The sequence below is a fragment of the Microbacterium suaedae genome (assembly GCF_003254645.1).
Taxonomy (GTDB): Bacteria; Actinomycetota; Actinomycetes; order Actinomycetales; family Microbacteriaceae; genus Microbacterium; species Microbacterium suaedae.
This window is the reverse complement of record NZ_PNFD01000005.1, coordinates 1-56,776: the sequence shown is the minus strand read 5'-3', so window position 1 is coordinate 56,776 and position 56,776 is coordinate 1. Positions and strand designations below refer to the sequence as shown.

Here is a 56,776-nt window from a genome sequence, read left to right as displayed (position 1 = left end):
CGTGTCACGCGATGTTCCAGTTCTACGTCGCCGACGGTCGGCTCAGCTGTCAGCTCTATCAGCGCAGCGCCGATCTCTTCCTCGGTGTGCCGTTCAATATCGCAAGCTACGCCATGCTGACGATGATGATGGCGCAGCAGGCGGGCCTCGAGCCCGGCGAGTTCGTCTGGACGGGCGGCGACTGCCACATCTACGACAACCACCGTGAGCAGGTCGCAGAGCAGCTCTCCCGGGATCCATACCCGTACCCGAGCCTCGAGATCCGGCCCGCACCGAGCATCTTCGAATACGAGTACGACGACTTCTCGCTCGTCGGCTACGAGCATCATCCCGCGATTCGCGGCGCCGTGGCGGTCTGATCCGATGACGCTGCGGGCGATCTGGGCCCAGGCGCGCGGGGGAGTGCTGGGCGCCGACGGCGGGATGCCGTGGAATGTCCCTGAGGATCTCGCGTACTTCCAGCGCGCCACGATGGGCGGCCCCGTCATCATGGGGAGCCGCACGTGGGAGTCGTTTCCGGCGAGGTTCCGCCCGCTGCCGGGACGCGAGAACATCGTCGTCACGCGCGATGCTGGCTACGTGGCAGAGGGCGCGACGACGGTCGGATCCCTTGACGAGGCGGTCGCGCGAGGCCGCGAGATCGCGGACGACGTCTGGATCATCGGCGGCGGGCAGATCTACCGCCAGGCGATGGCCGTGCTCGAGGAACTGTGGGTCACCGAGATCGACCTCGCCGTCGACGGTGACACGTCCGCTCCGGAGATCGGCCCCTCATGGCGGGTGGTCCGTCGCGATCCCGAGGATCCGGACGGCTGGCACACGAGCCGAACGGGCGTGCCGTACCGGTTCGTCATATGGGAACGCGCGTGACGTTCGCCCAGGCTCACGCGCTAGCCTGGTGTGCATGACGCACTCCGCCAACCCGTTCGGACAGGTTCTCGTCGCCCTCGTCACGCCGATGACGGCCGACGGTGAAGTCGACTGGGACGCGACGGAGAAGCACATCGATGACGTCATCTCCGGGGGCGCCGACGGCATCGTCGTCACCGGTACGACGGGCGAGACGTCGACGCTCACGGATCCCGAGAAGCTGCGGCTGGTCGAGGTCGGCAAGAGCGTGTCCGCGGGGCGTGCGAAGATCATCACGGGCGGCGGGTCGAACGAGACCGCGCACGCGATCGAGCTCTATCAGAAGAGCGAGAAGCTGGGCGCCGACGGGCTCATGATCGTCACGCCGTACTACAACAAGCCCACGCAGGCCGGTATTCTCACGCACTTCCGGCTCATCGCCGATTCGACTGATCTGCCGGTGATCCTCTACGACATCCCCGGACGCACGGGGGTGCCGATCGCGTACGAGACCTTCCTGCGGCTGGCGAAGCACCCGAACATCCTCGCGGTGAAGGACGCCAAGGGCGATTTCAGCGAGGTCAGCCGCGTGCTGAACCAGACCGATCTTCTCTACTTCTCGGGCGACGACGCGAACGCGCTGCCCGCCATGTCCATCGGCGCCTCGGGCCTCATCGGCGTCACGGCGAACATCGCCGCCGGCCCATATCGAACCATCGTCGACGCGGTCAACCGCGGCGACCTCGCAACCGCCACCGAGCAGCACAAGAAGCTCGAGCCGCTCGTCCGTGCCGTGATGACGCACGTTCCGGGCACGGTCTCCGCGAAGTACATCCTCCACGGCCTCGGCCGCATCTCGAGTCCGCGCGTGCGCCTGCCGCTCGTCGGACCCGAGGAATGGGAGGCCGCCATCATCGAGGACGAACTCGCCCTCGTGGACGGCGTGGACGGCGTGGACTTCTCGAACTTCCGCCCCGACCGCAACGCGGCCGCGGGCGGCGCGCTCCCCAAGGTGCCTGGCACCACTCGGTGACGCTCACCCTGCGCGAACGCGCGGAAAGGCACAATGTCCACCCCTGTCTTCGATCCGCCTGAACTCGACTCCGGCGCCCTGCGCGTCACGCCTCTCGGCGGCCTCGGTGAGGTCGGCCGCAACATGGCCATGTACGAGTTCGACGGCAAGATCCTCATCGTCGACTGCGGCGTGCTCTTCCCGGAGGAGCATCAGCCCGGCGTCGATCTCATCCTGCCCGACATGGAGCCGCTGCGCGGCCGCCTCGGCGATGTCGTCGGGCTCGTGCTCACCCACGGGCACGAGGACCACATCGGCGCCGTTCCCTACCTCCTCAAGATGCGGGAGGACATCCCGATCTACGGCTCGAAGCTGACGCTCGCGCTGACGTCGGCGAAGCTCAAGGAGCACCGGATCACGCCCCAGACGCATGTCGTGCGTGAGGGCGAGACGCTCGACGTCGGTCCTTTCGGCCTCGAGTTCGTCGCCGTGAATCATTCGATTCCGGACGCACTCGCGATCGCGATCCGCACTGAGGCGGGGCTCGTCCTCCACACCGGCGACTTCAAGATGGATCAGCTTCCCCTCGACGGGCGGCTGACCGATCTGCGCGCTTTCGCGCGCCTGGGCGAAGAGGGCGTCGACCTCTTCCTGCCGGATTCGACGAATGCCGAGGTGCCGGGCTTCACCCCCACGGAGCGTCAGATCGGCCCGACGATCGAGCAGGTCATGTCGAAGACCACGGGCCGCGTGATCGTCGCGAGCTTCTCGAGCCACGTTCACCGCGTGCAGCAGGTGATCGATGCTGCTCATGCCAACGGTCGCCGCGTTGCCCTTCTCGGCCGTTCGATGGTGCGCAACATGACGATCGCGCAGCAGCTCGGATACCTCGATGTTCCTGAGGGCGCCCTCGTCGACTACAAGAAGTCGGGCGACATCCCGGACGGCGAGATCGTCTACATGTCGACCGGATCGCAGGGCGAGCCGATGGCTGTGCTCAGCCGGATGGCGAACCTCGACCACGCGATCGAGCCGGGGGAGGGCGACACCGTCATCCTCGCCTCGAGCCTCATTCCCGGTAACGAGAACGCTGTCTACCGCGTGATCGACGGGCTGACGAAGCTCGGCGCGAACGTCGTGCACAAGGCCAACGCCAAGGTGCACGTCTCGGGTCACGCCGCGGCCGGCGAGCTGCTGTACTGCTACAACATCCTGAAGCCGAAGAACGTCGTGCCCGTGCACGGCGAATACCGCCACCTCATGGCGAATGCGAAGGTCGCGCAGGACTCGGGGATCCCCGAATCGCGCACGATCATCGCCGAGAACGGCACCTCGATCGACCTGAAGGACGGCGAGGCGTGGGTGTCGGGGCAGCTCGACATCGGTTTCGTCTACGTCGATGGATCGACGGTGGGCGCCATCACGGATGCCGACCTCAAGGATCGTCGCGTGCTCGGCGAGGAGGGGTTCGTCTCGGTCATCGTCGTGGTCGACGCGAACACGGGCAAGATCGTGACGGGCCCTGAGATCCACGCGCGCGGATTCGCCGAGGACGACAAGGTGTTCGACAAGATCAAGCCGAAGATCGTCGCCGCGCTCGAAGAGGCGGCAGCGAAGGGCGTGCGCGACAACCATGCGCTGTCGCAGACCGTTCGCCGCACGATCGGTCGGTGGGTCGGGCAGCGGCTGCGCCGCCGTCCGATGATCGTCCCCCTCGTCATCGAGGCGTGACGCGCACGCGCACGGCCCGGGCGTCTCCGCTGAGAAACGCCCGGGCCGTGCGCGTCCTCCCTCGGAATGTCAGGGGTCCGACGTACCGTGGACTTCATGGCACGCTCGTCCACCGCGCCCAAGAAGTCAGCGCAGAAGGAAAGCGGCGCCTCCGCGAAGGGGGCGTCGAAGAAGTCCGCGCCCGCGCCCCGCGCGCACATCGACGATCCTGATCGACCGGCCGTTCCCGTGCGCGCCTGGAACGGCGTCGGCCACGCGGTCGGCGGTCTCTTCCGTGCGTTCGGAGCCGAGACGCTCGCGCGCGAAGATCGTCGCGACGGGTTCCCTCTGCTGCTGGTGCTGCTCGCCGTCGCAGGGGCCGTCGTCGAGTGGTTCTTCATCGGCAACGGCGTCGCGGCGCAGATCAGCGCATTCACGTTCGGCCTGCTCATCGGGCGTACGGCCTTCGTGTTCCCGGTGCTCCTGCTCTTCCTCGCGGGGTGGCTCTTCCGTCACCCGGCCTCGGTCACCAACAACGGACGTGTCGGCATCGGCTTCGCCCTGTTCATCGTTCCGGTCGCCGGGATCTGCCATCTCGCGCTCGGCCGACCTGAGCCGGCGCAGGGTATGCCGGCTCTCAGCGAAGCCGGTGGCCTGTTCGGGTGGATGATCGGCGAGCCGCTGGGCCTGCTCATCACGCCGATCGGCGGATATGTCGTGCTCGCCGTGATCCTCGCGCTGAGCCTGCTCATCATCACGAAGACCCCGCCGAACCGCATCGGACAGCGGCTCGGAGAGCTGTACGCATGGATGTTCGGCGACGAGGCTCCGGGCGAGGGGCCCGCGAGGGCCGATGCACCGACCGAGGTGATCGACGACAAGCCGGCGCGAGGGCGTCGGGGTCGACGGAAGAAGGACGCCGACTCCGAGCTGTTCGACGGTGCTGACGAACTCCCCTGGTGGCGTCGAAACGCGTCGGGTCGTGAAGAGGACGTCGAGGCGGTCACGGATCCGCAGCAGCTCACGGAGCTGCTCGGCGAGCAGAAGGACCGCGGCTACGACCAGGCCGTCGTCGACGTCGAGCCCGATACGGCGCCGGCCCCCACCGAGCAGGCGACCGAGGTGCTGAACGATCCGGCGCTGCAGAGCCTGCGCGATGCATCGAGTGATGGCGATTCGAGCGTCGGTCTCCTGGGCGATGACGACGCCGAGTCGCCCGATGACGTTCTCGGCGGCATCGACGGGTTCGGAACCGACGGGCCGGGCGCGCGCGGTCCTCAGCCGCCTGAGGCACCCTATGTGCTGCCTTCGCCGGCCGCCCTCGCGGCGGGTCCGCCTGCTGTGGTCAGCTCTGCCGCGAACGACCACATCGTCTCGCAGATCGAGAAGGTCTTCTCCGAGTTCAAGGTCGACGCGAAGGTCTCGGGATTCTCCCGCGGGCCGACCGTCACCCAGTACGAGGTCGAGCTCGGCCCGGGCGTGAAGGTCGAGAAGATCACGCAGCTGTCGAGCACGATCTCGTATGCCGTCGCGTCGAACGACGTGCGGATCCTTGCGCCGATTCCGGGCAAGAGCGCGATCGGTATCGAGATTCCCAATACCGACCGCGAGACGGTCGCGCTTGGCGATGTGCTGCGCTCGCCCGCAGCGCAGAAGTCGACGCATCCCCTGACGATCGGCGTCGGCAAGGACGTGTCAGGCGGATTCGTCGTCGCCAATCTGGCGAAGATGCCCCACCTGCTCGTGGCGGGCTCGACCGGCTCGGGTAAGTCGAGCTTCGTCAATTCGATGATCACGAGCCTGCTCATGCACGCGAAGCCGAGCGATGTGCGCATGGTGCTCGTCGACCCGAAGCGCGTCGAGCTCACGAGCTACGCCGGAGTCCCGCACCTCATCACGCCCATCATCACGAACCCCAAGAAGGCAGCCGAGGCGCTGCAGTGGGTCGTGAAGGAGATGGACATGCGTTACGACGACCTGGCGTCGTTCGGGTTCCGTCACATCGATGACTTCAACAGGGCTGTCGTGAATGACGAGATCCAGTTGCCGGTCGGATCTGAGCGCGTGCTCAAGCCCTATCCCTACCTGCTCGTCGTCGTCGACGAGCTCGCCGACCTCATGATGGTCGCGCCTCGCGACGTCGAAGACTCGATCGTGCGCATCACGCAGCTCGCGCGCGCATCGGGCATCCACCTCGTGCTCGCGACGCAGCGCCCGTCGGTCGACGTCGTGACCGGACTCATCAAGGCGAACGTGCCCTCGCGCCTCGCCTTCGCCGTGACGAGCGTGACCGATTCGCGCGTCATCCTCGACGGCCCCGGCGCCGACAAGCTCATCGGACAGGGCGATGCGCTGTTCTCGCCGATGGGATCTTCGAAGCCGTTCCGTCTGCAGGGCGCGTGGGTCACGGAAGACGAGATCGACTCCGTCGTGCGTCACGTGACGGGCCAGGCGCGTCCGGAGTACCGATCCGATGTCGCGGAGGCGATCGAGGCGCCGAAGAAGGAGATCGACGAGGACATCGGCGACGACCTCGAGGTGCTGCTCGCAGCGACCGAGCTCATCGTGTCAAGTCAGTTCGGCTCAACCTCGATGCTGCAGCGGAAGCTGCGTGTGGGCTTCGCGAAGGCGGGCCGTTTGATGGACCTGCTGGAATCGCGGGAGATCGTCGGCCCGTCGGAGGGATCGAAGGCTCGCGATGTGCTCGTCGCGCCCGAGCAGCTGGCCTCTGTGCTCGCGAAGCTGAAGGGCGAAGAGCCGCCGGCTTCGGCCTCGGCCGGCGACGCGGCCTCGGCCGGCGACGCGGGGGTGCCCGATTCCGGGGGCGATGATCGATACGACTCGGATCCCATCGAGCAGCAGTTCGCCGGACGTCCTGTCGTCGACGAATCTGAGAGCGAAGACGCCTGGGGCCTCACCGGGCGCGACGACTGAACGCTCGCCTGCCACACTGGGCTCATGGCCATCCATCCTCAGCTTCCCAACGCGATCACCGTCGTGCGGATCCCGCTCGCGGTCGTGTTCTTCGTGTTGCTGCTCATCGGCGGTTCGTTCGGCGATCCGCACCTCGGCGTGCGGCTGACGGCCGCGCTCCTGTTCATCCTCGCGATCTCGACCGACTGGGTCGACGGGTACCTCGCGCGCCGTTTCGAGATCGTGAGCGACTTCGGCAAGCTGTGGGATCCGATCGCCGACAAGCTGCTCACGGGAGCCGCGTTCGTTGGCCTCGCGATCCTCGACGAGATCCCGTGGTGGATGGTCATCGTGATCCTCGTCCGCGAATGGGGCATCACGGTGCACCGTCTCGTCGTGCGGCGCGAGCATGTCGTGGCCGCCGCGTGGATGGGGAAGATCAAGACCGCCTTCCAGGGCGTCGCGCTCGCCTGGGCGCTGTTGCCGATCCACGTCGTGATCGGCTTCGTGCCGTGGGCGATCGTGACGATGGTGCTCATGTGGATCGTCGTCGCGCTGACGATCGCGAGCGGGATCGACTACGTCATCGCCCAGGTGCGGGGTGCGCGGAGCAGCCGGTGACTGCATCGCGCGCGGACGAGCTGCTCTCGGAGCTGGAGCGACGCGGATGGTCGGTGGGTGCGGCCGAGTCGTTGACCGGAGGGCTCGTCGCGGCCTCGATCGTCGACGTACCGGGCGCATCCGCGCACATGCGCGGAGGGATCGTCGCGTATGACACGCGCGTGAAGCACACACTGCTCGGAGTCGACACGGAGGTCCTCGCTGAGCGGGGGCCCGTCGATCCCGATGTCGCGCTGCAGATGGCGCGAGGCGTACGCCGCGCGCTCGCGGTGGACGGTTCGGCCGCCGATGTCGGGCTCGCGACCACGGGCGTTGCGGGGCCCGATCCGCAGGGAGGCGCGGCCGTCGGGACGGTCTGCGTGGCGGTCTCGACACCGGACGCGGATCGCGTCGAGACGGCGGTCTTCGAGGGGGATCGTGGCGCGATCCGAGGTGCTGCCGTGGGTGCCGTGCTCGACCTGGCGCTGGCGGTGCTTCGGGGATCGCGCGAGGCGAGCGGGGAATAGCGAAGCTGGGAGAGGTGTTTCACCGATGTCATCATTCCCTGATTCCCACCGCGGGACCGCCTTCGGGCAGTAGCCTGGTGTGAACAGGATGTGCGGATGCCGAATCCGCACCGAGCTTTGAGGAACGCGAGAGACGAGGGAGGGCCGCCATGATCCTGGTACGTCAAGAGATCGGCGACGTGCTTCGCGATTTCCGACTGCAGCGAGGACAGACGCTGCGCCAGGTCGCCAGCAAGGCGAGTGTGGCGCTCGGCTATCTCAGCGAGGTCGAGCGGGGCCAGAAAGAGGTATCGAGCGAAATCCTCGCCTCCGTCACCGAGGCGCTCGAGGTGCCGATCTCCGCGGTGATGCGCCGTGTGGGCGATCGTCTCGCGGTTCTCGAGGGCATCGACGATGCTTTCCCGGACGTCGTTCCCGACGACCTGGTCGCCGAGGTCGAGCCCGAGCTGTCCCTGCAGTGAGCGACGCCGCATGAGGCGCAGCGAGCTGTTGCGCGCGATCGACGATCATTTCGGTGTGCGCGCAAACTGGATCATGCACGACCTCGTGCTTCCTGCGATCGACCGCACGACATCCGATGCGCTCGACGCGGGTGTCTCGCCGCGAGACATCTGGCGTGCGCTCTGCGATGAAACCGAGCTCCCGGCCTCAGCGCGCTATGGCGCGGGCCTGCGCGAGCCGCAGCGCGACTGAGGCCGTCGGAGCGCGTTCGAATCTCGACGGCGACACGGCGCGTCGCGTTCGAAGATCCGTTCTATCGCGCGTAGTGTCGTGCACAACGTGGATCTCGCACGAGTTCTCCACATTGCGGGGGCATCCGGCTTCGTTTGTCAGTGGTTCTCCGTAACGTGGCGAGCGGCGGCAGACGCCACGCGCCCTGTCGAAGAATCCGCCCACCGGAGGCGGGTCACGACAGCCTATGGGCGGCGGTACACGAGCAGACGAAGGAGCTCAATCATGGCAGCAGCGGCAGACCGCGAGAAGGTCCTCGAGACGGCACTCGCGCAGATCGATCGGCAGTTCGGCAAGGGCACGGTCATGCGCCTCGGGGGCGAAGAGCGGGCGCCGGTCGAGGTCATCCCCACGGGCTCCATCGCCCTTGACGTCGCTCTCGGAGTCGGCGGCCTTCCCCGGGGGCGCGTCGTCGAGATCTACGGTCCCGAATCCTCGGGTAAGACGACGCTCACCCTCCACGCGATTGCGAATGCGCAGGCCGCAGGCGGGATCGCGGCGTTCGTCGATGCAGAGCACGCACTCGACCCCGAGTACGCGAGGAAGCTCGGTGTCGACATCGATTCGCTGCTCGTCTCCCAGCCCGACACGGGAGAGCAGGCACTCGAGATCGCCGACATGCTCATCCGGTCCGGGGCCATCGACCTCGTCGTCATCGACTCGGTCGCGGCGCTCGTTCCCCGCGCCGAGATCGAGGGCGAGATGGGCGATTCGCATGTGGGTCTGCAGGCGCGCCTCATGTCGCAGGCTCTTCGCAAGATCACCGGCGGTCTCAACCAGACCAAGACGACGGCGATCTTCATCAACCAGCTGCGCGAGAAGGTCGGCGTGTTCTTCGGTTCTCCCGAGACGACTGCGGGCGGCAAGGCGCTGAAGTTCTACGCCTCGGTGCGGCTGGACATCCGTCGCATCGAGACGATGAAGGATGGCGCGGAGGCCGTCGGCAACCGCACACGCGTCAAGGTTGTCAAGAACAAGATGGCTCCGCCGTTCAAGCAGGCCGAGTTCGACATTCTCTACGGAACCGGCATCTCGCGCGAGGGGTCGTTGATCGACTTCGGCGTCGAGCACGGCATCGTCAAGAAGTCGGGGTCGTGGTACACCTACGACGGCGATCAGCTCGGACAGGGCAAGGAGAACGCGCGTCGGTTCCTCATCGAGCACACCGATGTCGCGCTCGAGATCGAGAACAAGATCAAGGTCAAGCTCGGGCTCCTCGCCGACCCGGCGGCCGCCGAACAGGAAGAGGCGCCCGTCGACGACATCGCGGCGCGCCGCACGGCGTGAGCTCCGACATGGCCGGGCAGGATCACGGGGGCGAGAGGCTCGCCCCCGTGGTGCCGCTCTTCGGTGGAGCGGCACCCGAGACCCCTGTTGCGCGCGATGCGTCCATGGGCGCCGTCGATGACGCGGAACGTTGGCACACGACGTGGCGGAGCGCGGACAGCGCTCCCGTGGAGTCCGTCGATTCGCCGGGGGAAGACGGGGGAGAACGCGACGATGCGGCCGAGCGCGCCGAGGCCCGGTTGACGCGAGCTCTCGCCTCACGATCTCTGTCGGAGCGTGAGGCACGCGACCGGTTGCGCCGCGAAGATGTGGAACCGCACGACGTCGACGACATCGTCGACCGGCTCACGCGCATCGGAGCCCTCGACGACGACCGACTCGCCGAACAGCTCGTGCATGCCGCGCTCACACGCAAGAATCAAGGGCGCCGAGCGATCGCGCAGAGCCTGTCGAAGCGCGGCGTTTCACGAGAGTCGATCGACGTGGCCCTCGCCGAACTCCCCGACGACGATCACGAACGGGCGCTTGAGTTCGCGCGCGGCAAGGCGCCATCGCTCGTGCGGCACGACCATGACACGGCTCTGCGTCGCCTCGTGGGGCAGCTCTCGCGTCGGGGCTTCGGCGGATCCCTTGCCATGACCGTCGCGAACCAGGCGCTTGACGAAGCGAGGGGAGGCGGTGTGCGCTTCCGATAGAGGCTCCTCACACCCCCGTACGCGGAGGGGAAAGTAGAATCGAGGGCGTGATGACGACGCCCTCCAGCACCCCGACGCTCATCGAGCCCTCCACGGCCGCTGTCGACGCCACAGGTCGCGCCCGTTCCTACGAGGTGCGCACGTTCGGTTGTCAGATGAACGTGCACGACTCCGAACGGTTGTCGGGATCCCTTGAGAGCGCTGGATACGTGCCCGCCGCTGAGGGCGAGGACGCCGATGTCGTGATCATCAACACGTGCGCCGTGCGCGAGAACGCGGCAGGCAAGCTCTACGGCACGCTCGGGCACCTTAAGTCGAAGAAGGCCGAGCACGACGGCATGCAGATCGCCGTCGGCGGCTGCCTCGCTCAGATGGACAAGGATGCCGTCGTAGAGAAGGCGCCGTGGGTCGACGTCGTCTTCGGCACCCACAACATGGGCTCGTTGCCGCAGTTGCTCGAGCGGTCGCGGCACAACGACGAGGCCGAGCTCGAGATCCTCGAGTCGCTCGAGGTGTTCCCCTCGACGCTGCCGACGAAGCGCGACTCGCACTACTCGGGTTGGGTGTCGATCTCGGTCGGATGCAACAACACGTGCACCTTCTGCATCGTGCCGAGCCTGCGCGGGAAAGAGAAGGACCGTCGGCCGGGCGACATCCTCGAGGAGATCAAGCTCCTCACCGATGACGGCGCGATCGAGGTCACGCTCCTCGGTCAGAACGTCAACACCTACGGTGTGGAGTTCGGCGACCGCCAGGCGTTCAGCAAGCTGCTGCGCGCCTGCGGTGACATCGAGGGGCTCGAGCGCGTGCGCTTCACGAGCCCGCACCCCGCTGCATTCACTGACGACGTGATCGACGCGATGGCCGAGACGCCCAATGTGATGCCGCAGCTGCACATGCCCCTGCAGTCCGGCAGCGATAAGGTCCTCAGGGATATGCGTCGCTCCTACCGTTCGAAGAAGTTCCTCGGGATCCTCGACCGCGTGCGCGAGCGGATTCCCCACGCCTCGATCACGACCGACATCATCGTCGGCTTCCCTGGCGAGACCGACGAGGACTTCGAGGACACGATGCGCGTCGTCGAGCAGGCCCGTTTCTCGAGCGCGTTCACGTTCCAGTACTCGATCCGTGAGGGGACGCCGGCGGCCACGATGCCGAATCAGGTGCCGAAGCAGGTCGTGCAGGAGCGCTACGACCGGCTCATCGCCCTTCAGCAGCGCATCACGCTCGAAGAGAACCAGAAGCAGCTCGGGCGTTCGCTCGATGTGCTCGTCTCGACGGGAGAGGGCAAGAAGGACGCTGCGACCCATCGACTTACGGGGCGCGCCGAGGACAACCGACTCGTGCATTTCGAGGTGCCGGACGGATCCGATCTGCCTCGACCGGGCGACGTCGTCACGGTGACGGTCACGCATGCGGCGCCGTCGCACCTTCTCGCCGACAGCGCCGACGGGGCGCCGCTGCGGATCCGTCGCACACGAGCGGGCGACGCCTACGATCGCGCGCAGGCCGATTCCTGCGCCGTGCCGTCCGCGGACGGCCAGGCCGCGGGAGGCGCCGTGACGCTCGGATTGCCGACGATCCGCGCCGGGGCGTGACGCTCCTCCCGCCCGAGCTCGCGGCGGGCGCTGACGGGCCGCGGCTGTGGGCCGTCGTCGGGGCGACGGGCACGGGCAAGAGCGACATCGCGCTCGACCTCTCTGAGGCGCTCGCGGCACGCGGCGAGCCCGCTGAGGTCGTGAACGCCGACGCGATGCAGCTGTACCGCGGCATGGACATCGGCACGGCGAAGCTCCCTGTCGAGGAGCGCCGCGGCATCCCGCACCACCTCCTCGACGTGCTCGACGTGACCGACGACGCCGCGGTCGCGGCGTATCAGAGCGAGGCGCGTCACGCGATCGACGGGATCCTGGAGCGCGGCCGGCACGCGATCCTCGTCGGCGGCTCGGGGCTGTATGTGTCGAGCACCGTCTTCGACTTCCGCTTCCCTCCCCGAGACGAGGCTCTGCGCGCGGATCTCGAGAGGCGGCTGGAGACGGACGGTGCGGGTGCACTCTATGACGAGCTGCGGCGCCGGGATCCTGCGACGTCCGAGCGCATCGATCCCCGCAACGGCCGTCGCATCGTGCGCGCTCTCGAGGTTCTGGGGCAGGGAGACGCGGGGCACGGCGCGGCTCTGCCCGACGAACCCCGGCTCTGGCGGGATGCGACGACGTTCATCGGTCTCCGCATGGAGCGCGCGACCCTCGTCGAGCGTCTGGACCGCCGTGTCGAGCGCATGTGGGCAGGGGGCATGCTCGACGAGACGGCGGCGCTGCGCGAGCGCGGCCTCGAGCGCGGCCGGACGGCGAGCCGCGCCATCGGCTATGCGCAGGCGCTGGCGCAGCTGAAGGGGGAGAAGAGCGAAGCCGAGGCGATCGCCGAGACGCAGGCCCTCACGCGCCGCTACGCCCGCCGTCAGGTCGGCTGGTTCCGGCGATATGCAGGGGTGCGCTGGATCGACGCGTGAGCCGTCAGCCGACGAGCCCCCACTCGTAGGCGTGGATGACGAGCTGTACGCGGTCGCGGGCACCGAGCTTCTGCAGCAGGCGGCCGATGTGGGTCTTGACGGTCGAGATCGAGAGGAAGAACCGCTCGGCGAGCTCGTCGTTCGTCAGGCCCTCGCCGATTGCGACGAGGATCTCCCGCTCTCGGGGAGTGAGCGTGGCGAGCAGGGGATCGTCGTCGTCCCGTGGGGCGGGGGCGTCGATGAATTGTTCGATCATCCGCGCCGTCACGCGGGGCGCGAGAGCCGCGTCGCCGGCGTGCACCGAGCGGATCGCGCCGAACAGGTCTTCCGGGCGCGTGTCCTTGAGGAGGAAGCCACTCGCGCCGGCGCGGAGGGCCGCGAACGCGTACTCGTCGAGGTCGAACGTCGTCAGCACGAGCACGCGCGGCGCCGGGTCGTTCGCTGTGATGCGCTCCGTCGCGGCGATGCCGTCGAGGCCTGGCATCCGCACGTCCATGAGGAAGACGTCGATGTCGTCTGGCGTGAGGCCGACGGCCTCGTGCCCGTCGGAGGCTTCCGCGACGACCGTGATGTCCGGGAGCGGATCGAGCATCATGCGCAGTCCCATCCGCACGAGCTCCTGATCGTCGACGATCGCGACGCGAATCTTCTCGGTGGTCATTCCGGTGCCTTTCGGGAGTGTTCCGTGAGGAGCGTCGCGTGCACGCGCCATCGTCCATCGGGGCGCGGTCCGGCCTCGAGCACGCCGCCGTGGAGTGTGGCGCGCTCGCGCATGCCGACGAGTCCGCGGCCCGCGCCGTCGGATGGCACAGGGTCGCGCGTGAGGTCGTTGTCGACCGTGATCGTGACGCGGCCGCCTTCGTGCCGGATGCTCGCGGAGACGGTGCGAGCACCGGGCGCATGCCGGAGCACGTTGGTGAGCGACTCCTGCACGATGCGATAGGCAGTGAGGGAGACGCCGCCCGAAGGCAATGGCTGGCCTTCGTGACGCCAGGTGACGGGCATGCCGGCATCGCGGAACTGCGCTATGAGCATCGCGATGGAGTCGGCGCCGGGCTGAGGCGCGAGCTCTGCAGGAGCTTCGGAGGTGCGCAGCACCCCGAGGAGGCGGCGCATCTCGGCGAGCGAGTCGCGCCCGGTGTCGGCGACGCGACGCATCGCCGCCGCGGCCCGATCCGAGCCCACGTCGGCCTGCGCGGCGGCGCCCTCCGACAGGGTGATCATGACGGTGAGGCTGTGCGAGACGATGTCGTGCATCTCGCGCGCGATGCGCGTGCGCTCCTCCGAGACGGCGAGCCGCGCTTGCTGGTCCCGCTCGCGGGCGAGGTCCTCGGCGCGCGCAATGAGCGCAGCCTCGTATCGGCGGCGCCCGCCGATCCAGAGTCCGACGAGGGTCGGGATGAGGAAGGCGGCGCCGACCTGGAACAGATCCGCGAGGAGAATGACCCACCACGGTCCCTGCATGCGGTCGGGGGTGAACTGCAGCTCGACGAAGGTCGTCGCGGCGGCGATGCAGAATCCGATCCACGCGCGCCGCACGTTGGCGAAGACGCCGAGCGAATACAGGGCCACCCAGGTCGCGGCACCGCTCGCGTCGCCCGCGTTCCCCGGTGCCAGCGTGGAGATGAGCAGCGAGAGGACGAGGAGAAGGAACGGCCAGCGACGGCGCAGCATCACGCCTGGCGTCAGCACGGCGATCGCGACGGCGGACACGGCGATGGTCCACGCCGCGGATGTCGCCGTGGGGGCGAGCGCGATCGTGGCGAGCACGTGCGGCGCGATGACGGCGAGAAAGGCGATGAGCGCGTCGACCGTGCGGGGATGCCCGTCGATCCAGCTGCGGAGCACCCCTGGCGGCTTCGGCAGTTCGAGAGACGCCGCATCGCCCGGCCCCGCGACGGGGTCGGGCGATGCGGGTCTCGACGGGGTCATCGAAGGCGAATCTACGCGTCCCGACGAGACATGACGGCCGCACCGCCGAAGAACGCGACGGCCGCCCAGCCAAGAGTGAGGAGCGCATCGACGAGCAGATCGCCCGTGATCTCCGTGCGCACCATCGTGAGCGACTGTCCGGTCGTTCCGAGAAGAACATCGGAGATCTGAGTCGCCCACTCCCACGGCAGCTGCACGAGGATCATCGGGACGACGAACAGGAAGACGAGCGCGAGGGTCACCGCCCACGTCTCGGAGCGCAGGATCGCGGCGAGGCCGATCGCGAACACGGCGACGCTCGCCGTGAAGAGGCCGCCGCCGAGGAGAGGGACGACGATCTCGAGGATCGGATCGTCGACCGAGACCGCGATCCCGAAGAGGGACGACACGGCCGCGGCGGCGGCGACCGCGAGGGCGAACGCGACGACGGAGGCGACGAAGACGCTCGCGGCGACGACGGTGGCCTTCGCGGCGAGCAAGGGGAAGCGGCGCGGCGACGCGGCGAGCTGGCTGCGCAGGGATCCCGTCGAGTGCTCCTTCGCATAGGCGGCGGCGCCGACGATCGTCGCGACGGCGACGGCGAAGATCGCACCGTTCATCGCGAGCGACGAGGTACTCGGGAGCGCCTGTGCCAGCGCGGGGTCGCTGCCCGAACGGAGGAACTCATATCCGAAGATCGCCGCCATTCCTGCGGCGGGCAGGATCACGAGGAGCGTGCCGATGATCCACGAGGCGTATGTGCCGCGCAGGCTCGTGAGGGCGATCCACTCGGCGCGCACGAGCGTGCGGAATCGGACGTGAGCGGGGGCCGCGACCGCGGAGGAGGGCGAAGCTGTGACAGTGGTCATGGTTGTGGTGTCCGTTTCGTGGCGGAAGATCAGGCGGCGAGAGCAGCGGCGTCGCTGCGGTACTCGGTGGCGTCGTCGGTGAGGGCGAGGTAGGCCTCCTCGAGCGAGGCGGCGACAGGCGTCAGCTCGTGCAGTTCGAGACCCTCGACTGCGGCGGTACGGGCGATGCGGTGCGCGGGGATCCCGTCGATCTCGAGCGTGTCGGAGGACGTCTGCGTGATCGTCACGCCGTCGGCCGCAAGGAGGGAGGCGAGAACGGTCGCGTCGGAGACGCGCACCCGCGTCGAGGGGTTCTCGGCGGCCTTCAGGAAGTCGCTGATCGGGGCGTCGGCGAGCACGCGTCCGCGCCCGAGCACGATGATGTGGTCGGCGGTCTGCGCCATCTCGCTCATGAGGTGCGACGAGAGGAAGACCGTTCGGCCTTCGGCGGCGCGTGCCCGGGCGAAACCGCGCACCCAGTGCACGCCCTCGGGGTCGAGGCCGTTGACGGGTTCGTCGAACATCAGCACCTGCGGGTCGCCCAGCATCGTCGCGGCGATGCCGAGGCGCTGGTGCATGCCGAGCGAGAAGCCGCCGATGCGGCGCCGCTGCACCGACGCGATGCCCGTGAGCTCCACCACCTCGTCGACGCGGCGTTCGGGCAGCCCGTTGGTGGCGGCGAGAAGGCGCAGGTGGTCGACGGCGCGGCGCCCCGGATGGACGGCCTTCGCATCGAGGAGGGCACCGGCCTGACGCATCGGGTCGGTGTGTTCCGCGAAGGGGCGCCCGTTCACGGCGGCTGAGCCGCTCGTGGGTCGGTCGAGCCCGAGGATCATGCGCATGGTGGTCGACTTGCCGGCGCCGTTCGGCCCGAGGAAGCCCGTCACCTGACCGGGCTTGACGGTGAACGACACATCGTCGACGGCCGTGTGTGCGCCGAAGCGCTTGGTGAGGTTCTCAGCGGTGATCATGTCCTCCATCCTTCGCGTGGCCCGGCGCCGGCGCATCGGAGCGGAGGGGGATCCTCGCCGCGGCGCGTCATACTCGAGGACGAGATCCGTAGACTGGCCGCATGCCCGAGATCCCCTTCACCAAAGGCCATGGCACCGGCAACGACTTCGTGATCGTCGCAGACCCGGAGGGCGAGCTCGATCTCACGCCGGAGCAGGTCGCGGCCCTCTGCGATCGCCACTTCGGAATCGGTGCCGACGGCCTGCTGCGGGTCGTGCGTTCGCGCGCGATTGGTGAGGGTCGTTCCGCGCTCGCGGAGGATGCCGACGCCGAGTGGTTCATGGATTACCGGAACGCCGACGGCTCTGTCGCCGAGATGTGCGGGAACGGAGTGCGGGTCTTCGCGCGCTACGTGTTGGACACGGGTCTCGCGACGCTCGATCCGGCCGCAGCGCTGCCGATCGGGACGCGCGGGGGCGTCAAGCGCGTCACGCGCAGCGACGCCGGCTTCGAGGTCGATCTCGGGCGTTGGCGCGCCGAGGACGGGGATCCGCTCGTGCGGGCGAAGGGCCTCGATGTCGCCCGCCCGGGAATGGGAGTCGACCTCGGCAATCCGCACGTCGTCGTTGCGCTCGCGAGCGATGGCGAGCTCGAAGAACTGGATCTCGGGGTCGTTCCCGTCATCGATCCGGCGCCCGCGCACGGCGCGAACGTCGAGTTTGTCGTGCCGCAGGATCCGCTCGTGACCGGGGGCGTCGGGCACCTGCGGATGCGCGTCTTCGAACGCGGCGTGGGGGAGACGCTCTCGTGCGGCACGGGAACGGTCGCGGCGGCGCTCGCGGTGCGCAGCTGGGCGGGTGCGAACGCGCCGAGCGAGTGGCGCGTCGAGGTGCCGGGCGGCACGCTCGGCGTGCGCATGTTCTCTGACGAGGACGGCGAGCGCGTCGCGCTGTCGGGTCCCGCGACGCTCGTCTTCTCCGGAACCGTGGCCCTCGCTTAGAGCCTGCGGGCGCCGCAGTCTCGGCGACGCCGGGGATCAGCCAGCCGCGAGGAAGGCCGCGAGGCTCAGCATCACGACCGCGATCGCGCCGTCGAGGATGCGCCCGGAGCGCGGTGAGCGCAGCCACCGCGCCGCGTAGCGGGCGGCGAAGGTCAGGAACGCGAACCAGACGGCGCTTCCGAGGATCGCGCCGATCGCGAAGAACCAGCGCGCGTCGCCGTAGCTCGTCGAGACGGATCCGAGCAGCAGGACCGTGTCGAGATAGGTGTGCGGGTTCAGCCACGTGATCGCGAGACAGGTGAGGATGGCCGGTGCGAGTGCTGTGGTCGTGCGTCGGGGGGCCGCGGTGAGCGTCAGAGTGTGTCCTGGGCCCTCCTCCCGGGCGGCCGGGGCGGCCGAGACAACCGGTTCGGTGGGCACCACGTCGATCGCGTCGCCACCGCGGACAGCCCGCCACGCGGCGAGGAGGCCGTAGCCGGAGAGGAACAGGACGCCGGCCCAGCGCGCGGCGTCGAAGACCCACGGCGCGCTTTCGACGACGGCGCCGAAGCCCGCGACGCCCGCCGAGATCAGGACGATGTCGCACGCGAGGCAGACGAGTGCGAGGACGACCGCGTGCCGGTATCCGGCGTGCGCGTGGCGAACCCCCTGACGCAGGAGGAAGACGTTCTGCGCGCCGGGAGCGGCGATGAGCGACAGGCAGAGGCCGAGCCCGGAGAGCAACGCGGTGAGCATCTCCTCATGCTCGGCCGTGGCGTGGCAGAATCAAAAGCAGATGTGGCGTATTGAAAGTTGGTGAAGCAGAGCTTATGTGGATCGCTCCTGAGCTGGCCGAGACGGTCGCCGCGATCGTCGACGAGGGGTCATTCGAACAGGCGGCGCAGCGCCTTCGGATCTCGCCCTCAGCTGTCAGCCAGCGGCTGCGAGCGCTCGAATCGCAGCTCGGTCGCGTGCTGCTCGTGCGATCGCGGCCTGTGCGGGCGACGGAGGCCGGTGCGACGGTTCTGCGCCTGGCGCGACAGTACGAGGTCGTCGGACACGAGGCATCGGTGTCTCTCGGCCTGGAGCGCGGCGACGCGATGCACGTGCCCATCGCCGTCAACGCCGACTCGCTCGCGACCTGGCTGCTCCCGGCGCTGGAAGCCGTCACCCGCGCGCACGAAGTGACGTTCGAGCTGCTGCGCGAGGACGAGGACCGCACGGCCGACCTGCTCGAATCGGGATCGGCGCTCGCCGCGATCACCTCGGAGGGGCGGCCGATCGGCGGATGCTCCGTGACGGCGCTCGGCGCGACCGAGTACGTCGCCGTGGCGACGCCCGCGTACATCGCGCGTTGGCTGCCTCACGGCGTTGGCGCCAGCTCTCTCGTCGCCGCCCCGCTCATCGACTTCGATCGCTCCGACGATATCCAGTCCGACTGGCTGCGGGCCCACGGGGTGGATCCCGTCGTGCCTCCGCGTCACTACGTGCCGGCATCGGAGGACTATGCCGCCGCGATCCGGCTCGGCATGGGGTGGGGGATGCTCCCGCCCGTGCAGGCTTCGCCGTCCATCGAGCTCGGCACTCTGCGTCCGCTGGGAGCTCCGGACCTCACAGAGCCGCTGTTCTGGCAGCAGTGGACGATCGATTCGCCCGTGCTCTCGGCGATCCGCGAGTCGGTTGCGGCGCACGCGCGTGCGGCGCTCGTGCAGAGGGGAGAGCCGGGGCTCAGTCGGTCGGGATCGGGCCGGTAGGCGGGTCGCCATGGTGGCGGACCTTGAGGACGCGGAAGCCCTTCGCGGTCGCGTGGCGACGGGTCGAGAATCCATCGTCGAACGTCTGGTCCAGCCAGCGGTGCAGCGAATCGCTGCCGAGATTGCGCTGCACCACGAAGTAGCCGTCGCTGTGCCGGTCGAGGCGGGGGATCCACGTCTCCAGAAGCTCGTGCAATGCGGCTTTGCCGACGCGGATCGGCGGATTCGATCGGATCGTGCGGAAGACGACGTCGTCGGGGATCTCGTCGGCCGTCACCGCATGGACGTTCTCGAGCCCGAGGTCCGCGGCGTTGCGACGCACGAGATCGAGCGCGCGCTCATTGACGTCGAGCGCCCACACGCGCGCGTGCGGCGCCTGCATCGCGAGCGTCAGCGAGATCGACCCCCAACCGCACCCGAGATCCAGGAAGTCTCCTCCTGCGGGGGCGTCGGGTGAGTTCGCGAGAAGGACCTCTGTACCCTTGTCGATCCGGTCGGGGCTGAATACCCCGCGGGCCGTCGTGATCTCGACGTCGCGCCCATCGAGGGCGACGCGGATCCGACGGAGCTGCTCCGGGCTCGAGGGCGCGGCACTGAAATAGTGTTCCCCCATGACGGGCGAGCCTACCGGAGCCGCCTCTACGCGGGAAGCGTCCCGTGGCGGGTCGATCGCGGTATCCTGGAAGGCTTGAGACCTCTCCACGAAAGGACCCACGTGGTCGAACCCACCGACGCTGGCGACCAGACGGTCGCCGCCCCGCGCGACGACGACGCCGTCGAGCGCATCCTCTCCCGAGACGCAGCACGCTCCTCCGCTCGCGTCTTCGGGGCCGCCCAGGCTCTTCAGGCCGATGAGACGGCGCGTGGCGGCGTCGACGGTGACCAGTGGGATCTCGAGGAGCGGCGCGCGCTACGCCGCGTTCCCGGGCTCTCGACCGAGCTCGAGGACATCACCGAGGTCGAGTACCGCCAGGTGCGGATGGAGAACGTCGTGCTCGTCGGCGTCTACTCGGCGGGTTCCCTCGAGGACGCCGAGAACTCGCTGCGTGAGCTCGCGGCCCTCGCGGAGACGGCCGGATCGATCATCCTCGACGGCGTGCTTCAGCGTCGCCCGCACCCGGATCCCGCGACCTACGTCGGCCGAGGCAAGGCCGAGGAACTGCGCGACATCGTGAAGGCGGAGGGGGCCGACACGGTGATCGCCGATACCGAGCTCGCCCCGAGCCAGCGCCGTGCTCTCGAAGACGTCATCAAGGTCAAGGTCATCGACCGCACGGCCGTGATCCTCGACATCTTCGCGCAGCACGCCAAGACCCGCGAGGGCAAGGCACAGGTCGAGCTTGCGCAGCTCGAGTACCTGCTTCCGCGCCTGCGCGGCTGGGGCGATTCGATGAGCCGTCAGGCCGGTGGGCAGGTCGGCGCGGGCGGCGCGGGCATGGGCTCGCGCGGGCCTGGTGAGACGAAGATCGAGCTCGACCGTCGACGTATTCGCACACGCATGGCCATCCTGCGGAAGCAGATCCGCGGCTTCGCACCGGCGCGCGAGGCGAAACGCGCCGAGCGGACCCGCCACACCGTCCCCTCGGTCGCGATCGCGGGATACACGAACGCCGGCAAGTCGAGCCTGCTGAATCGCCTCACTCAGGCCGGCGTCCTCGTGGAGAACGCGCTGTTCGCGACGCTCGACGCGACGGTGCGTCGCGCCGAGACGGCCGACGGTCGCGTGTTCACGCTCGCCGACACCGTCGGCTTCGTGCGCAATCTTCCGCATCAGCTCGTCGAGGCGTTCCGCTCGACGCTCGAGGAGGTTGCGGACGCCGACGTGATCGTGCACGTCGTCGACGGCAGCCACCCGGATCCGGCGGGTCAGCTCGCGACCGTTCGCGACGTTCTCGCCGACGTCGGGGCGCGCGACGTGCCCGAGATCGTCGTGTTCAACAAGATGGACCTCGTGAGCGACTCGCAGCGCCTCGTCCTCACGGGCCTTGCTCCGCGCGCGGCTTTCGTGTCGTCGCACACGGGCGACGGCATCGCCGAGCTGCGCCGCATGGTCGAGGACGCGCTCCCCGTCCCTGAGGTCGAGGTGCGTGCACTCGTGCCCTACAGCCGCGGGGATCTCCTCTCGGCGATCCACGAGTCTGGGCAGTTCCTCGATCAGCGGCACGAGGAAACGGGAACGCGCGTGCACGCGCGGGTGAGTCAGCGTCTCGCGGCCGAGCTCGGGCCGTTCCTGGCGGCGTGACGGGCGCGAGTTTCCTCGCCGTTTCCTTGGTGCCGCTACTCTGAGCGGTTGTCCGCCCGTCGGCGGGCGCTGGGCCGAACCGAGGAACCGCCACGATGCACCGTACGCCGCAGACCGCGCTCGCCGAGACGATGCCCCGCCGGGCGGTGTGACGTGGGACGCGATGCGTTCGACCGCGAATCCGAGACGCCCGCGCCCCGCACCCTCGTGGACATCCTGCGAGCCTCGGCGGCGGCGAGTCCCGACGCCTCGGCTCTCGAGGACGAGCGGGGTGCGCTGAGCTACGGCGAGATGCTCGCGCTCGTCGACCGCACGGCCGACCGCCTGCACGCGGCCGGGGTGCGGCGGGGCGACCGCGTCGGCGTGCGCATGCCATCAGGCGACCGGAACCTCTACATCGGGATCCTCGGGGTCCTCGCGGCCGGAGCCGCCTACGTCCCCGTCGACGCCGACGACCCGCCCGAGCGCGCTGATCTCGTCTTCAGGGAGGCGCGAGTGCGCGGCGTCATCGGCGCCGGCGGTGCCTTCGATCTCGCTGACGGCGCGGCGGCCGAGGGGTCTCTCTTCGAAGGCGACGATCCGCACCCGAGTTCCCGTCGCACGGGCGTCGCCGAGACGCCGACGGTCGACGACGATGCGTGGGTCATCTTCACTTCAGGATCGACGGGCGTGCCGAAGGGCGTCGCCGTCTCTCACCGCTCGGCGGCGGCCTTCGTCGACGCCGAGGCGCGCATGTTCCTGCGGGAGGCGCCGCTCGGCTCCGGCGACCGCGTTCTGGCGGGCCTGTCGGTCGCCTTCGACGCGTCGTGCGAGGAGATGTGGCTCGCGTGGCGTCATGGGGCGTGTCTTGTGCCGGCTCCGCGCGCTCTCGTCCGTTCGGGGGAGGACCTCGGCCCCTGGCTCGTCGGTCACGGCATCACGGTCGTGTCGACCGTGCCGACGCTGGCCGCGCTGTGGCCCGAGGACGCGATCGAGAATCTGCGTCTGCTGATCTTCGGCGGCGAAGCTCTTCCGCCCGAGCTCGCCGCGCGTCTCGTCGGCGACGAGCGCGAGGTCTGGAACACATACGGGCCCACCGAGGCGACGGTTGTCGCGTGTGCTGCGCGGATGGACGGATCCTCGCCCATTCGCATCGGCCTCCCCCTTGACGGCTGGTCGCTCGCCGTCGTCGATGCCGAGGGCGTCCCCGTCGCGGAGGGCGAGATCGGCGAGCTCATCATCGGAGGCGTCGGCCTCGCGCGGTACCTGGACCCGGCGAAGGACGCCGAGAAGTACGCGGCGATGCCGTCGCTCGGCTGGGATCGCGCGTATCGCTCGGGGGATCTCGTGCGTGCCGACCCCGAGGGGCTCGTGTTCCAGGGGCGCGCCGACGATCAGGTGAAGATCGGCGGGCGGCGCATCGAGCTCGGCGAGGTCGAGTCGGCGCTGCAGGCGCTCGGCGCCGTCTCCGCAGCGACCGTCGCTGTGCGCCAGTCGGACGGAGGGGTTCCCCTCCTTGTCGGCTACGTGGTCCCCGTGGGCGAGTTCGATCGGGCCGTGGCGCGCGCCGAGCTCGCGGAAGCTCTCCCGGCCCCGCTCATCCCCGTTCTCGCCGTCATGGACGAGCTGCCCGTCCGCACCTCCGGCAAGGTCGACAAGGCGGCGCTGCCGTGGCCGCTCGAAGGGGCGGGTGACGAGCAGTCGACGCTGTCGGGAACCGCGGCGTGGCTCGCGGAGCAGTGGACGGCCGTGCTCGGCGCGGCTCCGAGCGACGAGAAGGCCGACTTCTTCGCTCTCGGGGGCGGATCCCTCGCCGCAGCGCAGCTCGTCTCGCGGATCCGTTCGCGCGCCGCCGAGTTCACGATGGCCGATGTCTACGATCTGCCCCGCCTCGGCCAAATGGCCGCGGCCATCGGCGACGAGGAGACGCCCGCTGACGCGGACGCGAGCTTCACGTCAGCGCGTCCGACGCCGCGGCGCATGCAGTGGGCGCAGACGCTCGCGAGCGCGCCGCTATTCGTCCTCACGGGCGCCCGCTGGATGACGTGGCTGCTCACTGCGAGCGCGCTCCTGGCCGCCGTCCCCGGCTTCGACTTCCTCCCCGCCGCCCCCGTCTGGCTCGTCATCGTGGGCATCGTCATCTTCGTCACGCCGTTCGGACGGATGGCGATCTCGGCGCTCGCGGCGCGGATCCTCCTCGCCGGGATCCGGCCGGGCGACTACCCGCGCGGCGGATCCGTGCACCTGCGCCTCTGGCTCACCGAGCAGATCGCGCACCAGATCGATCCCGTCGGGCTCGCGGGCGCGCCCTGGGTCACGTACTACGCGCGGGCGCTCGGCGCGAAGATCGGTCGCGACGTCGACTTGCACACCCTCCCTCCTGTGACGGGCATGCTCCAGGTCGGCCAGGGCGCGGCGATCGAGCCCGAGGTCGACCTCAGCGGGTCGTGGATCGACGGTGACACCGTGCGCATCGGCGGGATCCGCATCGGCGCAGGCGCCACGATCGGCGCCCGCAGCACGCTGGCCCCGGGGGCGAAGATCGGGCGGGACGCCGAGGTGGCGCCGGGGTCGGCCGTGTTCGGACGCGTCCGCGCGGGGCAGCGGTGGGCGGGATCGCCGGCTGTGCGCGTCGGCGGCGCGTCGAAGCCGATCTCGTCGTCGCGCCCCGCTGCGCCCCGCCGCTGGCTGTGGGCGTACGCCGCGTCGTCGGCGGGGATCGGGCTGCTGCCCTTCATCGCCTTCGCGGCGGGCGCCATCGTGCTCGCGTTCGGCGTGCGCGGATCCGACTCGATCGCGGAGGCGATCCCGGGCACGCTCGCCTGGCTCGTCCCCGCCGTGCTCGTCGTGGGCGTCGTGTTCGCGGGCTCCGTCGTGGGGCTCGTCCGTTTGCTCTCCCTCGGCCTGCGCACGGGTGTGCACCCCGTCCGCAGCCGCATCGCCTGGCAGGCGTGGACGACCGAGCGGCTGCTCGACGCCGCGCGCACCCTGCTGTTTCCGATCTACTCGAGCCTGTTCACCCCGCTGTGGCTGCGCATGCTCGGAGCGCGCGTCGGACGCGATGTCGAGGCGTCGACGGTGCTGCTGCTGCCGTCGCTCACGCGCATCGGCGACGGCGCGTTCCTCGCCGACGACACGATGGTCGCGACCTACGAGCTCCGGGGCGGCTGGATGCGCCTCGCGAAGGCGCGCATCGGCAAGCGGGCATTCCTCGGCAATTCCGGGCTCGCAGCGGCCGGCCATCGCGTTCCCAAGAATGCGCTCGTTGCGGTCCTCTCGGTCGCGCCCGAGAAGGCGAAGTCGGGATCCTCCTGGCTCGGCTCGCCGGCCGTGCGCCTGCGCCGTGTCGTGAACGAGTCGGATCTCGAGCGCACCTACCGACCGCGCCCCGCCCTTCGGCTGGCTCGCGCGCTGTGGGAGCTGTGCCGCATCGTTCCCGTCATCGTGACCTGTGCTCTCGGACTCGCGGTCATGGGGACCCTCGCGACGATGATCGACGCGTGGGGCGTCGTGATCGCGTGGCTGCTGTCGGGGCTCGTGATGATCGTCGCGGGGGCGATCGCCGCCGCGATCACGACTCTCGCGAAGTGGGCCTTCGTCGGGCGGATCCGCCCGGGGGAGCACCCTCTGTGGTCGAGCTTCGTATGGCGCACCGAAGTGTCCGACACATTCACCGAGATGCTCGCCGCGCCCTGGTTCGCGAACGCGGCGGCGGGCACGCCGGCCCTCGCGGTGTGGCTGCGCACGCTCGGCGCGAAGATCGGCCGCGGCGTCTGGACGGACAGCTACTGGCTGCCCGAGCCCGATCTCGTCACGCTCGGCGACGGCGCGACAGTGAACCGTGGATGTGTAGTTCAGACGCATCTGTTCCATGATCGAGTCATGAGCATCGACACCGTCACTCTCGGCGCGGGCGCGACGCTCGGCCCGCACAGCGTCGTCCTGCCGGCTGCGAGCATCGGGGCCGACGCGACGGTCGGGCCCGCTTCGCTCGTGATGCGGGGCGAGGACGTCCCGATCGGATCCCGGTGGAGCGGCAATCCGATCGGTCCCTGGCGAGCCGTCAAGGTGCGGTCCTATCAGGCGAGCGTTTCGTGACCGGCGACGACTACACCCCTCAGACGGGGGATCTGCGGTTCGAGGTCGAGCACTACGACCTCGAGCTGGACTACCGTGTGTCGTCCAATCGGCTGGAGGGGCGCGCGACGCTGCGCTGCCGGGCGCTCGAGAGCACGCGGGCCGTCGCCCTCGACCTCACGGGCCTGCGCGCGAGTCGTGTGCGCGTCGCGGGCGACAAGAAGGCCTCGTTCCGCCTGCGCGCGAACCGTCTCGAGATCGGCCTGTCGCGCGCGCTCGCCGAGGGCGACGAGCTCGAGATCACGATCGACTACGCGGGGTCGCCGCGGCCGCGCCGCAGCGCCTGGGGGACGGTCGGGTGGGAGGAGCTCGAGGACGGCGCGATCGTCGCCTCGCAGCCGATCGGTGCGTCGACCTGGTTCCCGTGCAACGACCGCCCGGCGGACAAAGCGACGTACACCATCCGGATCACGACCGAGGCCGCCTACGACGTCGTCGCCGGCGAACGCATCGGCAGCTCCGCGCGCGGCGGGAAGCGCACGTGGGAGTTCACGCACTCCCAGCCCACCGCGACCTATCTCGTCGCCGTGCAGATCGGCCGATACCGTCGGCGCGAGGTCGACCTTGCGGGCGTCGCGGGCGAGATCCATCACCCGCCCCTGCTCGCGCCGAGCGTCACGGCCGACTTCGCCCCGCTGCCGCGCATGATGACGGTGTTCGAGGAGGCGTTCGGCCCCTACCCGTTCCCCGCCTACACGGTCGTCGTGACCCACGATGAGCTCGAGATCCCGCTCGAGGCGCAGGGTGCCGCCGTGTTCGGCGCCAACCACATCGACGGCCAGGGCACGCTCGAGCGCCTCATCGCGCACGAGCTCGCACACCAGTGGTTCGGCAACAGCGTGGGCGTCGCGTCGTGGCGCGACATCTGGCTGAACGAGGGGCCCGCCTGCTACGCCGAGTGGATCTGGTCCGAGCGCGCGGGCGGCCACGGGACGCACGCCCTCGCGCTCGCGCATCACGCACGCCTGCGCGAGAAGCCGCAGGATCTCCGGATCGAGGATCCGGGTCCCGAGCGCATGTTCGACGACCGTCTGTACAAGCGTGGCGCCCTGGCGCTGCACGCGCTCCGGCTCGAGGTCGGCGACGGGGTCTTCTTCGGAATCCTGCGCGCGTGGACCGAGCGGCACGCGGGCCGTGCTGTGTCGACCGACGACTTCGTTCGGCTGAGCGAGGAGATCTCGGGGACAGACCTCGGCGGGCTGTTCGACGCGTGGCTCTCGCGCGACGAGCTGCCGCACCTGCCGCATGTCGCCGGTGTCGCGCCCGCGCCCCTCACCGAGGTCGCGCTCGGCGAATAGCCACGCTGGCGGCGATGCCGGGCGGCGCCGGCGCTGGCGCGACCTCGAAAGTGCCGCATGTGGCCGGCAGCGTCGCAATGTCGGCGCCCTCGAGGCGAGTCGTCGTGCGCGGCGCACGGAACCGCACGTCTCCCGGCGGGATGCGGAGGCCACGCCCGTCGGCCTTGACGACCGCCTCGATCATGGTCCACGTGCGAACGTCCGGCGGATCCGCGGGCGCAAACAGGGGAGCGAGATCGGCGAGCGGGCCCGGACGCTCGGGCTCCGCGTCGACACCGAGCGCCGCGACGCTGCCGGACGGCGCGGCGGCCGCGACGACGACGTCGGCCGCGTAGCTGAGGCTCAGCACGACGGGCGCGCCGTCTGCGCGCGGCGGGCCGTGATCGGTCCCGCCGCACCGGGGGCACGCGCGGACGACGGTCGGATCCGAGCCGGGCGCGATCTCGCCGATCAACTCGGCCAGAAGTCGGCGCCCGGTCTCAGAGCGGGCGCCGCGGCCCGACCGCTCGGACCAGGCGACGAGGACGGGGCCGATCCACTCGGACGCGCCCACGTCAGTCGAGGGGGAGCGGGGCCACACCCGGCGGATCGAAGCCGAGCACCTGCCCGAGGAAGGCGAGCTCGCTCGCGAAGCAGCGCACGATCGTCTCGGCCTGCCGGAATCCGTGTCCCTCGCCCTCGAACAGCAGATAGGCGTGCGGAACGCTGTTGGCAGCGAGGGCGTCGCGTAGCGCTTCGGACTGGGAAGGCGGCACGACCGGATCTTCGGTGCCCTGCAGGATGAGCAGGGGGGTCGTGAGGCTCTCGGGGCGCGAGAGCGGCGAGCGCTCGATGTAGTCGGCCTCGGTCTCGGGCAGCGGCCCGACGAGTCCGTCGAGGTAGCGTGCCTCGAAGTCGTGGGTCTCGGCCAGCAGCATGCGCAGATCTGCGACGCCGTATCGGCTGACGCCGGCCGAGAATACGTCGGTGTCGGCGAGGGCGCACAGCACGGTCCAGCCGCCCGCGGATCCGCCCTTGATCGCGAGGCGCGCGGGGTCTGCGAGGCCGGCGTCGACGAGGCCGCGCGCGGCCGCGGCGACGTCCTGCACATCCGCGATGCCCCATCCGCCTGCGAGTCGCTCGCGGTAGGCGCGTCCGTAGCCTGACGAGCCGCCGTAGTTGACGTCGAGCACGCCGATGCCGCGGCTCGTGAAGAACGCCGCGTTCTGGGACAGGTCGCCGGTCACGTGTCCCGTCGGGCCGCCGTGGACGAGCACGACGACGGGCGGCAGCTCGCCTTCGGGGCCCGTGAAGTCGGGGTGGGACGGTGCGTAGTAGAACGCGTGGACGGGGCCGAGCGGGCCGGGGAAGGTCATGGGGGAGGCCGCCTGCCGCTCGGCGAGGACGGGATCCACCTCGCCACCCCGCAGGGGTGTGAGCGACCTTGCCGACACGTCGAGCTCCCACAGTCCGCCGGGCACGGTCGCCCCCGCGCCCGTGAGCAGAACCCGTCGCCCGCGGACGTCCTGCACCTGCACATCGCCCGTCAGTGGCGTCTCGAGCTCGGTCACGCTGCCCGAGACGGGATCGACGAGCATCAGCCGCGAGCGGCCGTCGGTCACGACCGCAACGACGTTTCCGTCTTCGAGGGGCGCATACCAGCGGGAACCAAGGCTCCACAGCGGGCCACCGGTGTCGCCGGCGGCGACGTAGACGGGTGAGGGTGAAGCGCAGGCGAGGCCGTCGTCGAAACGGATGACGTAGAGGTTCCAGCGCGCACCGCGCGTGCCGTCTGTCCGGCTCGCGGCCGTGGGCGGATCCTGCGTGAACAGCAGCTCGTCGTCGCCCGTCCACTCGGGCTGCAGCGCGGCGACGTTCTCGCCGCCCGCCGCCTCGCGCCCTCCCGCGACGCGTACCCAGCTCGTCACAGCCCCGTCCTCGCCCAGCGTTCCGACGCGCAGCTCCGCGGCGTCCCACGGCATATCGGGGTGGTCCCACGCGATCCAAGCAATGCGGCCGGCTCGCGGCGCGGGGAAGGCGACGAAATCGCTGCTGCCGACGACGACCGTCGTCGCATCCGGATCCGCCGCGCCGGATCCGTCGAGACGGATCCGCACGATCTCCCGCCGCGGGGTCCGCCGGGGCTGCTCGTGGGTCTCGCGCACGGCCCACAGCGCGTCCTCTGCCCACACGAGATCGCCGTGTGCGAGGCGCGCGTCATCGGGAGTCAGCGGGGTGGGCGGGGTGCCCGGCGCGGCGAGGTACACGCGCTGATCGGCCTGGTGTACGAACGCGAAGCGCTCGCCGCCCACGGGTGTCCACGCGCCCCCTCCGTACTCGTGCACGCGGGAGCGGGCGCTCCACGGCGCCGGGAGAACGGGTCCCGTGCTCCCCGAACGCAGGATGGCGGTTCGGCCCTTCTCCGCGGGGACCGACTCGGCCCACCACACCTCGTCGCCGACATAGCGCGAGCGACCGAGCCGCAGTGATCCGGTGGGCATGTCCTCGGGGCGGATCGGCGACGGCCAGGTCCCGTAGGCGAGCTGCTGAGGCTGGGGCATGCCTCCCACGCTATGGCACGCGAACGCCTGTCGGCACCTGAGCGAATGCGACGCGGCGATTCGGCCGAGCCGGATCTGCATCGGTGCCGCGGCGTGCGAAAGGGGCGGGAGTCGCGTACGGTTCCCGCCCCTCCTTCGCTGCGGTCGATCAGACCGCGCGCATGACCGCGACGATCCGGCCGAGGACGACCGCCTCGTCACCGAGGATCGGCTCGAATGCCGAGTTGCGCGGCAGCAGCCAGACGTGTCCGTCGCGTCGGCGGAATGTCTTCACGGTCGCCTCGCCGTCGAGCATCGCGGCGACGATCTCGCCGTTCTCGGCGTCGCTCTGCGCGCGGACGACGACCCAGTCGCCGTCGCAGATCGCGGCGTCGATCATCGAATCGCCCGACACCTTCAGCATGAACAGCTCGCCGCCGCCAACGAGCTGACGGGGGAGCGGGAAGACTTCCTCAACCTGCTGCTCGGCGGTGATGGGCGTGCCCGCGGCGATCCGGCCGACGAGCGGCACCATCGCGGCATCGCCGACGGCGGGCGCCGTGTCAGCCGGGCTCTCGGTCGACGTGCCGGGCAGGTCGACGAGCACCTCCATCGCGCGCGTCTTTCCCGGGTCGCGACGCAGGTAGCCGCTCAGCTCGAGCTGGCCGAGCTGGTGAGTCACGCTCGAGAGCGACTTGAGGCCGACGGCGTCGCCGATCTCGCGCATGCTCGGCGGGTACCCGTTCATGTGGATCGAGCGCTGAATCACCTCGAGGATCGCGAGCTGCTTCTCGCTGAGGTTCTTGCGGCGGCGGCCCCGGGGGCGGTCCTGCGGCTTGTCGTCGGCGCTCATCCGCGGCTCCTCTTCGAATGTCAGTGGTCGCTGGTGGGGTGGTCTGCGTCACGAGGAACGCTACCGGATTCGGGGTGATCTTCGGGATCTTTGTTCGAGTGTGTCGTGTGCGATTCCCCGAAGAACTTCGAAGAAGGGGTTGACGCGTTCGAATATTCGAAGATAAGTTCGGTACATCGATACGAGAGAAGGTCTTCAGATGAGCACGGTCACCCTTGCGGCCCCCGCCTCGCACATCACGACCAAGCGCACGAGACTGCGCATCACGCGCCGCGGTCGTCGCGTTCTCGCCTCTTTCGCGGCTGTCCCCGTCGTTGCGGCGCTCGGCGTCGCGATCCTGGGGGGCGGCGCGGCGCTTGGCTCCAACGAGGAGGGCGCGCCCGCCGGCACGTTCGCCACCGTCACCGTGATGCCCGGCGACTCGCTCTGGTCGATCGCGCAGCGCGTTGCGCCACAGGAAGATCCGCGTGACGTCGTCGCCGCGATCGTCTCGCTGAACCAGCTGCAGGGATCGCTCGTGGCGGCAGGGCAGTCGATCTCGCTGCCGGCCGAGTACTCGAACGCGCGCTGATGAGGGCGTCGGTCGTAGCATTGACTTCGTGACGGTGACACTCGACGACCTTCCCCTCCGCGACGATCTGCGCGGGCAGAAGCCCTACGGGGCGCCCCAAGCACCCCTGCCCATCGCCCTCAACGTCAACGAGAACACGCATCCGATCCCGCCCGACGTCGCCGATGACATCGCGGAGTCGGTCGCGAAGGCCGTCGCGGGGCTCAACCGTTACCCGGACCGCGAGTTCACTGAGCTGCGCGAGGCCTTCGCGTCGTACCTCGGCCACGGCATCGAGCCCGAGCAGGTGTGGGCCGCGAACGGGTCGAACGAGGTGTTGCAGCACCTCCTGCAGGCCTTTGCAGGCCCCGGGCGTACTGCGTTCGGCTTCGCTCCGACCTACTCGATGTATTCACTTCTCGTGCGAGGCGTCGGCTCCGAATGGATCGCCGGCACGCGCGGGCCACGCTTCGAGGTTACGGCCGACGACGCGGCGCGGCAGGTGCGGGATGCCGATCCTGACGTGGTTTTCCTGTGCGCGCCGAACAACCCCACGGGCACACCCCTGTCGATCGATGTCATCGAGAGCGTCTATGAGGCGAGCCGGGGCATCGTCATCGTCGACGAGGCCTATTTCGAGTTCGCCCCCGACGACGCCACGTCGGCCCTGGCGCTCCTGCCCGGGCGCGAGCGTCTCGTGGTCTCACGCACCATGAGCAAGGCGTTCGCGTTCGCGGGTGCGCGCGTCGGGTATCTCGCCGCCGACCCGGCAGTCATCGACGCTTTACGGCTCGTGCGGCTGCCCTACCACCTCAGCGCCGTCACGCAGGCGGCCGCGACGGCGGCGCTGCGCCACAGCGACGAGATGCTCCGCACGGTCGACGACATCATCGTCCAGCGTGATCGCATCTCCGCGACACTCGAGGCGCTCGGATACGACCCCTACCCGTCGTGGAGCAACTTCGTGCTGTTCGGTGGCGTCGACGACCCACACGAGACGTGGCGCCGGCTTTACGACCGCGGCGTTCTCGTGCGCGAGATCGGCATTCCGGGACACCTGCGCGTCTCGGCCGGCACCGCCGACGAGACGACAACCTTCCTCGACGCTCTCGCGAGCATCCGCGACGCGTGAGGTCTGCAGACGAATAGGATCGAGGCATGACGAACGCCCGCACCGCGCGTCGCACGCGCACCACGAGTGAGTCCTCGATCGAACTCGAGCTCGACCTCGACGGAACCGGCCAGAGCAGCATCGACACCTCGGTGCCGTTCTTCGACCACATGCTGACGGCGTTCGCAAAGCACTCGCTGACCGATCTGCGCGTGAAGGCCACGGGCGACACTCACATCGATGTGCACCACACTGTCGAGGACACGGCGATCGTGCTCGGCGACGCGATCCGCGAGGCGCTCGGCGACAAGGTGGGCATCTCACGCTACGGAGATGCCCTCGTGCCGCTCGATGAGGCGCTCGCACAGGCTGTTGTCGACATCTCCGGCCGCCCCTTCCTCGTGCACACCGGAGAACCGGCCGGCTTCGAGATGCACCTCATCGGCGGACACTTCACGGGATCGATGGTGCGGCACACGCTCGAGGCCCTCGCGTTCCACGCCGGCCTCACGGTTCACGTCCGAGTGCTCGGCGGCCGCGATCCGCACCACATCGCCGAGGCCGAGTACAAGGCGCTCGCGCGCGCCTTCCGTCAGGCGAAGGCGCTCGATCCCCTCGTCCAGGGGGTTCCGTCCACCAAGGGCGCGCTCTGATGGCCGGTGCCCCGGTCGTCGCCGTCCTCGACTACGGCTCGGGGAACGTCCACTCAGCAGTGAAGGCGCTCGAAGAGGCCGGCGCCGATGTGCGCCTCACCCGTGACCGCGGGCTGGTGGCCGACGCCGATGGACTGCTCGTTCCGGGCGTCGGAGCCTTCAGCGCGGTCATGGATCAGCTGAACGCGATCCGCGGAGGCGAGCTCATCGGTCGCCGTCTCTCCGGCGGACGCCCCGTGCTCGGCATCTGCGTCGGCATGCAGGTGCTCTTCGAGCGCGGCATCGAGCGCGGGGTCGACACGGAAGGGCTCGGCGAGTGGCCGGGCGCCGTCACCAGGCTCGAAGCGCCCGTGGTGCCGCACATGGGCTGGAGCACCGTCGAGGCGGGAGAGGGATCCCGCCTCTTCGCGGGCCTCGAGGAGGAGCGGTTCTACTTTGTGCACTCGTATGCCGCGCAGGCGTGGGAGCTCGAAGTGATTCCGCCCTTCCCGCAGCCCGCCGTCACGTGGGCGACCCACGGGGGACGCTTCCTTGCGGCCGTCGAGAACGGGCCTCTTTCCGCGACGCAGTTCCACCCGGAGAAGTCCGGTGAGGCCGGTATCGCGCTCCTGCGCAACTGGCTCGGGACGCTGCGCGACTGATCCGCGCGGGCCGCTTTCGCGCGCCGATTGGATCCTGCGCACGGAGAGGTCTAACGTGGACGCTTGTGCGTCACGCGGGAGGGTCCCGCGGCTATCGAGGAGAGATGAACGATTTCGCGTCCACACCAGGACTGATCCTTCTTCCCGCCGTGGACGTCGCTGGCGGCAAGGCCGTGCGACTGACCCAGGGCGAGGCCGGATCCGAGACGAACTACGGCGATCCCTTCGAGGCGGCTGAGCAGTGGCGCGACCAGGGGGCCGAATGGCTGCACCTGGTCGACCTCGATGCCGCCTTCGGGCGCGGCAGCAATACGCCGATCCTGCGCAAGGTCATCAAGCACATGAAGGGCGTGAACGTCGAGATCTCGGGCGGCATCCGTGACGATGCCTCGCTTGAGGCCGCCCTCGCATCGGGCGCCGAGCGGGTGAATCTCGGCACGGCGGCCCTCGAGAACCCCGACTGGACCGAGGCGGTCATCGCGCGATATGGCGAGGCGATCGCCGTCGGGCTCGACGTGCGCGGCACGACGCTCGCAGCCCGCGGGTGGACGAAGGAGGGCGGCGACCTCTGGGAGGTCCTCGACCGTCTCGAGCGCGCGAACTGCGCCCGCTACGTCGTCACGGATGTGACGAAGGACGGCACGCTCAAGGGGCCGAACATCGACCTTCTGCGCCAGATGACCCAGCACACGGACAAGCCGATCGTGGCGTCGGGCGGGATCTCGAATCTCGACGACATCGCCGCGCTGAGGGATCTCGTTCCCGACGGCATCGAGGGCGCCATCGTGGGCAAGGCCCTGTACTCGGGGGCGTTCACGCTCGCCGAGGCACTGGATGTCGCGGCCGTCTGACGCGGATGGCGGGGGAGCGGACTCCGCTCTCCCGGACCACCTCGCGCATCTCGCGGGGAACCTCGGCGACTCGGCGGGTCAGCCGTGGCAGGGGCGCACCTTCCAGGAGAATCCCGCGGCCGGCGATGACGGATCCGCGGATCCCCGCCTCTGGGACGAGTTGACGCGCTTTCGCGCGGGGGAGGGATCCGTCGAGGGCGTCGTCGACGCGCTGCGGCAGGCCAGACTGCTCGTGCCCCTCGTCGCCGAGAAGGGCGACGAGGGTGTCGGTCCGACGGGGCTCGCCGTCGACAAGACGCAGGAACTGTCGATCGTTACGGTGAAGGCGCCGGACGGGCGAACCGTCCTGCCGGTGTTCACGTGCGTTGACACGATGCGCGCGTGGAATGCCGATGCGCGGCCGATTCCCGTCGCGAGCACGCGGGCCGCGCTGGCGGCGGCGGGCGAGGACACGGATCTCGTCGTCGTCGACCCGACGAGCCACACGGAGTTCGTGGTGCGTCGACCGGCCATCTGGGCGATCGCTCAATCGCAGCCCTGGACCCCGGCCGTGCGCAACCCTGAGGTGGCGCAGGCGTTCGCCGCGTCGATCGGCTCCGAACTCGCCGTGCATGATCTGCAGATCTCGGACGGCGATCCCGAGGCGCGCCTTCGGGGGCCCGAGGTCGTCGTGACGCTGACGCTCATGCAGGGCCTGGATCGCGCGGAGCTCGACACCGTGCTGCAGCGGCTCGCACGCCGGTGGTCGGCCGACGACCGCATCGCCGTGCTCGTCGACTCGATGACTGTCGCGCTCGAGGCGAGCGCCGACTGACGCGCCCCGACCCTGGCGCCGATCCGCGAGCGAGCACCCTTCCCGCGACGGAGCATCGGTCCGATGCTCTGTGACGAGAAGGATGCTCGCTCGCGGGAGTGGGGGTCAGGCCGCGCGGCAGTCGGCGTAGGCCGGGTGGTGCTGCGCGCGGGCCGCGCCGCCGGGCTGGGCGCTCAGCAGAGTCGACTGCAGGACGCAGTACGCCGACTTGCGTTCGAGATCGTCCGTCCACGGAGTCGCCGAGCCCTGCCCGGGGAACGTGTTCGGCACCCACGAGTATCGGTCAGACGCGCCCCAGAGTGTGAAGGATCCGCAGCTGGCCTCCTCGAGGCACGACGTCAGCACGAACTCGAAGAACTCGTCCTGCTTGGCGACCTGCGCGGGCGTCGGCTCGGCGCCGTCGGGCAGTTCCATGCGGACGTCGAGCTCGGTGATGGCGGTCTCGAGACCGAGCTCGCCGAAACGCGCGAGGTTGTCGGGGAGGCTCGGGTCGTAGCCGTACATCGTGCCGAGGTGCGACTGCAGGCCCATGCCGCCGACGGGAACACCATCCGCGAGCAGATCCTGGACGAGTGCGTAGTACGCGTCGGCCTTCGCGTTGAGTCCCTCGACGTTGTAGTCGTTGAAGAACAGCACGGCCTCGGGGTCGGCTTCGTGCGCCCACCGGAACGCGTCCGCGATGATCGAGGGGCCGAGCTCGCGGATCCAGATGTTCTCCGTGTCGCGCAGATTGCCGGACTCGTCGAAGATCTCGTTCGCGACCTCCCAGTGCGCGACGCGGCCCGCGTAGCGGCCGACGACGGTGGTGATGTGCTCGTGCAGGATGTCGCGCAGCTCGGCGTCGGAGAAGTCTCCCTCCTCGAGCCAGGCGGGATTCTGGCTGTGCCAGAGGAGCGTGTGGCCGCGCACGACCTGTCCGTTCTCCTCCGCGAAGTTGACGATGTCGTCGGCGTCGGCGAAGGCGAACTCCTCGCGGGAGGGCCGGAGATGATCCCACTTCATCTGATTCTCGGGCGTGAGCGAGGTGAACTCCGTCGCGAGCAGGGAGCGGTATGGCTCGTCGGACGTGAACGGATCCGGGTACTCGGCATCCGCGTGGTGGCCGCCGCCCGCGGCCGCTCCGCCGATGTGCAGCCCCTTCGGAGCGGAGCGGGCGAGCGTGTCCTTCGCGTCGATGCCCGGGGCGCCCCCTGGCGCCGCCGCGGCGGCGCCGGCTCCGGAAAATAGGGCGAGGGCGGTGGCCCCGGCCGCGAGCATGCGGAGAGTGCGTGTGCGCATAGTCGACCTTTCGTCTGCCGACGTCGGCGTCGGCGGGTGATCGGGAGAGGGTTCGGCGATGAACCCGTATGTTGTTTAAGTCAACAAATGCAATGTATAACGTTATCGACGGCACGGCAAGGGTGCCCATACGCGAGCGAGCACCCTTCCAGTGACGGGGCATCGGGTCCGATGCCCTGTGGTGAGAAGGGTGCTCGCTCGCGGGTTCGGGTCAGATGACCGGGCCTGTGAACTTCTCGCCCGGACCCTTGCCGGGCGCATCGGGGATCGTCGAGATCTCGCGGAAGCGGAGCTGCAGGGACCGCAGTCCGTCGCGGATCGGTCGCGCGTGCATGTCGCTGATCTCGGGGGCGGCGGCAGTCACAAGCCCGGCAAGCGCATTGATGAGCTTGCGGGCCTCATCGAGGTCGAGCAGTCCCTCCGCTTCGGGCTCCTCGCCCAGGCCGAGCTTGACGGCGGCGGCGCTCATCAGGTGCACGCAGGACGAGGCGATGACCTCGACCGCGGCGACGTCGGCTATGTCCCGTGCCGCATCCGTCGCGGCCGATGCGCTCGCCTGATCCTCCCAGCGGGCCAGGCGTTCGGCATCGAAAGAGTGGGTGTGTGTGGCCTGATCGCCGCGAGTGGTGCTCATGAACTGCTTTCTGGTAGACTGCTCCGGGCTCCGGAACCATGTTCCGGACGAAAGAGGATCCTCATCCCACCCGCGCTTGCCGTTCCAGGCTACCGGGTCACATGACACTCCGTCCGCCGTGAGGCGGATTGGGGCGGCGCGAACCGGCGTCGTCCGCAGGGTGGATGGTGTGCGCGAACTGTCACGCGTCGCACGGGTGGATGGTGATTTTCTCCCGCCCGTGGCGCGAACCTCGCATCACGGTGGCTCATCGACTACCGAACCCGAGGAGTTCCGCATCAGCGATCCCCGCATCAACGAGCGCATTCGCGTTCCCGAGGTCCGACTCATCGGCCCGGGCGGCGAACAGATCGGCGTCGTCCGCAGCGAGGTGGCTCTTCGCCTCGCACAGGAGGCCGACCTCGACCTCGTCGAGGTGGCTCCCGACTCGCGTCCTCCCGTAGCCAAGATCATGGATTACGGGAAGTTCAAGTACGAGACCGCGCAGAAGGCTAAGGAAGCACGTCGTAACCAGGCCAATACGGTCCTCAAGGAAGTCCGCTTCCGTCTGAAGATCGACCAGCACGACTACGACACGAAGCGCAAGCGCGCCGAGGGCTTCCTTAAGGCCGGCGACAAGGTCAAGGCCATGATCCTGTTCCGTGGCCGCGAACAGCAGCGCCCGGAGATGGGCGTGCGCCTCCTGATGAAGTTCGCCGAAGAGGTGTCCGACCTCGGCACGGTCGAGTCGCGACCCAAGATCGACGGTCGCAACATGGTCATGATCATCGCGCCGGTCAAGAACAAGTCCGAGGCGAAGGCCGAGCAGAACGCGCAGCGTGCGGCGAACAAGAAGGCGGCTCGCGATGCGAAGCACGCCGGCAAGGCTCCCGCGGGCGAGTAGTCACCCCGAATGTCTTCCCGCCGAAAGGCGGGCAGCACCCACGTCGCCCGTCACGGGCGCACACGTCAAGGAAAGTCACGAACAATGCCGAAGCAGAAGACCCACTCGGGCGCCAAGAAGCGCTTCAAGATCACCGGCAGCGGCAAGCTCAAGAAGCAGCAGTCGGGCATGCGCCACAACCTTGAGCACATGTCGACCCGCCGCAAGCGTCGTCTGAACCAGGACCAGCTGGTCTCGGGCAACGACGTCAAGACGGTCAAGAAGCTCCTCGGTCGCTGAGCGACCCGCAATCGGTTAAGGAAACTCACTCATGGCAAGAGTCAAGCGCGCAGTCAACGCGCAGAAGAAGCGTCGCGTCACCCTTGAGCGCGCCTCGGGCTACCGCGGCCAGCGTTCGCGCCTGTACCGCAAGGCGAAGGAGCAGGTCACTCACTCGCTCGTCTACGCGTACCGCGACCGTCGCAAGCGCAAGGGCGACTTCCGTCGCCTGTGGATCCAGCGCATCAACGCCGGCGCCCGCGCCAACGGCCTGACCTACAACCGCTTCATCCAGGGTCTGAACCTGGCCGGCGTGCAGGTCGACCGTCGCATGCTCGCGGAGCTCGCGGTGAACGAGCCCGCAACGTTCGCGAAGCTCGTCGAGGTCGCCAAGGGCGCGCTGCCCGGCGACGTCAACGCCGCGAAGGCCGCGTAAGCAGGCGCGTCTTCCGGAGAGAGGGGCACCCCGCACGGGGTGCCCCTCTTCGTGTCTCGGCCGGCCGGATCCCTAGACTTGGCGCATGCTCGAGAATCCCCGCGCCGACCGCGTCCGTTCGATCCGCAAGCTCGGGCAGCGAAACGCCCGCCGCGAGACGGGGCGCTTCCTGCTCGAAGGGCCGCAGGCCGTGCGTGAGGCGCTCACGTCTCGCCCCGACATCGTCGAACAGCTGTACGCGACGCCGACGGGCCTCGAGAAGCACGGCGATATCCGCGCGCTCATCGACGATGCGCAGCGGGAGAACCCCGATCTCGTGTGGGACTACGCGGACGAGGACGTCGTCGCCGCGATGGCCGACACTGTCACCCCGCAGGGCTTCGTCGCGGTTGCGCGGCAGAATCCGACGGCCCTGAAGGACATCGTCGCGAACGAGCCGAAGCTCGTCGTGATCTGCGAGGAGGTCCGCGACCCGGGCAACCTCGGCACGATCCTCCGGGCCGCCGATGCGGCGGGTGCCGACGCCGTCGTCCTCACCGGACGCACGGTCGACCCGTTCAATCCGAAGGTCGTGCGATCGACGACGGGGTCGATGTTCCATGTGCCCTTCGCGGTCGACGCCGACCTGGCCGATGTGACCGGTCGTCTGCGCGGTGCCGGTCTCCAGGTGATCGCCGCCGACGTGAAGGGCGAGGATCTTCTCGGTGTGCGCGCCGAGGGGGCGCTCGAGAATCCGACCGCCTGGGTGTTCGGAAACGAGGCGCGCGGTCTCACGGATGATTCCCTGGCACTGTGCGATCGCTCGCTGCGTCTGCCGATCTACGGGCACGCGGAGTCGCTCAACCTCGCGACCGCCGCGAGCGTCTGCCTTTACGAGACCGCGTTCGCGCAGCGATCCGTCTGAGCGGGCGGCGACGCGAAATGTAACGCATCTGTTTCGTCTGCGCGTGGCGTAGCAGAGGAGGCCGCGTGGCCCTAGGCTGACCTCCATGGCAGAGCCGCTTGTCGTCATGGAGCACGTCCAGAAGCACTACGGTGACTTCCACGCGCTGAAGGACATTGATCTCACGGTCCATCGGGGCGAGGTCGTCGTCGTGATCGGACCATCGGGATCCGGCAAGTCGACGCTGTGTCGCACGATCAACCGCCTCGAGACGATCACGACGGGGTCGATCTCGATTGACGGTCGCGAGCTGCCCAAGGAGGGCAAGGCGCTCGCCGGGCTGCGTGCCGAGGTCGGGATGGTCTTCCAGTCGTTCAACCTTTTCAGCCACCTGACGATTCTCGAGAACGTCACGCTCGGCCCGATCAAGGTGCGCGGTCTGAAAAAGGCCGAGGCGGTGAAGGAGGCCCGCGGACTGCTGGACCGCGTCGGCATCGCGCATCAGGCCGACAAGCTGCCGGCACAGCTGTCGGGTGGACAGCAGCAGCGCGTCGCGATCGCTCGTGCGCTCGCGATGCAGCCGAAGGTCATGCTCTTCGACGAGCCGACGAGCGCGCTCGACCCCGAGATGATCAACGAGGTCCTCGACGTCATGGTCGACCTCGCGAAAGAGGGCATGACGATGATCGTCGTGACCCACGAGATGGGTTTCGCGCGCAAGGCTGCCGACCGCGTGGTGTTCATGGCCGACGGAGAGATCGTCGAGGAAGCGACGCCGGAGGAGTTCTTTACGAACCCGCAGTCCGGGCGTGCGAAGGACTTCCTCTCGAAGATCCTCACCCAGTAGCTCCCCCCCGGCGCCATCGACAGCACAGCATCCGGCGCCACCACCAACCAGGAGGAATCCCATGCGAAAGTTCCGCAACATCGCAGCAGCCGGTCTCGCCGCCAGCGCCCTGTTCGCCCTCGCTGCCTGCAACAGCGGCACGCCGGGCGACGCACCCGAGCAGGACGTCGCGGAGGACGTCGCGCTCGAAGGCAGCCCGACCTACGACGCGGCCGTCGAAGCTGGCGAGATCTCGATCGGCGTGAAGGAGGACCAGCCCGGCCTCGGCTACTTCGACGCGACGACGGGCGATCGCACCGGATTCGACGTCGAGATCGCGCGCTGGATGGCCGCCGAGCTCGGCTTCGGCGAGGACGAGATCAACTGGGAGGCGATCCCGTCGGCGAACCGCGAGCAGGCGCTCGTCAACGGCGACATCGACTTCTACGTCGGCACCTACTCGATCACGGACGAGCGCAAGGAGCAGATCGACTTCGCCGGGCCGTACTTCGTCACTGGCCAGGGCCTGCTCGTCAGCGCCGACTCGGAGATCGAGTCGGACGCCGACCTGACGAGCGACGTGACGGTGTGCTCGGCGACGGGCTCGACGCCGATCCAGAACATCCGCGATAACTACGACGCCGAGACCCGCGAGTTCGACACGTACACGGCGTGCGTCGACGCGCTGCTCGCGGGCACGGTCGACGCGGTCACGACCGACGAGCTGATCCTCATCGGCTACGCGGCGGCCTACCCCGAGGACACGAAGATCGTCGGCGAGCCGTTCTCGGTCGAGAACTACGGCATCGGCGTGCCGAAGGGGGATGACGCGCTGCGCGGCTTCTTCAATGACACGCTCGAAGAGGGCGGCGACACCTGGACGGCGATCTTCGACCAGGAGCTCGGCGACGCGGGCGTGACGCCCGAGCAGCCTGCGGTCGACCGCTACTGATCGACGGATCCGACCGATCCCGACGCGGTGGCCGGCTCCGGGCCGGCCACCGCACCCATGACATCCCTGAAGGAGGCGAGACGTGGACACCCTGATCGACAACCTCGATCTGTGGATCCCCGCTCTGGGGCGCACGGTGGTGCTGTTCTTCGCGAGCGGCGCGATGGCTCTCGTGCTCGGCGCGATCGTCGGCGCCATGCGCGTCTCGCCCGTGCCGATCGCTCGCGCGGTGGGCACGACGTACGTCAACCTCGTGCGCAACACCCCTCTGACGCTGATCTTCTTCTTCTTCGCCTTCGGGTTCCCGGCGCTCGACATCGTCCGCCTCGATTTCATGACCCTCGCGATCCTCGCGCTCGGCTTCTATACGGCGACCTACGTCGGCGAGGCGCTGCGCGCGGGAATCAACACGGTCCCGGTCGGGCAGGCAGAGGCGGCCCGCGCGATCGGCCTGCCGTTCGGCCAGGTGATGAGCCTCATCGTGCTCCCGCAGGCGTTCCGGTCGATCGTCCCGCCCATGATGAGCGTGCTCATCGCGTTGTTGAAGAACACGACGATCGCCGCGGGCTTCTCGGTTCTCGAGCTGGGATCGATGCGAGCCAATCTCTCGGAGCGTGGTGAGCCGGCCATGATCGTGCTGCTGTGGATCGCGGCGTTCTTCGTCGCCCTCGTGCTGCTGCTCAGCTGGCTGCAGCGCACGCTCGAGACGCGATGGAAGGTGTACCGATGACCTCCGTCCTGTACGACGTCCCCGGCCCCAAGGCCGTCGCGCGCAATCGCGCCGTCGGCGTGCTGACGATCGTCGTCATCGCGGCGCTGTTCGCGTGGCTCCTCTGGCGGTTCATCGACACGGGGCAGCTGACGGCGCAGAAGTGGTCGGCGTTCAGCTACAGCTATCTCTGGACGGATCAGATCCTGCCGGCGCTCGGCAAGACGCTCGGTGCGTTCGCCACGGCGGCGGTCGGGTCGATCGTCTTCGCTTTCGTTCTCGCCGTCGGCCGGCTCTCGGACCACGTCTGGGTGCGCGCCCCCTTCACGGTCGTCGCGGAGGTCTTCCGCGCGATCCCCGTGCTCATCTTCATGATGATCCTCTACTACGGCCTGCCGTCGATCGGCGTGACGATGGACGCCTACTGGGCGGTCGTGCTCGCGCTCATCGCGTATAACGGATCGGTCATCGCGGAGGCGATTCGCGCCGGGGTGGCCTCGCTGCCGACGGGGCAGAGTGAAGCGGCCTACGCGATCGGACTGCGCAAGTCCGGCGTCATGACGTTCGTGCTCATGCCGCAGGCCGTGCGCGTGATGCTCCCCGTGATCCTCGCGCAGCTGGTTGTGACGCTCAAGGACACGGCGCTCGGCTCGCTCATCACCTACGACGAGCTGCTGTATGTCGCCAAGCTCATCGGCGGAAACCTGCAGACAGGGCGGCCGTACATCCCCGCCGCCATCGTCATCGGCGGCATCTACATCGGCCTGTGCCTCATTCTCTCGGCGATCGTGCGCCTCGTCGAGAAGCGCACCTACGCATCCCCGAAGGCGCACAACACCGAGGAAGACGACCCGCGCGCCCACGACGGCACCGTCACGGAGATCATCGCGGCGCAGAAGGGCGCGGGGAAGGCCGATCCCGGCCACGCGCCCGGACAGATGTGACCGGCGCTCGCGCGCCGCGGGACGGGATCCCGGAACGGGGCTCCAGCCGCGCCCCGTAAGATGGTCTCTCGTGTCTGACATGCCTGCGATCACGCCCGAGGGGGTGGAAGCCGCGGTCGCCGATGCGCTCGCCGCGGCCGCCGCAGCCCCCGACACCGCGGCCCTGAAGCGGGCGCGCGCCGCCCACCAGGGCGACGGCAGCCCGCTTGCCGACTTCAACGCGCAGATGCGCCATGTGCCGAAGGAGAGCAAGGCCGAGTTCGGCAAGCTCGTCGGCCAGGCGCGCGGTCGCGTGAACCAGGCCTTCGCGGCGCGGGAGGAAGAGCTCGCGGCCGCCGAGGTCGCCGCCCGGCTCGAGGCCGAGCGCGTCGACATCACGGCGATCCCGAGCCGTACGCGTGCCGGCGCGCGCCACCCGATCGGCCTCATGCAGGAGTCGATCAGCGACCTGTTCGTCGGCATGGGGTGGGAGATCGTCGAGGGGCCGGAACTCGAGCACGAGTGGTTCAATTTCGACTCGCTCAACCTCGACGAGGATCACCCGGCTCGCCAGATGCAGGACACCTTCTTCGTGGATCCCGCCGAGCGCCACCTCGTCATGCGCACGCAGACGAGCCCCGTGCAGATGCGCACGATGCTCGAGCGCGAGGTGCCGATCTACGTGCTCTCGCCCGGCAAGGTCGCGCGCACCGACGAGTTCGACGCGACCCACCTGCCTGTCTTCACGCAGGCCGAGGGCCTCGTCGTCGACAAGGGCATCACGATGGCGCACCTCAAGGGCACGCTCGACCACATCGCCAAGCAGCTGTTCGGCGAGGACGCCGAGACGCGCCTGCGCACGAACTACTTCCCGTTCACCGAGCCGAGCGCTGAGTTCGATCTGTGGCACCCGACCTTCGCGGGCGGTGCGCGCTGGATCGAATGGGGCGGCTGCGGCATGATCAACCCGAACGTGCTGCGCGCTGCGGGCATCGACCCCGAGGTGTACAGCGGGTTCGCGTTCGGGATCGGCATCGAGCGGGCGTTGATGTTCCGCACCGATGTGAAGGACATGCGCGACATGGCCGAGGGTGATGTGCGCTTCAGCGAGCAGTTCGGGATGGTGGTGTGATGCGCGTCCCTGTTTCGTGGCTGCGTGAATTCGTCGAGGTTCCTTCCGGTGCGACGACGGATGACGTGTTCGCGTCGCTCGTGTCCGTCGGCTTCGAAGAGGAAGAGGCCATCGGCTTCGACGTGACGGGTCCGCTCGTCGTCGGCCGGGTGCTCTCGTTCGATGTCGAGCCACAGAAGAACGGCAAGCTCATCCGCTGGTGTCAGGTCGACGTCGGCGAAGACGAACCGCGCGGCATCATCTGCGGCGCCCAGAACTTCCACCCCGGAGACAAGGTCGTCGTGGCCCTGCCCGGCGCGGAGCTGCCCGGTCCGTTCCCGATCTCGGCGCGCAAGACCTACGGGCATGTCTCCGACGGCATGATCGCCTCGGCGAAGGAGCTCGGCCTCGGCGACGACCACGACGGCATTATCCGCCTCGTCGAGTGGGGTCTCGATCCGGAGCCGGGCACCGATGCGATCGCCCTGCTCGGCCTCGATGACGTCGCGGTCGACGTCAACGTCACGCCCGATCGCGGCTACGCGATGTCGATCCGCGGGCTCGCCCGCGAGTACGCGCTGGCGACGGGCGCCGCGTTCAGCGATCCGGCCGACCGTCCGGCTGACGAGGTGCGCGCGGGGGAGGGCTTCCCCCTCACGATCGACGCGCGTCCCCTCCGCGGCAACGCGGGCGCGGCGCAGTTCGTCGTGCGCACCGTGCGCGGCGTGGATCCGTCACGCCCGACGCCGCCGTGGATGCGCGCGCGCCTGCAGCTGGCGGGGATCCGCTCGCTCGGTCTGCTCATCGACATCACGAACTACGTGATGCTCGAGCTCGGAAACCCGATCCACGGCTACGATGCCGACCGTCTCTCGGGCGGCATCACCGTGCGCAGGGCTGAGGCGGGGGAGACGCTCACGACGCTCGACGGCGTCGAGCGCACGCTGAGCGACGAGGATCTGCTCATCACCGACGACTCGGGCCCCATCGGCCTCGCGGGCGTCATGGGAGGATCCACGACCGAGCTGAACGACGATACGACGAACGTCGTCGTCGAGGCGGCGGCCTTCGACCCCGTCTCGATCGCGCGCACTGCCCGTCGGCACAAGCTGCCGAGCGAGGCGTCCAAGCGGTTCGAGCGCGGCGTGGATCCGCTCGTCGCGCACGCGGCCGCGCAGCGTGTGGTCGACCTCCTGGTCGAGCTCGCGGGCGGTACGGCCGGCGACGCAGGGGCCGAGCTCGTCACCGCGCACGAGCCGGCACGCATCGAGCTGCCTGAGACCTTCGCGTCCGAGCTGGTCGGCGTCGATTACACGCCCGAGCGTCAGCAGGACATCCTCGAGCAGATCGGCTGCGGCGTCGAGCGCACGCAGGGGGGCTTTGAGGTGACGACGCCGTCGTGGCGCCCCGATCTCATCGACAAGTGGACGCTCGTTGAGGAGGTCGCGCGTGTCGACGGCCTCGACAAGGTTCCGTCGATCCTCCCGACGCCGCCGTCTGGCCGCGGCTACACGCGGGAGCAGCAGGCGCGCCGGCGCGTCGCCGACGCGCTCGCTGCCACCGGACTCGTCGAGACGCTGTCCTTCCCGTTCGTGGGCCAGCAGGCGAACGAGCTTTACGGTTCCGCCTCCGGCGGCCCGGCTCCCGCCGTGCGCCTCGCGAATGCCCTCGACCAGACGGCGCCGTTCCTGCGCCGGTCGCTCGTGCCGGGTCTCGTGCAGACGGCCCACCGCAATCTCTCGCGCGGAACGACCGATCTATCGCTCTTCGAGATCGGCAATGTGTTCCTTCCCGAGGAGGGCGTGGTGTACGGCACCGACGGCAATCCGCCGCGCGCCGCGCGTCCGTCCGATGCCGTGCTCGACGAGATCCACCGGTCGATTCCGCCGCAGCCCCGCCACGTCGCGATGCTCTTCGCCGGCGATGTCGCGCCCAAGCAGCCCGGTCGCGCGGCCGAGCCCGCGGGCCTCGAGGTCGCCCTCGACGCTGTTCGCACGGTGGGCGAGGCCGCGGGCGTCGAGATCGGCGTGGCGCAGTCGCAGCGGGCGGCGCTGCATCCGGGGCGCGCCGGTGCTCTGTCGGTTGACGGGGAGACGGTCGGCTATGTCGGCGAGCTGCACCCCGACGTCGCGAAGGAGGCCGACCTCGTCGGCCGCGTCACGATCGTCGAGCTCGACCTCGACCGTGTCGTCGCCCTCGCGGGGGAGCGAGTGACGGTCTCGTCGCTGTCGACCTTCCCCGCCGCGACACAGGATGTCTCGCTCATCGTGCCCGCCGACCTTCCCGCAGCCGATGTGCGCGCCGCCCTCGTCGAGGGCGCGGGCGAACTGCTCGAGCACACACGCCTCGTCGATGACTATCGCGGCACGGGCATCGAGGAGGGGGCGAAGTCGCTGACCTTCGCGCTGCGCTTCCGCGCGCCCGATCGTACGCTCACCGCTGCGGAGGCGACCGACGCGAAGATGGCGGGCGTGGAGCTGGCGGCGGATCGCTTCGGCGCCGTCATCCGAGACTGAGGTTCGCACGAGCACGTCGAACCCGTCCGCGGAGCCGCAATCGGTGCCCGCGGACGGGTTCGTCGTCTGCGAAGCGCCGTCGGTCGACGCGAGGTTCTGCTACTGTCGTCCGCATGACCTCGCACGTGGTGGACCCGGCGCTCATTCCGAGCGCCGCCGCCGCGCGCCGACGCACCCGCCGAATCTCGGCGGGTCGCTGCAGCCTGCGTGCCTGACGGCGCGTGAGCGGCCCGCCGACACGGTCCACCGCTCACTCACGCAATAGGGTAGACATCATGACGTACTCGGTCGCCGTCTCTGGCGCCTCCGGCTATGCGGGCGGCGAGATTCTCCGCCTGCTCGCGAATCATCCTGACGTCGAGGTCCGCACGGTCACCGCGCATTCGAGCGCTGGTGACCCGCTCGTGGCCCATCAGCCGCACCTGCGCTCGCTGCGTCATCTCGAGATCCAGCCGACGACACCCGAGATCCTCTCGGGGCACGACATCGTGTTCCTCGCGCTGCCGCACGGGCAGTCGGGGCAGTACACCGACGCACTCGGCGACGCGGACCTCGTGATCGACGCGGGGGCAGACCATCGGCTGACATCGGAGGCCGATTGGAACGCCTTCTACGGCGGCGCATTCCACGATCCGTGGGCCTATGGCGTGCCCGAGCTTCTCGTCGGTGGGGGCAAGCAGCGGGCGAACCTCGTCGGCGCGACCCGCATCGCGGCGCCTGGGTGCAACGCATCGACGGTGTCGCTCAGCATGGTGCCGGGCGTTGCGGCGGGCGTGATCGACTCGACCGACATCGTGAGCGTTCTCGCTGTCGGCCCGTCCGGCGCAGGCAAGGCGCTCAAGCCGCATCTTCTCGGGAGCGAGCTGATCGGATCCGCGAACCCGTACGCCGTCGGGGGTACCCACCGGCACATCCCGGAGATCCAGCAGGCGCTGCGCGCCGCGGGCGCACCGGATCCGCGTGTGTCGTTCACGCCGGTCCTCGTGCCGATGTCGCGCGGGATCCTCGCGACCACATCGGCGCCGATCGTCGATGGGGTGACCGACGCCGAGATCCGCGACGCGTGGGAGAGCGCCTACGGCGACGAGATGTTCGTGCAGCTGCTGCCCGGGGGGACGATGCCGCGCACGTCCGACGTGACGGGTGCCAATACGGCTCTCGTCGGGCTCGCGATCGACAGGGCGGCCAACCGCGTCGTCGTCGCGACCGCCGTCGACAACCTCGCGAAGGGCACGGCGGGTGCCGCCATCCAATCGATGAACATCGCGCTCGGCCTCCCCGAGGACCGGGCACTGACCGTGAACGGAGTGGCGCCGTGAGCGTGACCGCACCCCAGGGATTCGAAGCGGCGGGCGTCGCGGCCGGGCTCAAGAGCACGGGGCGGCCCGATGTCGCCGTCGTCGTCAACCGCGGTCCGCAGAAGACCGCCGCCGCAGTGTTCACGTCGAACCGCGCGAAGGCAAACCCGATCATGTGGTCCGAGCAGGCGGTGAAGGATGGCCGTGCCGAGGCGGTCGTGCTGAATTCGGGCGGCGCGAACTGCTTCACGGGATCCTTCGGCTTCCAGACGACCCACCAGACGGCCGAGCGCGCTGCGGATCTGCTCGGCGTCGGCGCCGTCGACGTGCTCGTGTGCTCGACGGGCCTCATCGGCACGGGCGACGAGACCTTCCGGGCGCGCGTGCTCGCCGGCACGGAGAGGGCCGTCGCGGATCTCTCGGCCGACGGCGGCGCCGATGCGGCGGCCGCGATCATGACGACCGACACCGTGCCGAAGCAGGCCGTGCGTTCGCGGGACGGCTGGACGATCGGCGGGATGGCGAAGGGCGCGGGCATGCTCGCCCCGGGGCTCGCGACGATGCTCGTCGTCCTCACGACCGACGCCGAGCTGACTCCCGCAGAGGCCGACCGGCATCTGCGTTACGCGACTCACCGGAGCTTCGACCGTCTCGACTCCGACGGGGCCATGTCGACGAACGACCAGGTCACCCTTCTCGCGAGCGGCGCGTCGGGCATCGCGCCCGATCCGGACGCCTTCGCCCACGAGCTCACCGAGCTGTGCCTGGACCTCGCCGCCCAGCTGATGCGCGACGCCGAGGGGGCGAGCCACGACATCCGCATCGAGGTGCTGCACGCACAGACGGAGGACGAGGCCGTTGAGGTCGCGCGCTCCGTCGCGCGGAACAGCCTCTTCAAGACGGCGATCTTCGGCAACGATCCGAACTGGGGGCGCGTCCTCGCGGCGATCGGCACGACCGACGCGACATTCGATCCGTACGACGTCGACGTGACGATCAACGGCGTGCGCGTGTGCACGAAGGGCGGCCCCGACCGCCCGCGCGACGAGGTCGACCTGCGTCCGCGCGACACCCACGTGCTCATCGATCTCTTCTCGGGGGACGAGACGGCGACGATCATGACGAACGACCTCACGCACGCCTACGTCCACGAGAACAGCGCCTACTCCTCATGACACCGATCGATCTCCAGCACACGAGTCCCGAGGAAGCCGAGTTCAAGGCCTCGACCCTCATCGAGTCGCTTCCCTGGCTCAAGCAGTATCGAGACGAGATCGTCGTCGTGAAGTACGGCGGCAATGCGATGATCTCGGAGGAGCTGCAGGAGGCCTTCGCCGAGGACATCGCCTACCTGCGCTATGTCGGGATCAAGCCCGTCGTCGTGCACGGCGGTGGCCCGCAGATCTCGAATATGCTCGACCGTCTCGCCATCCCGAGCGAGTTCAAGGGCGGATACCGGGTGACGTCGACCGAGGCGATCAGCGTCGTCCGCATGGTGCTCACGGGGCAGATCAACCCGCAGCTCGTCGCGAAGATCAACTCCCACGGGCCGTTCGCGGTCGGGTTGTCGGGCGAAGACGCGGCACTGTTCGGCGGGCGCCGTCGCGGCGTCATGATCGAGGGCGTCGAGGAGAGCCTCGGCCGCGTCGGCAACGTCGAGACCGTCGACCCGACGCCCGTCCTCGACCACCTGCGGGCCGATCGGATCCCCGTCGTCGCGGGCGTGGCCCCCGACCTCGACCACCCGGGCCACACATTGAACATCAACGCCGACGCGGCGGCGAGCGCGCTCGCTCGCGCGCTCGGCGCGAAGAAGCTCGTCATCCTCACCGACGTGCCGGGCCTCTACGCCGACTGGCCGAACCGAGATTCTCTCGTGTCCCATCTCACGGCGGACGAACTGCGGGCTCTCCTGCCGAAGCTCGAGTCGGGAATGATCCCCAAGATGCAGGCGTGCCTCGACGCGGTCGACGGCGGCGTCGAGAAGGCGTCGATCATCGATGGGCGCGTGCCGCATTCGGTGCTCGTCGAACTCTTCACCAGCGACGGAATCGGAACGGAGGTCGCATCATGACGACGACCGGATGGCAGCAGGCAGCCGAACGCGACCTCATGAGCCTCGGAGGTCGCCTGGCGAACCTCGAGCGTGGAGACGGATCGCACGTCTGGGACGTCGACGGCAGGCAGTACCTCGACTTCCTGGGCGGGATCGCGGTGAACTGCCTCGGGCACGCCCACCCGGTCTTCGTCGATGCCGTCGCCTCTCAGGCGGCGCGGCTCGCGCACGTGTCCAACTTCTTCACCTCGCCGCCGCAGCTTGAGCTCGCCGCGCGGCTCAAGCGCCTCTCCGGCGCGGGCGAAGAGGGGCGTGTGTTCCTCGCGAACTCCGGCGGTGAGGCGAATGAAACCGCGATCAAGCTCGCGCGGCTGCATGGTCGCACGACGGGAGCACGCACGATCCTCTGCCTCAACGGTGCGTTCCACGGCCGCTCGACGGGTGCGCTCGCGCTCACGCCCAAGGCGGCCTATCAGGATCCGTTCGCCCCTCTCATGCCGGGGGTGCAGCCGATCGACCCGACGCTTGATGCGCTCGAGGCCGCGTTCGCGGTCGGCGACGTGGCGGCGATGTTCGTCGAGCCGATCCAGGGCGAGGCGGGCGTCGTCGAGCTGCCCGAGGGATTCCTCGCTCGGGCGCGCGAGCTCACTGCCCGCCACGGGGCGTTGCTCATCCTCGACGAGGTGCAGACCGGTTCCGGTCGGACCGGCGAGTGGTTCGCGTTCCAGCACGAGGACATCGTTCCCGATGCGATCACCGTCGCGAAGGGGATCGCGGCGGGCTTCCCCCTGGGAGCGCTCATCACCTTCGGCGCGGCGAGCGAGCTGTTCTCACCGGGCACGCACAACTCGACCTTTGGCGGCAACCCGCTGGCGAGCGCCACTGCGAACGCCGTCCTCGGGCACATCGAGCAGGAGGATCTCCTGGCGAATGTGCGCGAGCGCGGGGCCGAGCTGCGCGAGCGGGTCGCGGATCTGCCGCTCGTCGCCGAAACACGTGGAGCGGGCCTGCTCATCGGCGTGGTCCTCGACCGACCGGTCGCGGCGGACGTCGTGGCCGAGGCGCTCTCGCGCGGGCTCATCGTGAACGCGCCCGCCCCCGACGTCGTGCGCCTGGCGCCCGCCTACACGATCGGCGACGACGAGATCCAAGAGTTCATCGACCTCTTCGGCCAGGCGCTTTCCGCCACGGCCTCCCGCGAGAATGTGGAGACCCCCGAATGACCCGTCACTTCCTGCGCGATGACAGCATCACGCCGGCCGAGCAGGCCGAGATCCTCGAGCTCGCGAGCGAGCTGAAGAAAGACCGTTGGGCCGAGAAGGCGCTCGAAGGGCCGCAGACCGTCGCGGTCATCTTCGACAAGTCGTCCACGCGCACGCGGGTTTCCTTCGCCGTGGGAATCGCCGATCTCGGCGGATCCCCGCTCATCATCTCGACGGCGAACAGCCAGCTCGGGGGCAAGGAGACGCCGGCAGACACGGCGCGGGTCCTGGAACGCCAGGTGTCGGCGATCGTATGGCGCACCTACGCGCAGAAGGGCCTGGAGGAGATGGCGGAGGGCACGCGCGTGCCGGTCGTCAACGCCCTCAGCGACGACTTCCACCCGTGTCAGCTGCTCGCCGACCTGCTCACGATCCGTGAGCACAAGGGGCGCACTTCCGGTCTGACGATGACCTTCTTCGGCGACGGCAAGAGCAATATGGCGCACTCGTACGTGCTGTCGGGAGTCATGGCGGGCATGCACGTTCGCGTTGCGAGCCCCGAGGACTACCGCCCGCGCGCCGATGTCATCGCCGACGCCGAGGCGATCGCGCGGGAGACCGGCGGATCCCTCACCCTCGTGTCTGATGTGGATGCGGCCGCAGCGGACGCAGACGTCATGGTCACCGACACGTGGGTGTCGATGGGCAAGGAAGAAGAGAAGGCGCAGCGACTGCTCGACCTCGGCGGTTACAAGGTCACGACCGAGGTGATGTCGCGTGCGAAGGACGACGCCATCTTCATCCACTGCCTTCCGGCCGATCGCGGTTACGAGGTCGACTCCGAGGTGATCGACGGTCCGCAGAGCGTCATCTGGGATGAAGCGGAGAACCGCCTGCACGCGCAGAAGGCGCTCCTCGTATGGCTGCTGCGGCAGGGCGAGGCGTAAGCCCCGCGGCCTCTCGTCGTCGGGCGCGGCTCGACGGCCCCGACCGCGAGCCCGGCGTCGATCTGGCGCGCGGTCTCGCGGTCTTCGGCATGTTCGCGGCGCACGTCGTCGTGACGGCCGATGCGTTCGTCTGGGGCGATCCGTCGACCTGGACGGCGGTGGTGCACGGCAATTCGTCGATCCTGTTCGCGACGCTGGCAGGCGTCTCTCTCGGTCTCGTGACGGGCGGATCCGCACCGCACGCGGGCACGCGCCTCGCCGGGGATCGGGCGCGGATCGCGGTGCGTGCAGGCTGCGTCTTCCTCATCGGTGTGCTCCTGCTGCTGCTTCCGGCGCCCGTGTATGTGATTCTGCCGGCGTACGGAATCCTCTTCGCGCTCGCACTGCCTCTCCTGCGCTGGCGGCCGCTGGCCCTTGTCGGGCTTGCCGCCGGGGCCGCGGTCGTCGGTCCGTTCCTTGTCGCAGCGATCGATGCCTCCCCGTTCTGGTATACGTCGGGCGGCCGTGTCGCCTCGGCTGTTCTCGGTTGGCACTATCCGTTCCTCGCATGGATCGCGTTCGTCGCGGCGGGGATCGCACTCGTCCGGACGGATCTGTCCCGGCTGGGGGCCGTCGTCCGCGCCGGGATCTTCGGTGCCGCCGTCGCGTTTGTGGGCTTCGCCGTTGTCGGCCGCAGCGCGAACCCGACGCTCTCGGCGGACCCGCACGAAACGGGTGTCGGCGAGATGCTCGGATCCGGCGGCCTTGCGATCGCGGTCGTGTGCACGTGCATCCTCGTCGGGCGCACCCCCGCGCGGTGGATCCTCTGGCCCGTGCGCGCCGTGGGCGCGATGCCTCTGACGGCGTATGTTGCGCAGCTTCTCGCGTGGAGCGTGTGGTTCTGGGCGCGTTCAGCCGACGGCTCCGCCGTCGATCCCCTCCGAGATTTCCTCGCGGTCGAGCCGTTCTGGCCCCTGAGTCTCTTCACCCTGGCAGGGTGCTCCCTCTGGGCGCTCCTCGTCGGGCGCGGTCCGCTCGAGGGGCTCATCGCGGCGCTTGCGCGGGCCGTGGCGCCGGTGTCCCCGGCTAGGCTGGGCGGGTGAGCACGACAGAGCCCGACAACACCCCGCACGGCACGAACGAGGGCGCCCTCTGGGGCGGCCGATTCGCATCGGGCCCCAGCCCTGCACTCGAGGCCCTCAGCAAGTCGACCCACTTCGACTGGAAGCTCGCGCTCTATGACGTGCGCGGCTCCCACGCTCATGCGACGGCGCTCGAGCAGGCCGGATATCTGTCTGCGGAAGATGCCCGGGCGATGCACGAGGGACTCGACCGGCTCGCGGAGAAGGTGCGCTCGGGCGAGCTCGTGCCGCGCCCCGGCGACGAGGACGTGCACGGCGCGATGGAGCAGATGCTGCTCGACGAAGTCGGCCCCGAGCTCGGGGGGCGCCTGCGCGCCGGCCGCAGTCGCAACGATCAGATCGCGACTTTCGTGCGGATGTACCTCATCGATCACGCCGAGATCATCGCGCGCGAGCTGCTGCAGCTCGTCGATGCGCTCGTCGCGCAGGCCGAGGCGCACACGGACGCGATCCTCCCGGGGCGCACGCACCTCCAGCACGCGCAGCCGGTCCTTCTCGCGCACCATCTCCAGGCGCACGCCTGGCCGATTGTGCGCGATCTCGAGCGTCTGCGCGACTGGCGCGTGCGCGCCGGCGTCTCGCCGTACGGCGGCGGCGCCCTCGCTGGCTCGACCCTCGGACTGGATCCGGCCCTCGTCGCGCGGGAACTGGGCCTCGACCGCCCGGCCGAGAACTCGATGGACGCAACGGCGGCCCGAGACGTGATCGCCGAGTTCGCGTTCATCGCGGCGCAGATCGGGATCGACATCTCGCGCCTGTCGGAGGAGGTCATCGCGTGGAACACGCGCGAGTTCGATTTCGTGACGCTCGACGACGGCTATTCGACGGGTTCGAGCATCATGCCGCAGAAGAAGAACCCCGACATCGCTGAGCTTGCCCGCGGCAAGTCGGGGCGGCTCATCGGCAACCTCACCGGGCTGCTTGCGACGCTCAAGGCCCTGCCGCTCGCGTACAACCGCGACCTTCAGGAGGACAAGGAGCCGATCTTCGACTCGGTCGAGACGCTCGAGCTCGTGCTGCCGGCGTTCACGGGCATGGTCGCGACGCTCACGTTCCACACCGAGCGCATGGCGCAGCTGGCACCGGAAGGCTTCTCGCTCGCGACCGACGTCGCGGAGTGGCTCGTGAAACAGGGCGTTCCGTTCCGCGACGCACACGAGATCTCCGGCGCCCTCGTGCGTGCATGCGAGCAGCGGGGGATCGGCCTCGAGGACGCGGACGATGCGCTCCTCTCCGACGTGTCTGCGCACCTGACCCCCGGCGTCCGCGAGGTGCTGTCGATCGAGGGATCCGTCGCTTCTCGCTCAGGTGTCGGGGGCACGGCTCCCGTGCGCGTCGCCGAGCAGCGCGTCGAGCTCGTCGAGCGTGCGCAGCAGGCGTTCCAGGCCCTCACTGATCGGTAGACTCGGATCCCATGACGACTCCCGCAGCGACCGTGGCTGCTCAGGCGAACGACGCCAGCTTCGACACCCTCTGGGACGAACTGGTCTGGCGCGGCCTCGTGCACGTATCGACCGACGAAAGCGCGCTCCGCGAGCTTCTCGACGGGGATCCGATCGTCTATTACTGCGGTTTCGACCCGACGGCGCCGAGCCTGCACCTGGGACACCTCGTGCAGCTGCTGACGATGCGGCGCATGCAGCTCGCAGGGCACCGGCCGTTGGGACTCGTCGGGGGCGCGACCGGATTGATCGGGGATCCTCGTCCGACCTCCGAGCGCACCATGCAGACGAAGGAGACGGTCTCTGACTGGGTGGCCAAGCTCCGCGCGCAGATCGAGCGCTTCCTCAGCTTCGAGGGCGAAAGCGCCGCGCGGATGGTCAACAACCTCGACTGGACGAGCGGACTGAGCGCGATCGACTTCCTGCGCGATATCGGGAAGCACTACCGTGTCGGCACCATGCTGAAGAAGGACGCCGTCAGCGCGCGCCTCAACTCCGACGCGGGCATCAGCTACACCGAGTTCAGCTACCAGCTGCTGCAGGGTATGGACTTCCTCGAGCAGTACCGTCGTTACGGCTGCGTGCTGCAGACCGGCGGCAGCGACCAGTGGGGAAACCTCACGAGCGGCACCGACCTCATCCACCGCGTCGAGGGGGTCTCTGTCCACGCCTTCGGCACGCCGCTGATCACGAACAGCGATGGGACCAAGTTCGGCAAGAGCGAGGGCAACGCGATCTGGCTCGACGCCGCGATGTGCAGTCCGTACGCCTTCTACCAGTTCTGGCTCAACACCGATGACCGCGATGTCGTCGACCGGCTGAAGGTGTTCACCTTCCTCACGCGCGACGAGATCGCCGAGTACGAGCGCCTCATCGCAGACGAGCCGTTCCGGCGCGCGGCGCAGAAGCGCCTCGCGCTCGAGGTGACGTCGCTCGTCCACGGGCTCGAAGCGACGAGCCAGGTCATCGCCGCGTCCGAGGCGCTTTTCGGCCGCGGCGAGCTGTCCGCCCTCGACGCGGACACGCTCGCGTCCGCGCTCGGGGAGCTGCCGAACGCGACGCTCGCACGCGGGACGTCGGTGATTGACGCCCTCGTGGCAACCGAGCTGGTCACGTCGGCGTCCGAGGCGCGACGCGCGATCAAGCAGGGCGGCGTCTCGATCGACGGCGTGAAGGTCGCGAGCGACGACGCCGTCGTCGAAGGATCCCTGCCGGGAGGCGTCTCCGTGCTTCGTCGCGGCAAGAAGGCCCTGGCCGGAGTGTTTCTGAGCTGACGGACTCGAGGGGTGTGCGGCGGGCGACCGGCGGCTAGCGTGGGCACGGAGGGGGCTATCCATGAGTGAGCAGAGCAGTCCCGAGTGGATGCCGTGGAAGCAGGGTGCATCCGGGGGCGCGACGCCGTCGGCGGATCTCGCCGACGCGGCGACCGAGGAACACGGTGATGCCATCGCCGAGAGGCTCGCAGCGCATGCCGGAGTCGACTCGTCGAGCGCCCGTGCCGTCGTCGAAGCCGCGGCATCGGGGGACGATCGTCGAGAGGCGATGCAGGAGCTCGGTGTGCACATGACGAACGAGTACGCGGAGAAGGTCGGCATCGACATCGAGCGCGCCGATCTTGCGAAGCAGGCCGAGGCGCTCTCGACCGTGGAAGGCCGTCGAGAGGCGATGCAGGAGCTCGGCGTACACATGTCGGGTGCGCTCGCCGAGCGCTTCGGCGTCGAAGACCCCGAGGCGAAGCGCCTGATGGATGCGTCACGCGCATTGCGTACGCCAGAGGGGCGGGCGCAGCTGATGGCGGAGTACGCTGAGGGCCCGGCCGATGAGCTGGTCGGCCGCCTCGCGGGCAGGGGCCTGTCCATCGAGGAGCGCCGAGAGGCGGTGAGCCGGCTGCTCGCGGGCGATGCCGCGAAGCGCGGCCTGAAGAAGGCCGGCCGGGGAGTTCTCGTCGCCGGCATCGTCGCGATCCTCGTCCTGCTCGGCGTGCTCATCGGAGCGGTCGCGATCCTCGGCAGCATTACGAGCGGGGGCGCGGACGCCGTGTCGGCGGCGTCTCCGACACGCCCGGATGTGGCTTCGTTTGTGGCGTGGTCGGGATCTGCGTAATGTATTCCCTTGTCGCCGCCAAGCGGTGAGGTTGAGCCGGAAGGTTCCCCACCCCAGACAGGTGACACCACGAGATACGGCTGGTTTTGTTTCGTTCGTGTGTGGGTTTGGATGTTTCTCGGTTTGAGAGCGTTCAGGTTTCATTCAGGTTCGTTTCGTAAGGTTATTTCTTGTGCCTCAGGGCTCAAGCGGTTGGGTTTTGACACAGCTACGGCGTGTCGGATTTGACAGCGAGGGTCTGGAGGATAAGATAGAGAAGTTGCCCCGGAGGGC

54 protein-coding genes (1 of these 54 cut by a window edge) are annotated in these 56,776 nt (G+C 69.2%); 43 read left to right on the top strand and 11 right to left on the bottom strand.

Features of this window, described 5'->3' with window-relative positions; genetic code table 11:
- The 13 genes from C0012_RS14230 to miaA all read left to right on the top strand — a co-directional run.
- On the top strand, nt 1-359 hold the end of the coding sequence (locus C0012_RS14230; RefSeq protein WP_110590331.1) for a thymidylate synthase. 448 nt of this gene lie to the left of the window's left edge; 359 of the gene's 807 nt are visible here — the last part of the coding sequence; its start codon lies off the left edge, out of view; the stop codon is at nt 357-359.
- A gap of 4 nt (nt 360-363) precedes the next feature.
- A complete protein-coding gene (locus tag C0012_RS14225; protein WP_110590332.1) occupies nt 364-870 on the top strand; it encodes a dihydrofolate reductase in 507 nt (168 codons plus the stop codon).
- A 34-nt stretch (nt 871-904) separates the two neighbouring features.
- On the top strand, nt 905-1,882 hold the full coding sequence (dapA, locus tag C0012_RS14220) for a 4-hydroxy-tetrahydrodipicolinate synthase (RefSeq protein ID WP_110590333.1): 978 nt from the start codon (nt 905-907) through the stop codon (nt 1,880-1,882).
- Nucleotides 1,883-1,915: 33 nt separating this feature from the next.
- Nucleotides 1,916-3,592, top strand: a complete 1,677-nt coding sequence (locus C0012_RS14215; RefSeq protein WP_110590334.1) for a ribonuclease J — start codon at nt 1,916-1,918, stop codon at nt 3,590-3,592.
- A 96-nt stretch (nt 3,593-3,688) separates the two neighbouring features.
- The gene (locus tag C0012_RS14210) at nt 3,689-6,505 is read left to right on the top strand and encodes an FtsK/SpoIIIE family DNA translocase (RefSeq protein ID WP_110590388.1); all 2,817 of its coding nucleotides are present in this window, start codon (nt 3,689-3,691) and stop codon (nt 6,503-6,505) included.
- Between the two features lie 24 nt (nt 6,506-6,529).
- Nucleotides 6,530-7,105, top strand: coding sequence for a CDP-diacylglycerol--glycerol-3-phosphate 3-phosphatidyltransferase (gene pgsA / locus C0012_RS14205; RefSeq protein ID WP_110590335.1), 576 nt, complete (start codon nt 6,530-6,532; stop codon nt 7,103-7,105).
- Complete coding sequence (locus tag C0012_RS14200; RefSeq protein WP_110590336.1) at nt 7,102-7,611, top strand: CinA family protein; 510 nt, start codon at nt 7,102-7,104, stop codon at nt 7,609-7,611. The genes pgsA and C0012_RS14200 overlap by 4 nt, the downstream gene beginning before the upstream one ends.
- Nucleotides 7,612-7,760: 149 nt before the next feature.
- The gene (locus C0012_RS14195) at nt 7,761-8,072 is read left to right on the top strand and encodes a helix-turn-helix domain-containing protein (RefSeq protein ID WP_110590337.1); all 312 of its coding nucleotides are present in this window, start codon (nt 7,761-7,763) and stop codon (nt 8,070-8,072) included.
- Nucleotides 8,073-8,082: 10 nt separating this feature from the next.
- On the top strand, nt 8,083-8,304 hold the full coding sequence (locus tag C0012_RS14190; RefSeq protein ID WP_110590338.1) for a DUF3046 domain-containing protein: 222 nt from the start codon (nt 8,083-8,085) through the stop codon (nt 8,302-8,304).
- 264 nt (nt 8,305-8,568) lie between these two features.
- Entirely contained in the window at nt 8,569-9,630 is a 1,062-nt protein-coding gene (recA, locus tag C0012_RS14185) for a recombinase RecA (protein ID WP_110590339.1), read from the top strand.
- Nucleotides 9,627-10,325, top strand: coding sequence for a regulatory protein RecX (locus C0012_RS14180; RefSeq protein ID WP_232527952.1), 699 nt, complete (start codon nt 9,627-9,629; stop codon nt 10,323-10,325). The genes recA and C0012_RS14180 overlap by 4 nt, the downstream gene beginning before the upstream one ends.
- 50 nt (nt 10,326-10,375) lie before the next feature.
- On the top strand, nt 10,376-11,923 hold the full coding sequence (gene miaB / locus C0012_RS14175) for a tRNA (N6-isopentenyl adenosine(37)-C2)-methylthiotransferase MiaB (RefSeq protein WP_110590341.1): 1,548 nt from the start codon (nt 10,376-10,378) through the stop codon (nt 11,921-11,923).
- Complete coding sequence (gene miaA, locus C0012_RS14170; protein WP_110590342.1) at nt 11,920-12,834, top strand: tRNA (adenosine(37)-N6)-dimethylallyltransferase MiaA; 915 nt, start codon at nt 11,920-11,922, stop codon at nt 12,832-12,834. The genes miaB and miaA overlap by 4 nt, the downstream gene beginning before the upstream one ends.
- 4 nt (nt 12,835-12,838) lie before the next feature.
- Here miaA and C0012_RS14165 read toward each other — a convergent pair whose 3' ends face one another.
- Genes C0012_RS14165 through C0012_RS14150 form a run of 4 tightly spaced genes read right to left on the bottom strand, consistent with a single transcriptional unit; the run spans nt 12,839 to nt 16,564 of the window.
- On the bottom strand, nt 12,839-13,495 hold the full coding sequence (locus C0012_RS14165; protein ID WP_110590343.1) for a response regulator transcription factor: 657 nt from the start codon (nt 13,493-13,495) through the stop codon (nt 12,839-12,841).
- On the bottom strand, nt 13,492-14,766 hold the full coding sequence (locus C0012_RS14160; protein ID WP_110590344.1) for a sensor histidine kinase: 1,275 nt from the start codon (nt 14,764-14,766) through the stop codon (nt 13,492-13,494). The genes C0012_RS14165 and C0012_RS14160 overlap by 4 nt, the downstream gene beginning before the upstream one ends.
- Nucleotides 14,767-14,777: 11 nt before the next feature.
- Complete coding sequence (locus C0012_RS14155; protein WP_110590345.1) at nt 14,778-15,614, bottom strand: ABC transporter permease subunit; 837 nt, start codon at nt 15,612-15,614, stop codon at nt 14,778-14,780.
- Between the two features lie 29 nt (nt 15,615-15,643).
- On the bottom strand, nt 15,644-16,564 hold the full coding sequence (locus C0012_RS14150) for an ABC transporter ATP-binding protein (protein ID WP_110590346.1): 921 nt from the start codon (nt 16,562-16,564) through the stop codon (nt 15,644-15,646).
- 101 nt (nt 16,565-16,665) lie between these two features.
- Here C0012_RS14150 and dapF point away from each other — a divergent pair, with 101 nt between their 5' ends.
- On the top strand, nt 16,666-17,544 hold the full coding sequence (gene dapF, locus C0012_RS14145; RefSeq protein ID WP_110590347.1) for a diaminopimelate epimerase: 879 nt from the start codon (nt 16,666-16,668) through the stop codon (nt 17,542-17,544).
- A 36-nt stretch (nt 17,545-17,580) separates the two neighbouring features.
- Here dapF and C0012_RS14140 read toward each other — a convergent pair whose 3' ends face one another.
- Nucleotides 17,581-18,279: a LysE/ArgO family amino acid transporter gene (locus C0012_RS14140; RefSeq protein ID WP_110590348.1), complete on the bottom strand. Its 699-nt coding sequence runs from the start codon at nt 18,277-18,279 to the stop codon at nt 17,581-17,583.
- A gap of 74 nt (nt 18,280-18,353) precedes the next feature.
- On the opposite strand from C0012_RS14140, the gene C0012_RS14135 reads away from it, so the two are divergent.
- Nucleotides 18,354-19,277: a LysR family transcriptional regulator ArgP gene (locus tag C0012_RS14135; RefSeq protein WP_110590349.1), complete on the top strand. Its 924-nt coding sequence runs from the start codon at nt 18,354-18,356 to the stop codon at nt 19,275-19,277.
- Here the strand turns inward: C0012_RS14135 and C0012_RS14130 are convergent.
- Nucleotides 19,252-19,890: a class I SAM-dependent methyltransferase gene (locus C0012_RS14130; RefSeq protein WP_110590350.1), complete on the bottom strand. Its 639-nt coding sequence runs from the start codon at nt 19,888-19,890 to the stop codon at nt 19,252-19,254. The genes C0012_RS14135 and C0012_RS14130 overlap by 26 nt on opposite strands.
- Nucleotides 19,891-19,992: 102 nt before the next feature.
- On the opposite strand from C0012_RS14130, the gene hflX reads away from it, so the two are divergent.
- The 3 genes from hflX to C0012_RS14115 all read left to right on the top strand — a co-directional run bounded on the left by hflX (nt 19,993) and on the right by C0012_RS14115 (nt 26,933).
- A complete protein-coding gene (gene hflX / locus C0012_RS14125) occupies nt 19,993-21,519 on the top strand; it encodes a GTPase HflX (protein WP_110590351.1) in 1,527 nt (508 codons plus the stop codon).
- A gap of 153 nt (nt 21,520-21,672) precedes the next feature.
- On the top strand, nt 21,673-25,596 hold the full coding sequence (locus C0012_RS14120) for a Pls/PosA family non-ribosomal peptide synthetase (RefSeq protein WP_110590352.1): 3,924 nt from the start codon (nt 21,673-21,675) through the stop codon (nt 25,594-25,596).
- Nucleotides 25,593-26,933, top strand: coding sequence for a M1 family metallopeptidase (locus C0012_RS14115; RefSeq protein ID WP_110590353.1), 1,341 nt, complete (start codon nt 25,593-25,595; stop codon nt 26,931-26,933). Before C0012_RS14120 ends, C0012_RS14115 begins: the two co-directional genes overlap by 4 nt.
- Here C0012_RS14115 and C0012_RS14110 read toward each other — a convergent pair.
- From C0012_RS14110 to lexA, 3 genes are all read right to left on the bottom strand, one after another.
- On the bottom strand, nt 26,908-27,486 hold the full coding sequence (locus C0012_RS14110) for a 4'-phosphopantetheinyl transferase family protein (RefSeq protein ID WP_110590354.1): 579 nt from the start codon (nt 27,484-27,486) through the stop codon (nt 26,908-26,910). The two genes, C0012_RS14115 and C0012_RS14110, sit on opposite strands and share 26 nt — an antisense overlap.
- Before the next feature lies 1 nt (nt 27,487).
- On the bottom strand, nt 27,488-29,473 hold the full coding sequence (locus C0012_RS14105; protein ID WP_110590355.1) for a S9 family peptidase: 1,986 nt from the start codon (nt 29,471-29,473) through the stop codon (nt 27,488-27,490).
- 148 nt (nt 29,474-29,621) lie between these two features.
- Nucleotides 29,622-30,305, bottom strand: coding sequence for a transcriptional repressor LexA (lexA, locus tag C0012_RS14100; RefSeq protein ID WP_110590356.1), 684 nt, complete (start codon nt 30,303-30,305; stop codon nt 29,622-29,624).
- Between the two features lie 199 nt (nt 30,306-30,504).
- Here lexA and C0012_RS14095 point away from each other — a divergent pair, with 199 nt between their 5' ends.
- From C0012_RS14095 to C0012_RS14070, 6 genes are all read left to right on the top strand, one after another.
- Nucleotides 30,505-30,876, top strand: coding sequence for a LysM peptidoglycan-binding domain-containing protein (locus C0012_RS14095; RefSeq protein ID WP_110590357.1), 372 nt, complete (start codon nt 30,505-30,507; stop codon nt 30,874-30,876).
- Nucleotides 30,877-30,904: 28 nt separating this feature from the next.
- On the top strand, nt 30,905-31,987 hold the full coding sequence (locus C0012_RS14090) for a histidinol-phosphate transaminase (protein WP_110590358.1): 1,083 nt from the start codon (nt 30,905-30,907) through the stop codon (nt 31,985-31,987).
- A 26-nt stretch (nt 31,988-32,013) separates the two neighbouring features.
- Nucleotides 32,014-32,619: an imidazoleglycerol-phosphate dehydratase HisB gene (hisB, locus tag C0012_RS14085; RefSeq protein WP_110590359.1), complete on the top strand. Its 606-nt coding sequence runs from the start codon at nt 32,014-32,016 to the stop codon at nt 32,617-32,619.
- Complete coding sequence (gene hisH / locus C0012_RS14080) at nt 32,619-33,260, top strand: imidazole glycerol phosphate synthase subunit HisH (protein ID WP_110590360.1); 642 nt, start codon at nt 32,619-32,621, stop codon at nt 33,258-33,260. The genes hisB and hisH overlap by 1 nt, the downstream gene beginning before the upstream one ends.
- A gap of 104 nt (nt 33,261-33,364) precedes the next feature.
- Nucleotides 33,365-34,111, top strand: a complete 747-nt coding sequence (priA, locus tag C0012_RS14075; RefSeq protein ID WP_110590361.1) for a bifunctional 1-(5-phosphoribosyl)-5-((5-phosphoribosylamino)methylideneamino)imidazole-4-carboxamide isomerase/phosphoribosylanthranilate isomerase PriA — start codon at nt 33,365-33,367, stop codon at nt 34,109-34,111.
- Nucleotides 34,095-34,925: an SseB family protein gene (locus C0012_RS14070; RefSeq protein WP_110590362.1), complete on the top strand. Its 831-nt coding sequence runs from the start codon at nt 34,095-34,097 to the stop codon at nt 34,923-34,925. The genes priA and C0012_RS14070 overlap by 17 nt, the downstream gene beginning before the upstream one ends.
- Before the next feature lie 105 nt (nt 34,926-35,030).
- On the opposite strand, the gene C0012_RS14065 is transcribed toward C0012_RS14070, so the two are convergent.
- Both C0012_RS14065 and C0012_RS14060 read right to left on the bottom strand, forming a co-directional pair.
- A complete protein-coding gene (locus tag C0012_RS14065; protein WP_110590363.1) occupies nt 35,031-36,203 on the bottom strand; it encodes an endo-1,4-beta-xylanase in 1,173 nt (390 codons plus the stop codon).
- A 211-nt stretch (nt 36,204-36,414) separates the two neighbouring features.
- A complete protein-coding gene (locus C0012_RS14060; protein ID WP_110590364.1) occupies nt 36,415-36,837 on the bottom strand; it encodes a DUF1844 domain-containing protein in 423 nt (140 codons plus the stop codon).
- Nucleotides 36,838-37,057: 220 nt separating this feature from the next.
- Between C0012_RS14060 and infC the strand changes: the two genes are divergently transcribed.
- From infC to C0012_RS13965, 19 genes are all read left to right on the top strand, one after another.
- On the top strand, nt 37,058-37,720 hold the full coding sequence (gene infC / locus C0012_RS14055) for a translation initiation factor IF-3 (RefSeq protein WP_232527951.1): 663 nt from the start codon (nt 37,058-37,060) through the stop codon (nt 37,718-37,720).
- An 84-nt stretch (nt 37,721-37,804) separates the two neighbouring features.
- A complete protein-coding gene (gene rpmI / locus C0012_RS14050) occupies nt 37,805-37,999 on the top strand; it encodes a 50S ribosomal protein L35 (protein ID WP_110590365.1) in 195 nt (64 codons plus the stop codon).
- Between the two features lie 31 nt (nt 38,000-38,030).
- Nucleotides 38,031-38,414, top strand: coding sequence for a 50S ribosomal protein L20 (rplT, locus tag C0012_RS14045; protein WP_110590366.1), 384 nt, complete (start codon nt 38,031-38,033; stop codon nt 38,412-38,414).
- 85 nt (nt 38,415-38,499) lie between these two features.
- On the top strand, nt 38,500-39,318 hold the full coding sequence (locus tag C0012_RS14040; protein ID WP_110590367.1) for a TrmH family RNA methyltransferase: 819 nt from the start codon (nt 38,500-38,502) through the stop codon (nt 39,316-39,318).
- Between the two features lie 85 nt (nt 39,319-39,403).
- Nucleotides 39,404-40,144: an amino acid ABC transporter ATP-binding protein gene (locus C0012_RS14035; protein ID WP_110590368.1), complete on the top strand. Its 741-nt coding sequence runs from the start codon at nt 39,404-39,406 to the stop codon at nt 40,142-40,144.
- Between the two features lie 61 nt (nt 40,145-40,205).
- Nucleotides 40,206-41,075, top strand: coding sequence for a glutamate ABC transporter substrate-binding protein (locus tag C0012_RS14030; RefSeq protein ID WP_110590369.1), 870 nt, complete (start codon nt 40,206-40,208; stop codon nt 41,073-41,075).
- Between the two features lie 82 nt (nt 41,076-41,157).
- Nucleotides 41,158-41,805: an amino acid ABC transporter permease gene (locus C0012_RS14025; RefSeq protein ID WP_110590370.1), complete on the top strand. Its 648-nt coding sequence runs from the start codon at nt 41,158-41,160 to the stop codon at nt 41,803-41,805.
- The gene (locus C0012_RS14020) at nt 41,802-42,728 is read left to right on the top strand and encodes an amino acid ABC transporter permease (protein WP_110590371.1); all 927 of its coding nucleotides are present in this window, start codon (nt 41,802-41,804) and stop codon (nt 42,726-42,728) included. The genes C0012_RS14025 and C0012_RS14020 overlap by 4 nt, the downstream gene beginning before the upstream one ends.
- 70 nt (nt 42,729-42,798) lie before the next feature.
- Nucleotides 42,799-43,839 carry a phenylalanine--tRNA ligase subunit alpha gene (gene pheS / locus C0012_RS14015; protein WP_110590372.1) on the top strand — a complete coding sequence of 347 codons (1,041 nt, stop codon included), beginning with the start codon at nt 42,799-42,801 and terminating at the stop codon, nt 43,837-43,839.
- Nucleotides 43,839-46,334, top strand: coding sequence for a phenylalanine--tRNA ligase subunit beta (gene pheT / locus C0012_RS14010; protein ID WP_110590373.1), 2,496 nt, complete (start codon nt 43,839-43,841; stop codon nt 46,332-46,334). The genes pheS and pheT overlap by 1 nt, the downstream gene beginning before the upstream one ends.
- A 275-nt stretch (nt 46,335-46,609) precedes the next feature.
- Nucleotides 46,610-47,653: an N-acetyl-gamma-glutamyl-phosphate reductase gene (gene argC / locus C0012_RS14005; RefSeq protein WP_110590374.1), complete on the top strand. Its 1,044-nt coding sequence runs from the start codon at nt 46,610-46,612 to the stop codon at nt 47,651-47,653.
- Nucleotides 47,650-48,807, top strand: coding sequence for a bifunctional glutamate N-acetyltransferase/amino-acid acetyltransferase ArgJ (argJ, locus tag C0012_RS14000; protein WP_110590375.1), 1,158 nt, complete (start codon nt 47,650-47,652; stop codon nt 48,805-48,807). The genes argC and argJ overlap by 4 nt, the downstream gene beginning before the upstream one ends.
- On the top strand, nt 48,804-49,706 hold the full coding sequence (gene argB, locus C0012_RS13995; protein WP_110590376.1) for an acetylglutamate kinase: 903 nt from the start codon (nt 48,804-48,806) through the stop codon (nt 49,704-49,706). The genes argJ and argB overlap by 4 nt, the downstream gene beginning before the upstream one ends.
- A complete protein-coding gene (locus tag C0012_RS13990; protein ID WP_110590377.1) occupies nt 49,703-50,911 on the top strand; it encodes an acetylornithine transaminase in 1,209 nt (402 codons plus the stop codon). The genes argB and C0012_RS13990 overlap by 4 nt, the downstream gene beginning before the upstream one ends.
- Nucleotides 50,908-51,837, top strand: a complete 930-nt coding sequence (argF, locus tag C0012_RS13985) for an ornithine carbamoyltransferase (protein ID WP_110590378.1) — start codon at nt 50,908-50,910, stop codon at nt 51,835-51,837. The genes C0012_RS13990 and argF overlap by 4 nt, the downstream gene beginning before the upstream one ends.
- The gene (locus C0012_RS13980) at nt 51,810-52,919 is read left to right on the top strand and encodes a heparan-alpha-glucosaminide N-acetyltransferase domain-containing protein (protein ID WP_110590379.1); all 1,110 of its coding nucleotides are present in this window, start codon (nt 51,810-51,812) and stop codon (nt 52,917-52,919) included. Before argF ends, C0012_RS13980 begins: the two co-directional genes overlap by 28 nt.
- A complete protein-coding gene (argH, locus tag C0012_RS13975; protein ID WP_110590380.1) occupies nt 52,916-54,361 on the top strand; it encodes an argininosuccinate lyase in 1,446 nt (481 codons plus the stop codon). Before C0012_RS13980 ends, argH begins: the two co-directional genes overlap by 4 nt.
- Before the next feature lie 11 nt (nt 54,362-54,372).
- Complete coding sequence (tyrS, locus tag C0012_RS13970) at nt 54,373-55,674, top strand: tyrosine--tRNA ligase (RefSeq protein ID WP_110590381.1); 1,302 nt, start codon at nt 54,373-54,375, stop codon at nt 55,672-55,674.
- 61 nt (nt 55,675-55,735) lie between these two features.
- Entirely contained in the window at nt 55,736-56,503 is a 768-nt protein-coding gene (locus C0012_RS13965; RefSeq protein WP_110590382.1) for a hypothetical protein, read from the top strand.
- Nucleotides 56,504-56,776 lie beyond the last annotated feature (273 nt).

Bases quoted from the DNA above. Each gene is read 5' to 3' on its own strand.
- C0012_RS14225 (WP_110590332.1), top strand. From the start codon at position 364: ATGACGCTGCGGGCGATCTGGGCCCAGGCGCGCGGGGGAGTGCTGGGC.
- dapA (WP_110590333.1), top strand. From the start codon at position 905: ATGACGCACTCCGCCAACCCGTTCGGACAGGTTCTCGTCGCCCTCGTC.
- C0012_RS14215 (WP_110590334.1), top strand. From the start codon at position 1,916: ATGTCCACCCCTGTCTTCGATCCGCCTGAACTCGACTCCGGCGCCCTG.
- C0012_RS14210 (WP_110590388.1), top strand. From the start codon at position 3,689: ATGGCACGCTCGTCCACCGCGCCCAAGAAGTCAGCGCAGAAGGAAAGC.
- pgsA (WP_110590335.1), top strand. From the start codon at position 6,530: ATGGCCATCCATCCTCAGCTTCCCAACGCGATCACCGTCGTGCGGATC.
- C0012_RS14195 (WP_110590337.1), top strand. From the start codon at position 7,761: ATGATCCTGGTACGTCAAGAGATCGGCGACGTGCTTCGCGATTTCCGA.
- C0012_RS14190 (WP_110590338.1), top strand. From the start codon at position 8,083: ATGAGGCGCAGCGAGCTGTTGCGCGCGATCGACGATCATTTCGGTGTG.
- recA (WP_110590339.1), top strand. From the start codon at position 8,569: ATGGCAGCAGCGGCAGACCGCGAGAAGGTCCTCGAGACGGCACTCGCG.
- miaB (WP_110590341.1), top strand. From the start codon at position 10,376: ATGACGACGCCCTCCAGCACCCCGACGCTCATCGAGCCCTCCACGGCC.
- C0012_RS14165 (WP_110590343.1), bottom strand. From the start codon at position 13,495: ATGACCACCGAGAAGATTCGCGTCGCGATCGTCGACGATCAGGAGCTC.
- C0012_RS14160 (WP_110590344.1), bottom strand. From the start codon at position 14,766: ATGACCCCGTCGAGACCCGCATCGCCCGACCCCGTCGCGGGGCCGGGC.
- C0012_RS14155 (WP_110590345.1), bottom strand. From the start codon at position 15,614: ATGACCACTGTCACAGCTTCGCCCTCCTCCGCGGTCGCGGCCCCCGCT.
- C0012_RS14150 (WP_110590346.1), bottom strand. From the start codon at position 16,564: ATGATCACCGCTGAGAACCTCACCAAGCGCTTCGGCGCACACACGGCC.
- dapF (WP_110590347.1), top strand. From the start codon at position 16,666: ATGCCCGAGATCCCCTTCACCAAAGGCCATGGCACCGGCAACGACTTC.
- C0012_RS14140 (WP_110590348.1), bottom strand. From the start codon at position 18,279: ATGCTCACCGCGTTGCTCTCCGGGCTCGGCCTCTGCCTGTCGCTCATC.
- C0012_RS14135 (WP_110590349.1), top strand. From the start codon at position 18,354: ATGTGGATCGCTCCTGAGCTGGCCGAGACGGTCGCCGCGATCGTCGAC.
- C0012_RS14130 (WP_110590350.1), bottom strand. From the start codon at position 19,890: ATGGGGGAACACTATTTCAGTGCCGCGCCCTCGAGCCCGGAGCAGCTC.
- C0012_RS14105 (WP_110590355.1), bottom strand. From the start codon at position 29,473: ATGCCCCAGCCTCAGCAGCTCGCCTACGGGACCTGGCCGTCGCCGATC.
- lexA (WP_110590356.1), bottom strand. From the start codon at position 30,305: ATGAGCGCCGACGACAAGCCGCAGGACCGCCCCCGGGGCCGCCGCCGC.
- C0012_RS14095 (WP_110590357.1), top strand. From the start codon at position 30,505: ATGAGCACGGTCACCCTTGCGGCCCCCGCCTCGCACATCACGACCAAG.
- hisB (WP_110590359.1), top strand. From the start codon at position 32,014: ATGACGAACGCCCGCACCGCGCGTCGCACGCGCACCACGAGTGAGTCC.
- hisH (WP_110590360.1), top strand. From the start codon at position 32,619: ATGGCCGGTGCCCCGGTCGTCGCCGTCCTCGACTACGGCTCGGGGAAC.
- priA (WP_110590361.1), top strand. From the start codon at position 33,365: ATGAACGATTTCGCGTCCACACCAGGACTGATCCTTCTTCCCGCCGTG.
- C0012_RS14070 (WP_110590362.1), top strand. From the start codon at position 34,095: ATGTCGCGGCCGTCTGACGCGGATGGCGGGGGAGCGGACTCCGCTCTC.
- C0012_RS14065 (WP_110590363.1), bottom strand. From the start codon at position 36,203: ATGCGCACACGCACTCTCCGCATGCTCGCGGCCGGGGCCACCGCCCTC.
- C0012_RS14060 (WP_110590364.1), bottom strand. From the start codon at position 36,837: ATGAGCACCACTCGCGGCGATCAGGCCACACACACCCACTCTTTCGAT.
- rpmI (WP_110590365.1), top strand. From the start codon at position 37,805: ATGCCGAAGCAGAAGACCCACTCGGGCGCCAAGAAGCGCTTCAAGATC.
- rplT (WP_110590366.1), top strand. From the start codon at position 38,031: ATGGCAAGAGTCAAGCGCGCAGTCAACGCGCAGAAGAAGCGTCGCGTC.
- C0012_RS14040 (WP_110590367.1), top strand. From the start codon at position 38,500: ATGCTCGAGAATCCCCGCGCCGACCGCGTCCGTTCGATCCGCAAGCTC.
- C0012_RS14035 (WP_110590368.1), top strand. From the start codon at position 39,404: ATGGCAGAGCCGCTTGTCGTCATGGAGCACGTCCAGAAGCACTACGGT.
- C0012_RS14030 (WP_110590369.1), top strand. From the start codon at position 40,206: ATGCGAAAGTTCCGCAACATCGCAGCAGCCGGTCTCGCCGCCAGCGCC.
- C0012_RS14020 (WP_110590371.1), top strand. From the start codon at position 41,802: ATGACCTCCGTCCTGTACGACGTCCCCGGCCCCAAGGCCGTCGCGCGC.
- pheT (WP_110590373.1), top strand. From the start codon at position 43,839: ATGCGCGTCCCTGTTTCGTGGCTGCGTGAATTCGTCGAGGTTCCTTCC.
- argC (WP_110590374.1), top strand. From the start codon at position 46,610: ATGACGTACTCGGTCGCCGTCTCTGGCGCCTCCGGCTATGCGGGCGGC.
- argB (WP_110590376.1), top strand. From the start codon at position 48,804: ATGACACCGATCGATCTCCAGCACACGAGTCCCGAGGAAGCCGAGTTC.
- C0012_RS13990 (WP_110590377.1), top strand. From the start codon at position 49,703: ATGACGACGACCGGATGGCAGCAGGCAGCCGAACGCGACCTCATGAGC.
- argF (WP_110590378.1), top strand. From the start codon at position 50,908: ATGACCCGTCACTTCCTGCGCGATGACAGCATCACGCCGGCCGAGCAG.
- C0012_RS13980 (WP_110590379.1), top strand. From the start codon at position 51,810: ATGGCTGCTGCGGCAGGGCGAGGCGTAAGCCCCGCGGCCTCTCGTCGT.
- tyrS (WP_110590381.1), top strand. From the start codon at position 54,373: ATGACGACTCCCGCAGCGACCGTGGCTGCTCAGGCGAACGACGCCAGC.
- C0012_RS13965 (WP_110590382.1), top strand. From the start codon at position 55,736: ATGAGTGAGCAGAGCAGTCCCGAGTGGATGCCGTGGAAGCAGGGTGCA.